The sequence below is a fragment of the Rhizobium sp. BR 315 genome, from assembly GCF_050577975.1.
Taxonomy (GTDB): Bacteria; Pseudomonadota; Alphaproteobacteria; order Rhizobiales; family Rhizobiaceae; genus Rhizobium; species Rhizobium miluonense.
On sequence record NZ_JARWKZ010000013.1, the window covers coordinates 55107 to 110932 of the forward strand.

Below are 55826 nucleotides of genomic sequence, written 5' to 3' on the forward strand. Positions count from 1 at the left end.
AGCCGATGCGATGGCCGGTTCTGTCGAAAGCCGAAAGCGGCACCAGCATCATCCCTGGGTCGAGCACGGCCGCGTCCGGCCCCGGCCCGGATGTACCGAACCCGCACGGAACGAGCGGTGCGCCCGGCACAAGTTCGCGAAAGACGATCGTGCTGCGATCGAGGATGATGGGCACGCAAAGCCGCGCTCCGCGCTCCCTCAACCGCGCCATCAGCGGCCTTATGTCGACCTCGGAGCGGATCGGCAGGAAGCCGGAAACGACGGTTCCAGGCTCGATATCGATTTCATCGCCGCCATGCATAGCCATGGCGAGGGCCTTTTCGATGCGCTCGTCGGCCGGAATGGCGTCACGCGCGGCCAGACGCTCGTTGCGATATTGGGTTTTCAGCTCTTTGGGGGTCATCGGATCTACGCGATTTTCTACTATATCACGAGAACATAATGAGCCGGCAGCCTATTGCAATGCGCGAAAGCGACATGCGGCGATCGCATCGCCGATCCCGGATTGTCAGCCGTTGCGGACAATCGACATTTTTCCTTCTCCATCCACACGCGCATGGACATTTTCGTAGTTCAGCAACGTCGAGTGGTCGGTTTCCACCGGATGGGAATGCGTCGCGGTAATAACAAGCACATCCGCGCCGGCCGCCTCACCTGCCTTGATACCGGCCATCACATCCTCGAACACCAGGCAATCTGAGGTGCGCAGACCAAGACGTTGCGCTCCGAGGATATAGCCCTGCGGATCAGGCTTACCGACCTTGACGTCCTCCGCAGTCACGATGAAGCGCGGCACCGGGATGCCTGCGGCGTCAAGTCGGGCCATCGCCAGACGGTATGGAGAGGAAGTGACGATCGCCCACCGTTCCGGCGGCAGGGACGCGAGGAAGTCGACGGCACCCGGCAGTGCGACCACGCCCTCGACGTCGGCAATCTCCGCTTCCATGATCAGCGTCGACTCAGCGATCGGATCGACGCCGGGCAGGTTCAATTGGCCGATCGTATCGACGCCGCGCTTGCCGTGCATGGTCGGCATGAACTTCTCGACATCAAGGCCCTTGCTGCGGGCCCAGTTGCCCCAGACGCGCTCGGCAGCGGCGATCGAATTAATGATCGTGCCATCCATGTCGAACAGGAAACCGGAATAGGCTTTGGCGAAGGCAGAAGACTGTACGGCGGACAAGGCAGGCCCTTTCTAGAGCAATTCCAGCAAAAGTGCGCAGCGGTTTTGCGTCCGGAATTGCGTGAAAACAAAGAGACAGAGCATTTCCGCGACTCCGTTTGAAACGGAAATGCTCGGGACGTGGAAACGAGTGGCCGGCACCAGCCGCACCACTCGCGATATGTGCCTCTTTCGACTAGCGGCAGCAGCGGCAAGAAGCAAATGATTGCTGAGCAACGAACCCGGGAAAGGTCCGTTCCTTCGTCTCGACCGACACGATATCGGGAGGTGGTGCTGGCATCGCCAACAGGAAAATGTCGAAGCGGAAACGAGCGGCGGTGCGAACCAGCCGCCCGTATCGATCCATTATTCGCCGAGGCGGCTCTTCAGGCCATTGATAATATGGTTCGACAAGGCCTCATAATCGTCATCGAAATGATGGCCGCCATTCATGGTGATGATTTCCGCACCGGTGCCCTTCAGCAGCGGGCATCCGACATCCTCGTCATCGTCCTTGCCGTAGACGCACTGCACCATCTTCGGGTTGATCGACTTCAGATCCTTGATCGGATCGCCGCCCTTGCCTTCGCTCGAAGCCCCGAGCCAGCCCATGACGGAAATCACGTAGTCGACCTTCTGCGACAGCGACAGCAAGGACATCTGGACGATCCTGTCCTTTTCCGGCTGTTTCAGGCGGTTATAGCTTGCCGGCAGCACGTCGGCGCCGAAGGAATAGCCGATCAACACCACATGCTTGACCTTGAAGCGCTTGGTATAGAACTGGATGATCCGGGCGAGGTCATCGGCCGTCTGCTGTGGATCCCGCTCCGACCAGAAATAATGCAGGGAGTCGACGCCCACTACCGGAATGCCCTGATCCTGCAGATAGCTGCCGACTTCCTTGTCGATGTCGCGCCAGCCGCCGTCGCCCGAATAGACGATGGCAAGCGTATCCTCGGTCGGCGTCGCTTCCATGATATCGAGCGGCAGGCCGAGCGGCGACTTGGCGTCGTCGATCGACTTCATGAGGTCGGCAAGCGAAGCCTCGAGCGTCGCATAGGTATCCGCATTGTCGGAATTCGTAGTCTGGACTTCGGGATGCTCCTTCTGGATCTCCTCGACATGGTCGCGTCCGTCCTTCGGTGCGTTCGCCGTGAAGGTTACGACAATCGGGTTCGGCAGCGCGCCTTCCTGCAGGCCGAAGGACACCATATCGCCATCGGTCTTCTTCTCGGCCGGCGTGCAGAGCTCCTGCTTGAGGCCGATACCGGCTGCCGGATCGACGGCCAGCGTACCCGCAACCGTGGCATCCGGCGTCTGAGCTGCGATCGTCAACGCCATGGCGCCGCCCGCGCCAACGCCGGCAATGATCGGGGATTGATAGGTGCTGTCGGCAAACGAGCGCTGCACCTGCTGGCTCAGCGATTCCAGATCCGCGACGATGTAGATGCAGCCGTCGTTCTTCTTGACGTCGTAGTTGTTGAGCGACGTCAGAAAGGACGGATAGTCGATACCGATGACGAGCGAGCCATTCGCGACGAGCTTGTCGGCAACGGCCTTCTCCTTGTCGCCCCACCCGGCAAGATCGGAAATCAGGACGACCTCGTTCGAAACTTTGCCTTGCGGGCGCAGGATATGCGGCGCCGGGATCATGCCCAGATCGTATTTGGTATCGTCAGCTTCCGCGCGCGCCTGGCCGGACACCAGCAGGCCCGCCGACAGCATCAATCCGAAAGCCAATGACATTGCGTATTTCAAGATCATTTCCTCACGACCCCCTTAAGTCCGCCCCCGATGAGGAATGTGGCATCCATCAACGCAATCATGGGACTTACACCACCCGAAACAGCCAGATAGCGCGGCTGCCATTCGGGATGGAACTTGGATTTGAAGGCACGAAGCCCTTTGAAATTGTAGAAACGCTCGCCGTGTTCGAACACCGTTCCCCCGACCCTATCCCAGACCGGCGCCGATTCACGTCTCGACATGCCCGATAGCGGCGCCATGCCGAGATTGAAACGCTGAAAGCCCTGGCCCTTGAGGTATTCGAGGATCTGCACGAACAGAAAATCCATCGAACCTTTTGGGGCATCGGGCGAAAAACGCATCAGATCGACGGACCCCTCCTCCCTGGTCTCCGTCATCAGAATATTCGCAAAGGCGACGATCTTACCATCCTTTTTCAACACGCCGACGGGCTGTGAGCTCACATAGTCCGGATCGAACGCGCCCAGCGAGAAGCTCTTTTCCTTGGCATTATGATCGGCAAGCCATGTGTCGGAGACTTCGGCAAGCTGCTCTATGACATCAGGCACATCTTGCGGCTGGATAACGGCAAATTCTAGTCCATCGCGAACCGCCCGGCTTGCCGTCTGCCTGAGGTTGGCCCATTTGCCGCCTTTCATCTCGAAATTCGAAAGGTTGACGACCGCAAGCTCGCCGAGCTTGAACGCCCGCAAACCGGCATCGGCGCAATAGGAGAGCAATGCCGGCGAGATCTGATAGAAGACGGAACGGCAGCCGGCCGCGCGCGCCGCCTCGACAAACCGCCAGATAAGATCCGGAAGCGCGTGGCGCGGGCCGACGGGATCGAAAAGCGCGATCCACGAGCGGCCTTGCTTGCTGTACATGATGAAGGCATCGCCCTTTTCCGAGAACATGATGCTCTTGTCACCCATGCGCACCAGATTGGCGTCGGCAATGCCCTGCTTTTGGACGACCTGAACCGCACGCGACACCACTTCCCCAGTGACTGGCTCCAGCCTCCTCGTTGCCGGCCGCAGCAGGCTGAAGATCGCGACCGCCGATGACAGGATGGAAATGCCGAGCGCAGCGCGAAGGCCGCGCGGCGCCTCGTCGGCGAATTCGAACTGCCACCATAGCTGATTGCTATATCCGACATCGCGATAGACGAAGAACAGGACCACCACGGCGCCGATGCAGATCACGGCCATGGCCGTCAGCCATCCGGCCGTGAGCGTCTGGCTCAGCAGCGAGGCCGGCCGCGAGAACAGCCGGCGGCTGACGACGAGGCTGAAGATGAAGAATGCCAGCAATCCGGCTTCGACGATGGCGATGGCTTTCAGCAGCGATAGCAAAAGGGCAAACGCCGCCGAGAAGATCGATACCCACCAGGCGCCGTCGAGACGCTGCCCCAGACCGCGGGCGGCGACGACGATGGTCAGTCCGAGAAGGCTCGAAAAGAAATGCGCGCTTTCGACGACAGGCAAAGGCAGATAGTCGGACAGAACGATCAGGTTCTGGTCCGGCGTTGGCGTCACGCTCGAAAAGATCAGCATCATGCCGAGCAGCAGTGCAAAGGCAGACAGCAATTGCGGCATGAGGCGGCCGCCGACGCGGCGCATGCTTGACGCGGCGGGATGATCGACGAAACGACGCAGTTCCGCCACCGAGATCGCCGCAATCGCAATGACGAGCGGAATGACGTTGTAAATGACGCGATAGAGGACCAGCGAACTCAGCACGGCATCTTCGTTCATCGAGCTGCCGAGCCAAGCGATGATGATCGTCTCGAAAACACCGAAGCCGGCGGGGACGTGACTGAGCACGCCAAGAGCGACGGCGATGGCATAGATGGCGAAAAAGCCCGGCCAGCCGATCGCCGTTTCCGGCAGCAGCACGTAGAGCACGGAGGCAGAGGCGGCAATATCGAACGCGGTCACCAGGAACTGCCGGGACCAGGTACGCGAATCCGGCAACCGGACGGCGATCGAGCCAAGCCTCACCTCGCGGCCATCGCGCCCGGCAAAGACGACGAAAGCAAGCGCCACAAGGATGGCAACTGCAATCAGGCGCAGCCATAGCCCGTCGACATCGACCAGCGGCCCGATCTCATCGGCGATGACCAAAAGCGCGATGGCGCCGACGGCTGCAAGGCCGAGACCGAAGGAAAGCGTGACGAATGCTATGACGCGCGTGATGTCGTCGGGCGCCAAACCCATTCGCGTATAGGCGCGGTAGCGGATTGCGCCGGCGCTGAGCGCACCGAATCCAGCAGTATTGCCGACGGCATAGGCGCTGAACGAGGTCAGCGCCACATGCGGAAACGGCAGGCGCTTGCCGATATATTCGAGCGCGTTCTGGTCGTAGAAGATCAACGAGGCGAAGCTCAGGCCGGTGAACAGCAGAGCGAGCAGCACCGATGAAATCTTCGTCGTCGTCAAAGCATGTACGACGTCGTCATAGCGAACTTGGTTGGTCAGATCGTAGATCGCATAGGCCGCCAAGCAGAAGACCGCGACAGTGAGAACGGCGACGATCAGCGTGCGGTAACGATTGAGGAAACCGATGACACCGCCAATTTCTTCCAGTTCCTCATCGGCTTTTTCAAGATCGATTGGGCTCGACATGCTCTACCTGTTTGTTGACCTTCGCCAGTCCCGATTGTTCGGATATTCAGTAACGCCGACGATGCGTCTCTTTGCTACCGCCCTGCATTTCTTTCGACAGGACCGTTGTTACGCGCTCCCATCGTTCCGAATTTGGGCAATTTTGGCGCGGCTCCCAATTCCGCCAGCAATGAATCCGCGATTATTGAAAGGAATTTGCCAAGCACCCGGCTTTTTAGACTTATCTACACATAAAAGTGATCTTCACATTTACCTTGCGCGCAGCTCCCTATCAGGAATTTTCAACTCGGTCACCTGCTGCACAACAGCTTTCAGATGAACATTTCCTGACAGTCAGGCAGGTGACCACAATGCAGCCGCGACCGGAATTTCCGCGACAATGCCAGCGCGGCGCAGTTCCTCCGGCCATCGAGGCCACGCAACGTTAAATAGATCGGAAAATTGCTCGATCAACCGTTCTTGCGCTGTGAGCTAAGCTGAGGGTACCGCGGATGGCGATCAGCCTTCGGCTTCCACTTCGGCCTGAAGTTGCGTCAGGATCTCGATCAATTCCGGTGCCATATCGCGAATTTCGCGCAGATGGATGGCACTTAGTCGCTGCAGCACCTCTTCGGATCGCTCGGTCAGCTGTAATATCTGCCGGCGTTTGTCGGCGGGATCGGGATGCCGTGTGACATAGTCCGCATCGATGAGGCGTCCCACGAGTTCGGTCGCCGTATGCGGGGCGATCAGCAGCCGCTCAGCCAGCAAGCCGATCGTCATCGCCACACCTTGCGGATTGCCCTTGATCGCCAGCAACGCCTGATGCTGCTGCGGCGGCAGGCCGGCCTCCTGCGCCGCGGACGTGCTGAAATCCGTGAACTTGCGCAGGGTGTAGCGCAATGTGGCGAGCGCCTCGTAATCCGCCTGCGAAAGAACTTCGTCCAAACGTCGCACCATCAAATCATCCTCTTTGCCGCAGCTTGCGGCCCTAGTTGATTTATATCGCATTACGATATATTTGCCATCTCAAAGCGGGAAGCGGCTGAAGGACGGCCGCGCACGCTTAGCACAGAAGGTCGCCAATGCAGGACAGCACCCCCCAACAAACGAACAGGCATGATTTCTCCGGCGGCGCCTCCCGCAAGGACAATGGCGACTTCACCACCGACAAGCGCGTCCTGCTGCTGATCGCCATGGCGCTCGTCGTCGGCACCGGTGGCGCTTTCGCGGCCTGGGTGCTCGTCAATCTCATTGCGCTCGTCAGCAACGCCTTCTGGCTGTTCAAGATCAGCACAGAGCCACTGTCCTTCGCCATGGTGACACGCTCGCCCTGGATGGTGGCCGCTCCCATTGTTGGCGGCCTCGTCATCGGCCTGATGGCACGCTATGGCTCGGAGAAGATCCGCGGTCACGGCATTCCAGAGGCCATCGAGGCGATCCTCATCGGCGGCAGCCGCATGTCGCCGAAGGTGGCGGTGCTGAAGCCCCTGTCATCGGCCATCTCGATCGGCTCCGGCGGCCCGTTCGGCGCGGAAGGCCCGATCATCATGACCGGCGGCGCCATCGGCTCGCTCTTCGCGCAGCTCTTCCATCTCAGCGCCGCGGAGAGAAAGACCCTGCTCGTCGCCGGCGCTGCGGCCGGCATGACGGCGGTGTTCGGCACGCCGATCGCGGCAGTCATGCTTGCCGTCGAGCTGCTGTTGTTCGAATGGAAGCCACGCAGCTTCATCCCCGTCGCAGTCGCGGCCTGCGTTTCGGTCGTCTGGCGGCCGCTGCTGATCGGCAGCGGCGCACTCTTCCCCGCTCATTTCGATATGTCGCTCTCGTGGTGGGGCATTCTGCTCGCCGCCGGCCTTGGCATCATCTCCGGCCTGCAATCCGGCCTGCTGACGACCTTGCTCTATAAGATCGAGGATGCTTTCGAGAAGCTGCCGATCCACTGGATGTGGTGGCCAGCACTTGGCGGCCTCGTCGTCGGGCTCGGCGGCTTGATCGAACCCCGCGCCCTCGGCGTCGGCTACGATATCATCGCCGATCTGCTGCACAGCCACATCGCCGTCGGCGCTGTGCTGGCGATCCTGCTGGTCAAGGCAGGCATCTGGCTGGTCGCGCTCTCCTCCGGCACATCCGGCGGCGTTTTGGCGCCGCTGCTCATTCTTGGCGGTGCGCTGGGCTGGCTGGTGGGCCTTGTCTTGCCCGGCGATCCCGGTTTCTGGGCGATGCTCGGCATGGCGGCGATGATGGGTGGCACCATGCGCGCGCCGCTCACCGGCACCTTCTTTGCCGTCGAGCTGACCGGGGACACGAGCGCTCTCGTGCCTCTGCTGGCGGCAACGGTGGCAGCCTATGCCGTCACCGTTCTGCTGCTGCGCCGCTCTATCCTCACGGAAAAGATCGCACGGCGCGGCCAGCACATCACCCGCGAATATGGTATCGATCCGTTCGAACTCACCCGCGCCGCCGATATCATGATCGCCAAGGTGGATACTTTGCCCGCCGCCATGCGCCTGTCCGAAGCCCTGGCACACATGACCGAGCGGTTGGATGCTCATCGCTTCTATCCCGTCGTCGAAGCCGATAGCCGCTTGGTCGGAATGATCTCACGCGCCGATGCCTTGCGGTGGCAGAGCGAGCCGGAGCTTATGGATCAGTCGCTCTATGACGTCGTATCGGATACGTCTCTTCCGGTCGCCCATGCCGACGATACCGTCGGCCGCGTCGCCGACATCATGATCCATGCCGATACGGGACGTATTCCCGTCGTCGAACCGCAAACGGGCCGCCTTGTCGGCTTGATTGCCCGCAAGGACCTGCTGCGCTTGCGCAGCGCGACCAACCGCGCGGAACTCGAGCGCGGTGTTTATCTCGGGTCGAAAAGTTAAGGGGAGGAGGACTGGCGTCAGCGCGGCACAAAGAACTACGCAACGCCTTCCTTGCCTTAGCGAGGAAAATTTAAGAGCGATCCACGACAACCGATGGATGTTTACGATCCTGGGTGCCTACAAACGTAGGTGGGCGCCGTGTGTCCAGGCCCACGGGCCTAGTCAGGGACAGCTCCCTTTGGATCGAGTATGGCCCCAGGGATTGTGGTTCCTGTCGGGAAGCGCAGACCGCTCGAACTATATAAAGTGGATTCAGCCTTTCTGCCAGAGGGTGATGAGCGCCACCCTCAGAAATAAACTCAGCCCTGCTCAGGGCTCGGCCGGGCGAGAAGCTTCTCGGTAATGCCGTGGATGCGTGTCGTCACCTCATCGATGACGCTCGCCAGCGTCTCCTCGGCCCGCGCATTGGCGGCCATGGTCGTATCGCGATTGCTCGTCAGGGATTCCAGCTCGGCTTCGAGCGAAGACACGCGGCGCGTGAGTTCCGCCACTTCGTCGGTGATCATGATGCCGGCCATGACCGTCAGGCGCAGGTCGCCGATCTCTCCGAACTGGTTCTTCAAATGCAGCACATAGCGGTCGAAGCGAGTGGCGAGATCCGTCAGATGATCTTCCTGCCCCTCTTCGCAGGCCATCCGGTAGGCTTTGCCGTCGATCGTTACCGTTACTTGTGCCATTCGACTTTCCGATCATTGCCGTGTCGCGACGGCTGCCCCAAGGGATCAGCGGTCCAGCACGGCTCTTATGGTTTCCATCGCCGTAACAAGCCGGCGCGACACCTCACGATTGACTTCCTCGAGCCGGTTCGCACGGAACTCGGCCTGATCCAGCTCCTGAGCAAGACGAGAGCGATCTGCATGAACCCGCCGCACCTCGCCTTCTATGTCGCTATGCGCACGCTCGCGCTCGAACCGCCCGTCAACGGCGCTTTCCAAAGTGGAAAGCGCCTGGCGCAACTGGGCGAGCGCTGCGTCCACCGTTTTGCCTGAAGGTGTCATGGCCTTCGATACTCCGCGCAAGGCCCGAATCAAAACATCCGGCCACTTGTCTGATTTCGCAACAATATTCAACTCTGCAACAGCACGTCAATAAAGGCTGCCATGTGGCACCCTCCCTATTCTGTGGATGAATGCCTCCTTTGCCGGCCGTACAGGCCTTGTCGCATGATTGTCGTCTTTTGTAAAAGTAAACGGGCAAATGTCAAAAAATTGCCGCAGGGACCCTGGATTGAACCGTCGATTTATTGACTTGCTCGCCCCAACTGCTATGTCTCAGCCGCCTGAGGCGACGTTGAAAATGGCGTTCGGAAGAGCGTCTCCCTTTTACCCGCCTTTCAACCGATGGCCCTCCCTCCCAGGCGTGCGGCCATCCCCCGAACCCGGAACACTGCGGAAAAACCCATGAACTCTCGCGAACAACACGACCGGATGGCAAATGCGATCCGTTTCCTTGCCATGGATGCTGTCGAGAAGGCCAATTCCGGTCACCCCGGTTTGCCAATGGGAATGGCTGATGTCGCTACCGTTCTCTTTGGCAAATATCTGCGCTTCGATCCGAAGAACCCCCATTGGCCGGACCGCGACCGTTTCGTCCTGTCGGCTGGCCACGGCTCGATGCTGCTTTATTCGGTTCTCTACCTCACCGGCTATCCGGACATGACGGTCGAGGAGCTGCAGCGCTTCCGCCAGCTCGGTTCCAAGACCGCCGGACATCCGGAATACGGCCACGCCACCGGCATCGAAACCACCACCGGCCCGCTTGGCCAGGGCATTGCCAATGCCGTCGGCATGGCGATCGCCGAGCGCAAGCTGCGCGAGGAGTTCGGCGCAGAGCTTCAGGATCACTACACCTACGCCATGTGCGGCGACGGCTGCCTGATGGAAGGTATCAGCCATGAAGCGATCGCTCTGGCCGGTCACCTCAAGCTCAACAAGCTGATCCTGTTCTGGGACAACAATTCCATCACCATCGACGGCGCCATCTCGCTTTCGGATTCGACCGACCAGGTCGCCCGCTTCAAGGCCGTTCACTGGAACACCATCGAAGTCGACGGCCACGATCAGGCCGCCATCAGTGCCGCTATCGAAGCCGCCCATAAGTCCGACCGCCCGACGTTCATCGCTTGCAAGACCATCATCGGTTTCGGCGCTCCGAACAAGCAGGGCACCCACAAGGTACACGGCTCGCCGCTTGGCGCCGAAGAAATCGCCGCCACCCGCGTCGCACTGGACTGGCCCTACGAGCCCTTCGTCATCCCGAACGGCATTCTCGGTGAATGGCGCGCTGCCGGCGAGCGCTCGGTCAGCACCCGCGAAGCCTGGGAGGGCCGCCTTGCCGGTGCAGAAGCGGGCAAGAAGGCTGAATTCACCCGCCGCTTTGCTCATGAGCTGCCCGCCGGCTTCGACGCCGCCATCAGCGACTACAAGAAGAAGCTTGCCGAAACCAAGCCGACGCTTGCAACCCGCAAGGCATCGGAAGACGCGCTCGAAGTCATCAACGGCTTCATTCCAGAAACGATCGGCGGCTCGGCCGACCTGACGCCGTCGAACAACACCAAGACGAGCCAGATGAAGTCGATCACCCCGACCGACTTCTCCGGCCGTTACATGCACTGGGGTATCCGCGAACACGGCATGGCTGCCGCGATGAACGGCATCTCCCTGCACGGCGGTCTCATCCCCTATAGCGGCGGCTTCCTGATCTTCTCGGACTATTGCCGTCCGCCGCTCCGCCTCGCCGCTCTGATGGGCATCCGTGCCATCCACGTCCTGACGCATGATTCCATCGGCGTCGGCGAAGACGGCCCGACCCACCAGCCGGTCGAGCAGGTCGCCAGCCTGCGTGCCATCCCGAACTTCCAGCTGTTCCGCCCGGCGGACGCAACGGAGACGGCCGAATGCTGGCAGATCGCGATCAAGACGACGAACCGTCCGTCCGGTCTCGCTCTGACCCGCCAGAACCTCTTGGCCGCTCGCACCGAATACAGCGAGAAGAACCTCTGCGAACTCGGCGCCTACACGCTGGCAGGCAATGCCGACGCCAAGGTGACGATCTTCGCTTCGGGCTCCGAAGTCGAACTTGCTGTCGCAGCCCGCACGGCTCTCGAAGGCAAGGGTATTTCCACGCGCGTCGTTTCCGTTCCCTGCACCGAACTCTTCTTCGAGCAGCCGGACGCCTACCGCAAGGAAGTCATCGGCAACTCGCCGGTCAAGGTCGCCGTCGAAGCCGGCGTTCGCGAAGGCTGGGATGCATTCATCGGACCGGAAGGCGCCTTCATCGGCATGAAGAGCTTCGGCGCTTCGGCTCCGTACAAGGACGTCTACAAGCACTTCGGCATCACCACCGAAGCCGTAGTCGCAGCCGCTGAGGCAAAGCTTTCCTGAGGGCGCTGACAAGCGCCCCCAAATCCAATAGATAAACACCCTGAGTGAAAGGGAGTGACATTCATGACTGTAAAAGTAGCCATCAACGGCTTTGGCCGCATCGGCCGTAACGTACTGCGCGCGATCGTCGAATCGGGCCGCACCGACATCGAAGTCGTTGCCATCAACGACCTCGGCCCGGTCGAAACCAACGCGCACCTGCTGCGTTACGATTCTATCCACGGCAAGTTTCCGGCCGAAGTAAAGGTCGAAGGCGACACGATCATCGTTGGCGGCGGTAAGCCGATCAAGGTCACGGCGATCAAGGATCCGGCAACGCTGCCGCATCGCGATCTCGGCGTTGACATCGCGATGGAATGCACCGGCATCTTCACGGCCCGCGACAAGGCCGCCGCTCACCTGACGGCCGGTGCCAAGCGCGTCATCGTTTCGGCTCCTGCTGACGGCGCCGACCTGACCGTCGTTTTCGGCGTCAACCACGACCAGCTCACCAAGGAGCACCTGGTCATCTCCAACGCGTCCTGCACCACGAACTGCCTAGTGCCGGTGGTCAAGGTTCTCGACGACGCCGTCGGCATCGACCACGGCTTCATGACGACCATCCACTCCTACACCGGTGACCAGCCGACGCTCGACACCATGCACAAGGACCTGTACCGCGCCCGCGCCGCAGCCCTGTCCATGATCCCAACCTCGACGGGCGCCGCAAAGGCCGTTGGTCTCGTTCTGCCGCACCTGAAGGGCAAGCTCGACGGCACGTCGATCCGCGTTCCCACGCCGAACGTCTCGGTTGTCGACTTCAAGTTCGTGTCCAAGAAGGCAACGACGGTTGGCGAAATCAACGAAGCCATCAAGGCTGCATCGAACGGCAAGCTGAAGGGCATCCTCGGCTACACCGACGAGCCGCTGGTTTCCCGCGACTTCAACCATGACAGCCACTCGTCGATCTTCGCGACCGACCAGACCAAGGTCATGGAAGGCAACTTCGTGCGCGTCCTGTCCTGGTACGACAACGAATGGGGCTTCTCCAGCCGCATGTCCGACACGGCAGTTGCCTTCGCAAAGCTGATCTGATCCGGGGCTTCACCCCCTTTGCGACGACAGCCCACCGGTGTCGAAGCAAGTTGGATAAAAAGCCTGCGATCATCATCGCAATCGATAAAGCCGGCGGCGCAGTCATCTGCGCCGCCGGCTTTGTTATAGAAGGGGCTCGAAAGCCGATCTTTTGATCGTGCCGCGTCCCCTCGACGGCTACGGCGCGGCGGGTGCCCGCCCCGCATCATCTTAAAAACATTTCGATTTTTTCTGCACTGCCCTGCTATGGTCCAGATTTACCAATAAATTTTGAAACTCGAAGTCTCCCAGGGCGTTCCAAGCCACTTTGCTGTTCTGGCAGAGTGCATCACACCATGACGTTGCAGTCGTCGGAAAGAGTTTCAATTCGTAGACTCTCCTCCGAGCGATTTCCGTGTTTGCCAATTTGCCCGGCGCGGCGGCATGATGGAAACTGGAGAGATTTTCAAGATTCCGGGCTTTTGGCCCCAGCAGCGGCGCACGGAAAGGGAAAGAAAAGGTGGAGGCATTTTACGTCATCGTGCTGATCAGCACGGTCCTTATTCTCATTGCGGCCTTCTCCAGCCTTATTGCCTTCCGTTTCGGCGCCCCCCTGCTTCTGCTCTTCCTGATGATCGGCCTTGCCGCCGGCACGGACGGGCTCGGCATCGAATTCTCCAACAATTATCTCGCCTATATTCTCGGCTCGCTGGCGCTTGCCATCATCCTCTTCGATTCAGGCTACGGCACGCCGATCCAGGCCTTCAAGCTTGCCGCCGCACCGGCGCTGACCATTGCCTCCGTCGGCGTCATCGTGACGGCTGCGCTGTTCGGCCTTGCCTCCACCTGGCTCCTCGGCTTCACTTGGCTGCAGGGTCTACTGCTCGGCTCCATCGTCGCCTCGACGGATGCGGCCGCCGTCTTCTTCCTGCTGCGCATCGGTGGCATCAATATCCGCGACAAGGTGCGCTCGACGCTGGAAGTCGAATCCGGCACCAACGACCCGATGGCGATCTTCCTGACGCTTGCCTTGGTCGAGCTGCTGGCAAGCGGCGAAGGCTATGCGGGCATCAACATCGCCATGCTGGCGACCTTCATCAAGCAGATGGGCCTCGGCGTCATCCTCGGCCTGTTCGGCGGCATGATGATCGTTCTCATCGTCAGCCGGCTGGAGACCGATCGCGGCCTGACACCGATCTTCGTGCTGGCGCTGGCCCTGCTCGTCTTCTCCTTCACGGGCGCCGTCGGCGGCAGCGGCTTCCTCGCCGTTTATGTCGCCGGCATCTATGCCGGCAATCGCAGAATGCCCGCCTCGGCCTCGATCAAGCGCTTCCAGGACGGCATGACCTGGCTGGCGCAGATCATCATGTTCCTCGTTCTTGGCCTGCTCGCCACACCATCGGAATTTCCCGCCATCGCCATTCCGGCCGTGGCGCTGGCGCTATTCCTGATTTTCATCGCCCGCCCGATCGCCGTATGGCTCTGCCTGCTGCCCTTCGATTACACTCAGCGCGAAACCGGCTTCGTCGCCTGGGTCGGCCTGCGTGGCGCAGTCTCCATCCTGCTTGCCATCATGCCGATCCTCGGTAACCTCCAATCGGGCCAGACCTATTTCAACGTCGCTTTCATCGTCGTGCTGGTGTCGCTGCTCGTGCAGGGCTGGACCATCAAGCCGATGGCGCGGCGCCTCGGCCTCATCGTTCCCCCGCGCATGGGGGCGATCGACAAAGTCGAAGTCGATCTGCCGGGCACCGTCAATCACGAACTCCTCACCTACCGCGTCGTGAAGGACAGTCCGGTCTTGCGCGGCGAACGCATTCCTCGTTGGGCCATGCCCTCGCTTGTCGTGCGCGACGGCAAATCCATGCGTTATCAATATGCCGGCCGCCTGCGCGAACACGATATCGTCTATCTCTTCGTTTCGCCCAATTATTCTCGCCTGCTCGACCGCCTCTTCGCCAGCCGCGCGCCGGTCGATCCGGATGATGCCGAATTCTTCGGTGCTTTCTCGATCTCGCCGCTGCGCCCGGCTGCCGATCTCGATGCAGCCTACGGACCGGGGCTGCTGAGCGAACAGGAGAAGGGTTTGACCATCGCCGAGCTCATGCGCCACCGCTTGGGCGGCAAGGCCGACTATGCGGATCGCGTTCGTCTGGGCGAGATCATCCTCATCGTCCGCGATCTCGACGAGAACGACCATATCCAGTCCGTCGGCATGTCGCTCGAAGCGGTGGAACCACCCAGCCTCCTGCCGATCTTCATCAATCTCCACGATATTTTCAACAGCATCCGCGCCTACCTGCAGAAGCGCCGTGAGCGCACGCATGAAGCCGTTTCAAGCGATTCGACGACGGGCAAAAACGACGCCTGAATGCCTTGCGTCTCCGATCATCCGTAGTATGGTCTGCGCGCTTCACGCCACCAACAATATTGGATCCTCCCCATGGCAGCCTTCAAAACTCTCGACAATCTCACCGACATTACCGGCAAGCGCGTGCTCGTACGCGTCGACCTCAACGTGCCGGTCAAGGATGGCAAGGTCACCGATGCGACCCGCATCGAACGTGTCGCTCCGACGATTCTCGAACTGTCCGAAAAAGGCGCCAAGGTCATCCTGCTTGCTCATTTCGGCCGCCCAAAGGATGGCCCCTCCCCGGAGCTTTCCCTCGGCCTCATCGTACCAGCCGTCGAGGAAGTCCTGGATCATGCCGTTCTCTTCGCCTCCGACTGCATCGGCGCGGCAGCAGTCGAGGCCGTTGCCAAGATGAACGATGGCGACATCCTGCTGCTTGAAAACACCCGCTTCCACAAGGAAGAAGAAAAGAACGACGCAGCCTTCACCAAGGCGCTCGCCGCCAATGGCGATATCTACGTCAACGACGCCTTCTCGGCCGCCCATCGCGCGCATGCCTCCACCGAGGGCCTCGCCCACCTGCTGCCGGCCTACGCGGGCCGCACGATGCAGGCAGAGCTTGAAGCCCTGGAAAAGGGTCTGGGCAATCCGGTCCGTCCGGTGGTCGCCATCGTCGGCGGCGCCAAGGTCTCCACCAAGATCGATCTTCTGATGAACCTGGTGAAGAGGGTCGATGCGCTTGTCATCGGCGGCGGCATGGCCAACACTTTCCTCGCCGCCCGCGGCACCAATGTCGGCAAGTCGCTCTGCGAGCATGATCTCGCCGACACCGCCAAGCAGATCATGATCGAGGCTGCCGCATCCGGCTGCGCGATCGTCCTGCCGGAAGACGGTGTCGTCGCCCGCGAGTTCAAGGCCGGCGCCGACAACGAAGTCGTTGCCATCGAGGCTATCCCGGCTGATGCCATGGTGCTCGATGTCGGTCCCAAGTCGGTCGAAGCTGTCAAGAATTGGATCGGTCGCGCCACCACCCTGGTCTGGAACGGCCCGCTCGGCGCCTTCGAAATCACGCCCTTCGATACCGCAACCGTCTCAGCTGCCAAATATGCCGCTGAATGCACCAAGGCCGGCAAGCTGACCTCCGTTGCCGGCGGTGGCGACACGGTCTCTGCGCTCAACCATGCCGGCGTTGCCGATGACTTCACCTACGTCTCGACAGCTGGCGGCGCCTTCCTCGAATGGATGGAAGGTAAGGTCCTCCCGGGCGTTGCCGTCCTGCAGGCCAGCAAATAAGAAAACCGCTTCGTAGTGATTGATGGAAGCCGCGAAAGCTAAACCTTTCGCGGCTTTTCCATGAATGCTAGGATAGCTTGAAAGACTTTCAAACGGTTGAAATCATTTCAATCGTTTCAATTAGTTAGCCTGCCATTTCCCTCCTTCTACACTTCTGTTATCGCCGATCTATATTGATCTTGTCGCCGACTGAAATCGCCTTGGAGAAACAAAATGAGCGAACGAATTGAAGACATTGCCGTAAAAATGGTTGCTGGTGGCAAGGGCCTCCTGGCGGCGGACGAATCCACCGCCACGATCAAGAAGCGCTTCGACACCATCTCTCTCGTTTCCACGGAAGAGAACCGCCGCGACTATCGCGAAATGCTCTTCCGCTCCGACGACGCAATGAGGAAGTACATCTCCGGCGTCATCCTTTATGAAGAAACCCTTTTCCAGAAGGCCGCGGACGGCACGCCCTTCGTCGACGTCATCAAAGCTGCAGACAGCATTCCCGGCATCAAAGTCGACCTCGGCGCCAAGCCGATGGCCGGCTTCCCCGGCGAAACCATCACCGAAGGTCTCGATGGCCTCGCCGATCGTCTGGCGAAATATTATGAAGCCGGTGCCCGTTTCGCCAAATGGCGCGGCGTGATCGCCATCTCCGACAAGCTGCCGACCTTCGGCGCCATCAAGGCCAACGCCCACGCGCTCGCCCGCTATGCCGCGCTCTGCCAGCAGGCCAAGATCGTTCCAATCGTCGAGCCGGAAGTGCTGATGGACGGCGAACCCGGCACGCATGACATCGACCGCAGCGAAGAAGTCACCCGCTGGACGCTTCAGATCGCCTTCCAGGAACTCGCCGAAGCCCGCGTCAACCTCGAAGGCATGATCCTGAAGCCGAGCATGGTCATCGACGGCAAGAAGGTCCGCAAGGCCTCCGTCGAGCAGGTCGCCGAGCGCACCGTCAGGGTTCTGAAGGAAACCGTGCCTTCCGCCGTTCCGGGCATCGCTTTCCTCTCCGGCGGCCAGTCCACCGAAGAAGCAACGGCCCATCTCTCCGCTATCAACTCCGGTCATGATCTGCCCTGGCACGTCACCTTCTCCTACGGCCGCGCCCTGCAGGACAGCTCGCTGAAGGCATGGGGCGGCAAGCCCGAGAATGTCGCCGCCGGCCAGCGCGCCTTCACTCATCGCGCCGAGATGAACTATCTCGCCGCCAAGGGCAGCTGGACGAAGGATCGCGAACAGGCCGCCTGATCTGATTTTGCGGTTTGAGTAAACGGGAAGTCCCCATCGCGATGCGGTGGGGGCTTTTTGTTTGTGCCAGTGGCAGTTTGCCTCGAAAGCCTCTCATTCGAGGCATCCATCCAGCCGTTTAACCAGACGAGAAGACAGAGTTCGTCCCCTCTCCTTGTCAAAAACGGGAGAGGGCGATGGTGTGAGGCGCTCCTCGGAACGAGCCAATTGTGAAGTTGTCACCAGCACAAGTTCGCGCTTTAAGCGATGATCGGGCAGCCGCTATATCCCGGTGAACTTATGACAGCACCAGGAGCCGCCATGAACACCGTTGCCTATGTTACCGTCGATGTCTTCACCTCGGAACGCTTCGTCGGCAATCCGCTTGCCGTCATACCCGATGCCCGCGGCCTGAGCAGCGATGCGATGCAGAAGATCGCGACCGAGTTCAATTATTCGGAAACGACCTTCGTGCTGCCGCCGGAAAATCCCGATCACAGCGCGCGCGTCCGCATCTTCACGCCAACGGCGGAAATCCCATTCGCCGGCCACCCCAATGTCGGCACCGCTTTCGCCCTCGGCCGGCAACGAGAAATCTTCGGAAAGCCCGTGGGCGATAGGCTGACCTTCGAGGAAGAGGCCGGCCTGGTGGAAGTAACGTTGCTGCGCAAAGGCGGCGACATCACGGGCGCGAGCATTCGCGCGCCGGGAAGTCTCACGGTCGGGGAGGCAGTTGCCGACGAGCTGATTGCACGCTGCGTGCAGATCGATCCGCTTTCGATCCGCCGCACACCGCATGCCCCGATCTTTGCGTCCGTCGGCCTGCCTTTCGCCTTCGCGGAGCTGGATAGTCTCGAAACGCTCGGAAAAGCATGGCCGAATGCCGCGGTTTTTGCTGAAGCGGCGGCGCGGCACAAGGAAGATAAGACCGGCTTCTCGCTCTTTCTCTACGTGCGCTCTACCGAAAACCCCTGGCATATCCGCGCCCGCATGTTTGCACCCCTCGACAATGTGACGGAAGATCCGGCGACCGGCAGCGCCTCTGCCGCACTCGGCGCCTATCTCACCTCGCTACTGCCGGCGCAGGACGCGGAGGTAAAAATCACCATCGAGCAGGGCGTAGAGATGGGCAGGCGCAGCGTGATCGGCGTCGAGGTCAGGAAAACTGCCGGCGTGGTAAACGAAGTCCTCCTGAGCGGCAGCAGCGTCCACGTCATGCGCGGGGAAATCCTGCTCTGAAAGAAGGTGCGGCGTCCTGAAAGGGCCGATATCCGGCCCAAAACGCCTTAAAGCGTCTCGTTGATGACCAGCGCGATTGCCCAGGCAACGAAGGCGATGATGGCGATCTTCCAGAAATCGCCCCGGCGCTTGAGACCCGGCAGCCCCAAAGGCTTGATCAGCTGCACCGCCATGGCGAGCAGCAGCAGCACCCCGATGGCTTTTGTCACGCTATTTTTCCCCGTTTGCGCAAGAATGAGCATGGCCGCGACCAAAAACCGCTGCGCGGTTTTCGCGATCATGCTCTAATCGTCATAGGACGGACATTTTTCCGCGCCAACAGACTGTTTCTACACGCCGATAGCGGCAATCCGGGACACAATCAATAGTGAATGCGGGCAGGAAGGAATTCCTGTCTTATCGGCTCCTTAAGCGGGGCCGCATGAAGGTGAGGAGCATGAAAAGAAATATTTTGCCCGTATTGGCCTTGCTGTTCGGTACGCTTTTCCTGTTTACGGGAAACGGCCTGCATAGCCTCTTGCTGCCGGTGCGTGGCACGGCGGAAGGCTATGCAACCACGACGCTCGGCCTGCTCGGCACGACCTGGGCCACAGGTTTCGTCCTCGGCTGCCTGACTGCTCCGAAGCTGGTCAGACGCATCGGCCATGTTCGTGCCTTTTCGGGCTTCATCTCCGTCATCGCCATCATAGCGCTGTTGACCGGTATCATCGTTGACCCGATCTGGTGGGTGGCGCTGCGCGCCGTGACCGGTTTCTGCACGGCCGGCACCTCGATGATCATCGAAAGTTGGCTCAACGAGCGCGCCACCAATGAGAGCCGCGGCGCGATCTTCTCGCTCTATATCGGCATCACCCTCATCGGCGCGGTCGCCGGCCAGATGATGGTACCCTTCGCCGATATCCACACGCCCATTCTCTTCATGATGTGCGGCATCTGCTATTGCGTCGCCATGCTGCCGACCACCCTGTCGACTGCCGCCTCTCCGCAGCCGCTCAAGGCCGTCAGCCTCGACCTGAAGGCGCTCTACCGCAATTCGCCGGTGGCCTCGCTTGGTATCCTGCTGGTTGGCATCGCCAACGGCGCATACGGCACGCTCGGCGCCGTCTTCGGCGCCAATGCCGGCCTTTCCCAGAGCGATATCGCGCTGATGATGAGCTTGACCATCTTTGCCGGCGCCGTCATGCAGCTGCCGGCCGGCCGACTTTCGGATCGCATCGACCGCCGCTACGTGTTGGCGGGCATGGCAGCCGTCGCGGCCGTGGATGGCCTGCTGCTTTTCCTGCTGCAGCCCGGCAGCCCTTATTTCCTCATCAGCATGGTGGTGATCTACGGCGCCTTCGCCAACACGCTCTACCCGATCGCCGTCGCCCATGCCAACGACTTCGCCGCGCCGGAGGATTTCGTCAAAGTTTCCGGCGGCCTGCTGCTGCTCTACGGCATCGGCACGATCATCGGCCCGACGATCGGCGGCCCGGTCATGTCTTCCGTCGGTCCCTACTCCCTCTTCTTCCTGACAGCCCTCGCCCATGTACTGATCACGTCCTATTCCATCTTCCGCAGCCGCCGCCGCGCCGCCAAACCCGCAGGCGATCGCGACGCCTATACGACTATGCCGTCCGCCAATGCGCAGATGATCACACCCGAGAGCATGGCGCTTGCACGAAGCGAGACTTCAAAAAAGGACGATATATCTATAAATTACGGTACCTGATCCCTTTAAGGGAAAGGAGGAGCCGAAATGAGCATATTCGACGACGATCGTCCGCAGCAGCCATCGGCGCATGAAATCGGCAGCGACTTGTCGCTGCTGTCGGTCGACGAGCTGAAAAACCGCATAGCCTTGCTCAAGAGCGAGATCACCAGGTTGGAAGAAGAGATCGCCGCTAAGGCATCCGGCCGCGAAGCGGCGGAAAGCCTCTTCCGTTTTTGAAAAGAGTGCCCGGCGCAAAACCTGGGGTGGCAAGCGTAACATTGAGACATGCTCAACAGAATGTTAAGCTTTACGACATATTACTATGATCATCCAGATTCGCTCTGGACTCAGACGATTCCTCGACTTGGCGAATTGGTCTGATTTTTCTCCCTGTTTTACCTTGAGAGCCGCTTTTGCGGCTCTTCTTTTTTGCCATGTATCGTCCTCCCCGACGAAACTGTGGAGATTAACCCTTTCTTAAGAATCGCCTTGCGAATTTCAGTTAAAACTACCATCTTAAAGTCATAAAAGCGGATGCCGAAAGCTCTTAGGGACTTGACCGGCTTTTCCTGAACAAAAGTGTTGCGTGAAGCAGGGATTTATTCGATGTCGGAACTTGGGTTGAACACGATCAGCTTTGCTGGCCACGCAGCATCGTCGGCACAGTTCAGAGCGCTGTATTCAGAAGGCATGTCGCTGGTTGAGGAAACCGCCGGTTATCTCGACGGACAGGGCCGCGCCGCTTCCAAGGTTCTGCCGCGGATGGCCTCCGTACTCTACGCCGCCGAATCCATGCGGCTGACGACCCGCCTCATGCAGATGGCCTCCTGGCTGCTGCTACAGCGCGCTGTCAACAACGGCGAAATGTCCCGCGACCAGGTTCTCGCAGAAAAGAACAAGGTTCGGCTCGACGGCTTCAACGTCGACCGCACCGCCCCCGGCTGGAACGATCTGCCGGAATCCTTCCGTGACCTCGTCGAGCGCTCCCTTCGGCTTCAGAACCGCGTCGCCCTGCTCGACCGCGAGATCTACCGCCCGACCGAGCCTGCGATCGTTCCGGACAATCAGAACAGCGTCAAGGCGCAGCTCACCCTGCTGCAGACTGCCTTCGGCAACAACTGAGCTGATCGCAACATCGATGACGGATTTCAACCGGCTGCGCCTCGCGCGGCCGGTTTTGCTTTGTCGTCGCTCCACGGCCGACCCCAGGTGGCGACAGGCGCGCTTGACGAATTTCGCAAAGCAACTGTAAAAGTGTCCCTGCGTGTTCTCTCAACCTTAGAGAGCCGCGCGAGCTGATATCAAATGTGCCTGGAGGTCCCAATGCGCCGACTCACTTCTCACGAAAATCAAATCCGAAATTCTGAGAAGATGATAGAACATGCGCACTTTGAATTTGGGCATACTGGCCCACGTAGATGCAGGCAAGACTAGCCTTACGGAGCGACTCCTTTTTGACGTAGGCGTAATCGACAAGCTCGGCAGCGTCGATGGCGGCAATACCCAGACCGATAGTCTCGATCTCGAACGGCAGCGTGAATCACCATCGCGACCGTAGTGGTGTCGTTTACCATCGGCGATCTGGTAGTAAATCTCATCGACACGCCCGGTCACCCCGACTTCATCGCCGAGGTCGAGCGTGTCCTGCAATTGCTGGATGCGGCGATCGTCGTCGTCTCGGCCGTTGAAGGCGTGCAGCCTCAAACCCGCGTGCTGGTCCGTGCCCTGAGACAGCTCGGCGTCCCCTTTCTGTTCTTCATAAACAAGATCGACCGCCTCGGCGCACGCTATGAGGAAGTCCTTCAGGAGATTGCGAGCCAGTTATGCACGCATCCGATCGCAATGTCGCTCATCCACGATGCCGGCAGCAAGCTCGCCAAAGTCGAGGCTGCCGACACGGCGAAAGAGCCCCATCTCGGTGCTATTTGTGAGGCACTTGCGGCCGGCGACGAAGGGATAATGGACGACTACATTCTAGCGCCCGACCGACTAACTCCCCAAAGGCTCGAACACGCTCTCGCAGATCAGGTGGCGAGAGGCCTGATACATCCGGCCTTTGCCGGCGTGGCCATGAGCGGCGCAGGGGTCCCTGCCCTGATATCGGCGATAAAAACCCTATTGCCGAGCCGCCGGCCGGATCCCGATGGGCCGGTCAGCGGCAAGATCTTCAAGATCGAACGCGGATGGGGCGGCGAAAAACTGGCATATCTATGCGTTACGTCGGGTACGATCACGGTCCGGGATTACCTCGATCTGCCGAAAGGTCCCGCGAAGGTGAGCAGCATCCAACTTTTCGATGACGGTCATGTCGACAAGGTCACACGGGTCGGTGCGGGGCGGATTGCCAAGATTGGCGGGCTGGCCGGTGCGCGGATCGGCGATTCGATCGGTGGCGAAAACTCCACGCGCGGCAATCTCCATTTCCAGCCGCCGACGCTGGAAACCAGAGTTCGCCCATCCCGCCCCGCCGACAATGCGGCGCTATGGCTGGCGCTCATGCAACTGTCCGATCAGGATCCGCTCATCAATTTGCGCACCAACGAGGGCGCGACCGAGATATTCGTCTCGCTCTATGGGGAGGTGCAAAAGGAAGTCATCCAGGCAACTCTGGCCAACGATTTCGGGCTGGAGGCGCTTTTCGAGGAAAGCACGATCATCCATGCCGAACGCCCGATCGGCATCGGCGGCGCGATCGAGATCATATTCAAGGAGCCCAATCCCTTTCTCGCGACAGTCGGCCTGCGTGTTGAACCAAGGCCGCCGGGAGCAGGAAACCGTTTCGCATTTGAGGTTGACATCGGGCAGATGCCGGCAAGCTTCTATCGTGCCGTCGAGGAGACAGTCTTCGAAACGCTGAAAGAGGGCATCTTCGGCTGGCAGGTCATCGATTGCCATGTTGCCATGACCGCGGCGCGCCAAAGCTCGCCGGCAACCACGGCCGTCGATTTTCGCAGGCTGACGCCGCTGGTATTGGCCGCCGCCCTCACATCGGCGCAGACGGTGGTATGCGAACCGATCGATCGCTTCCAACTCGAAGTGCCGACGGCGGCGTTGACCGGAATACTTACCTTGCTGGCGAAATCAGGCGCATCGACCAGGGAGTCCGTCATTACAGCCGGCATCGCCCGACTCGAGGGTACGGTCGCTTCGGCGCTGATCCAGGGGATTCAAAAGCAGCTTCCCGGACTGACAAGCGGCGCTGGCGTGCTGGATCACACTTTCGATCACTATGCGCCGATCGAAGGTTCGCCGCCCCTGCGCCAGCGCGCAAGCGCCAATCCGTTCGACCGCGCCGATTACCTGCAGCGGATACGCTGACCGGGTGCAGCGGCAACAGCCGCGGGGTAGCTCTCGACGATGGCGATACGTCCGAAGGCTGCCCCACTAATGACCTGCCGCAGGCATCCAGCAATTCACGCAATAAAAAAGCCCGGCAAAACCGGGCTTTTTTTCAAAACATCGAATCGCGAAGCGATTAGATGCCGAGACCGCCGAAGCGCTTGTTGAACTTCGAAACGCGGCCGGCGCGGTCGAGCATCTGCTGGTTGCCGCCGGTCCAGGCCGGGTGGGACTTGCTGTCGATTTCGAGGTTCATGACAGCGCCTTCAGAACCCCAGGTCGAGCGGGTTTCGTATTCGGTGCCGTCGGTCATGACTACCTTGATGGTGTGGTAGTCGGGATGGATGTTCGCCTTCATAACAATCTTCCTGTCATGGCAGGGTCCATTTGTCGCAAGGCATTGCGGCAACCGAACCGATTGAATAAATGAAGCCGCAGTCCGGTTAGGCCACGGCTTCCAATTAAGATGGCGTGCCTATACATGAAGGCGACAGGGATAACAAGGGGCCAAAACGTCAAGTCCCTTGCTGATATGGGGATTGGAGACGACTTGTCGGAAATTGGCCAGGCAGACGAAAAGAGAAACAGATCAATCCGACCCCTTGGACGACTGACTCCTTATCTCAAGCGGTATCGGGGCATGGTCGCAGGAGCGATCGTCTCCCTCGTCGTTGCCGCGGTCACATCCCTCACCCTACCGATCGCCGTACGCCGCATGATCGATCACGGCTTCGATCAGGCCGACCGCGGCCTCATCGACAGCTATTTCATCGCAATGATGATCATGGCCCTGATCCTGGCCGCCGCGAGTGCGCTGCGCTACTACTTCGTCATCACGATCGGCGAGCGCATCGTTTCCGATATGCGCCGCGAAGTCTTCGACCACGTCACGCGGCTGTCGCCCTCCTTCTTCGATGTCAACCAGTCCGGTGAGATCGTCTCTCGCCTGACGGCCGACACCACACAGATCAAATCGGCGGTTGGCGCGACTGCGTCGGTAGCACTGCGCAACCTCATTCTCTGTCTCGGTGCTATGGTGATGATGATCATCACGAGCCCGAAGCTGTCGAGCATCGTGCTGATCGCAATACCCATCATCGTGTTGCCGCTGTTCAGTTTCGGCCGCTCTGTGCGCAAGCGGTCCCGCGCTGCGCAGGACAGGCTGGCCAACGCATCGGCCTATGCCAACGAAACCATCGCCGCCAGCCGCACGATCCAGTCCTATAACGGCGAGGAAGCCGCCTCTCGGCATTACGGCGCGGCCGTCGAAGATGCCTATCAGGCGGCGCGCGCAGCGATCAAATCCCGTTCGATGCTGACGGGCTTTGCGATTGCCATGGTCTTCGGCAGCATCATCGCCGTTCTCTGGGTCGGCGCGCAGAACGTGCTCGCCGGCACCATGTCGGCGGGGACGCTCGGCCAGTTCCTGCTCTACTCGGTCATCGCCGGCTCTTCGCTCGGCTCGCTATCGGAAGTCTGGGGCGAGCTGTCGCAGGCAGCCGGCGCTGCCGACCGTCTTGGCGAACTCCTTGCGGAGGTATCGCCGATAACGGTGCCGGCCAATCCCGTAACCTTGCCGCAACCCCAAGGCCGGGTCGATTTTTCGGACGTCCGTTTCTTCTATCCGTCGCGGCCCGGCAGATCGGCCCTGCACGGGCTGTCCTTCTCGGTCAAACCAGGCGAGACGGTTGCGATCGTCGGCGCATCCGGCGCCGGCAAGAGCACCATCTTCTCGCTGCTGCTGCGCTTCTACGACCCGCAGCAGGGCAGCGTCGCCGTCGATGGCGTCGATATCAGCCACGTTCTGCCGGAGGCGTTGCGCGAACGCATTGCCATCGTGCCTCAGGACACGACGATCTTCGCCGCCTCGATCCACGACAATATCGCCTTCGGCCGTCCGGGCGCTTCCCGCGACGAGGTACGCGCCGCCGCGATCGCCGCACAGGCCGACGAGTTCATCTCGCGCCTGGAGCAGGGCTACGACACGCAGGTGGGCGAGCGTGGCGTGACGCTTTCCGGCGGCCAGCGCCAGCGCATCGCCATTGCCCGCGCCATCCTGAAGAATGCACCGATCCTGCTGCTCGACGAAGCGACTTCCGCTCTCGACGCCGAAAGCGAAACCCTCGTTCAGAAGGCGCTCGAAGGCCTGATGGAGGCACGGACCACGCTCGTCATCGCCCATCGTCTGGCAACCGTGCTCAAGGCAGATCGCATTCTCGTGCTGGATCAGGGCCGCATCGTAGAGGAAGGCACGCACCAGAGCCTGATCCACCATGGCGGCATCTATGCCAAGCTCGCCCGCCTGCAGTTCGATGCCGGAATAGAGCAGCGCATGCTCATCGCAAAGTAGCGCGAACCGGGTCAAGTCGAGCCGCATACAACCATGTAGAAATGACGTCGAAGTTGAGCTAGATTTTCAGCGTTATCCACGCTGACGCGATTCTAGGAGACGAGAACGATGTATAAATTTGAAGTCTACAAGGACAAAGCCGGCGAGTTTCGCTTCCGCTTCAAAGCCTCGAACGGCGAAATCATGTTCGGATCCGAAGGCTACAAGGCGAAGGCTTCGGCCCTGCATGCCATCGAGTCGATCAAGGCTCACGTTGGCGGCGCCGCCATCGACGATCAGACCACGGCTACCGCCTGAGACTTCGCGTCAAGCCTTTATTGCAAAGACCGGCCGGCCACCCTTTGGTGCGCCGGCCGTTTTGTTTGTCCGGCGACAGATTTAGAGCGTTTCCAGGAAAAGTACGCAGCGGTTTTCGGTCCGGAATGCGTAAAGAAACAAGAAGATAGAGCGTTTTCGCGATTCGAGGAAAAACGGAAATGCTCTAGGAAAAGTCCCCCGCGCCCACCGGCTTCGACACTGGCTCGCCTCACCGGCTTCCGTCAACGAGATAAGATCGGAGTTGCAGTCGCGCCCCCGGAGCGCTGACGGATTATTTCTCCGTCAGCTTCAGCTCGATCCGCCGGTTGGTGGCGCGAGCTTCCGGCGTATCGCCGGGTGCGATCGGCTGGAATTCACCGAAACCGGCGGCAACAAGCCTGTCGGAAGGAACACCCTGCGCGATCAGGAACTTGACGACGGCGATGGCGCGCGCCGACGATAGCGCCCAGTTGTCCGCATAGCGGCCATTGCCGGAGAGCGGCACATTGTCTGTATGACCGTCGACACGCAGCACCCAATTGATCTCCGGCGGGATTTCCTTGGCAAGATCGATCAATGCTGCCGCCAGCTTGGTCATTTCCGCCTGGCCGGCCGGATTGAGATCTGCGCCACCCGACGGAAACAACACTTCGGACTGGAAGACGAAACGGTCGCCGACGATGCGGATATTGTCGCGGTCCGAAAGAATTTCACGCAACCGGCCGAAGAAATCGGAGCGATAGCGGTTCAGTTCCTGCACCCGCTGGGCCAGCGCCACGTTCAGCCGCCGACCGAGATCGGCGATCTTGACTTGCGACGACTGATCCTTGGCCTCGGATGCTTGAAGCGCGGCCTCCACCGCAGCGATCTGGCTGCGCAGAGCGGCAATCTGCTGATTGAGGAGATCGACCTGGCTGAGTGCTCGAACACTTGCCTGCTTCTGCTCGTCAAGCTGCTGCGTCAGCGTGCCGACGCGTGTCTCTGCGGCCTGGCTGTTGCCGGAGCCTGCCGTAAGCAGTGCCTGCAGGCGCGAGCGTTCGCTCTCCGCTGAGGAAAGGGAAGCCTGCAGGTTGGCAACACTATCCTCGAGATCCTGCTTGCCGTTCTTCTCCAGCGCAAGCTGCTCGACCAGATCGTTGATGCGGCTGTTGAGGCGGTTGAGCACCTCGTCACGCCCCGAGATTTCACGGCTGAGAATAAACTGGCCGACGACGAAGACCGTCAGCAGGAACATGATGGCCATCAGCAGCGTCGACAACGCATCGACAAAGCCAGGCCAATAATCGACGGTTCGCTGGTGACGTCGGTTGCGGGCGAGCGCCATGGATTACTTGCTCCCGGTCTTCTCGGCATGGCCGATGCGATCGGCAAGACGGTCGAGCGTCCGGCGCATCGATTTCGCTTCTTCCTGCTGTGCCTCGATCCAGTCGCGCAGCATCTGCTGCTCGTTGCGCATGTTCTTGACCAGCCCCTGAATGCCTTCGGCAAGGTTCGCCATCGCCGTCACCGAACGTTGGCCGCCACCCTCATCCGTGATCTTTCGGAGATAGTCCGACAGCGCACGCATATCGTCCGACGAGGAGCCGGCAGCGGCATCGATAACAGGCGAAATATCGGAACCGACATCCGTGACGGAGGACAGCCAGTTTTCAAGCTCGGTATAGAAGCGGTTCTGCGCGCGTCCCGCCTGCAGGTCGAGAAAGCCGAGGATCAGCGATCCGGACAGGCCAAGCAGCGAGGACGAGAAGGCCGTGCCCATGCCGACCAGCGGACCGGAGAGGCCGGTTTTCAGGGCGCTCAGAATATCGCCGCTGTCGCCGGTGCCGGCATCAAGGCCTTGGATGACGTCGTTGATGGAACCGATCGTGCCGATCAGGCCCCAGAAGGTGCCAAGCAGGCCGAGAAAGACGAGAAGGCCGATGAGATAGCGCGAGGTATCGCGCGATTCGTCGAGGCGCGTGGCGATCGAGTCCAGGATGGAGCGCAGTGTCGCCGTGGAGAGCTGCATCGCACGGCGATTGCCGAGCAGCGCCCGCATCGGCGCCAGCAGCCGCGGATTGCGGCCGACCTTGTCGGCATTGCCCACGGCGCGGAAATGATTGAACCAGCGAACTTCCGGCCGCAGCATCAGCACATGATTGAAAACCAGAAGGATGCCGACGGCTAGCACCCCGAGGATCAGGCCATTGAGGCCGGGATTGTGCAGGAATGCAACCTGAGCCTGCCGGAACAGGATGGCAACGATGAAGCCGACGATGATCAGGAAAAGGACCATCGTCCAGAAGAAAGCCATAGGGCTTGAGAGCTTGTAGGCGTAACCGCCCGACACATTGTCGGTCGATCCCAGATCCGCCAGTTTCACATTTTCCATCATAGGCTCCGCCACCGCATTTTCTGCAGCCGGAGACTAGATCAACATTGTGCCGAATTGAAGAGACGGAAAGCACAAAACCGCCCGTTGGCAACAGACTGTTTTGCCGCGCAAAAAACTGGCGGAGGCTAACTTACTTCGTCGGGATCGGCCGCTTGACGACCTCGGCAAGCGCCTTCTGAATATGCTCATTGCCGCAAATGATCGAGCCGGTGTCGAGCATATCGGTGCCACCATCGACATCCGAGGCAAAGCCGCCGGCTTCGCGGATGAGCAGGATACCAGCAGCAATATCCCACGCGGACAGGCCGGTTTCCCAGAAACCGTCGAAACGGCCGGCAGCGACATAAGCCAGATCGAGCGATGCCGAGCCGAGACGACGGACACCGGCAACTTCGCCCATGACATGGCGCAGCTCGACGAGGAACTTGCCGTGATTGCCGCGCCCGAGATTCGGAACGCCGCAGCCGATGACGCTGTCGGACAGCACGCGGCGCGAGGCGACACGCAGGCGACGATCGTTGAGGAAGGCGCCGCCGCCGCGCTCTGCGGTATAGAGTTCATCCGTCGCCGGATTGAAGGTAACGCCGGCAACGATTTCGCCGTTGCGCTCAAGGGCGATCGAGACCGCAAACAACGGAATGCCGTGCAGGAAGTTGGTGGTGCCGTCGAGCGGATCGACGATCCAGCGATGAGCACCGTCCGTACCCTTGATCTCCTCGCCCTCTTCGCCGAGGAAACCGTAGGTCGGGCGGGCCTTCATCAGCTCGTCGCGGATGATCTTCTGCGCCTTGATGTCGGCCTGGCTGACGAAATCGCCCGGTCCCTTCACCGAAACCTGCAGGTTCTGCACTTCGCCGAAATCGCGGCTGAGCGACTTGCCGGCCTTAAGGGCAGCCTGAACCATGACATTGAGAAGAGCAGAACGGGCCATCGGGTTTCCTTGGATAATGCAGAAGGCGCTGACCGGGCCCAAAATCGGACCCCGGCGGAGCGGAGCGTCAGCGCGAATAAAAGATTGGCGGCCTCAAGACCATAAAATCGGGGGAATTTCAAGTGGCGAGGCGACAGCGCAGGCAAAGTGGTGCTGCGAGGCATGTCGTAAGACCGGATTAAGGCCCGCTATTTACCGTACGCGGCGGTATTTGTTGGCAGCGTCGATGGCCGCCTTCTGCTGGTAATCCTCGATGCCCTGATAGAAATCCTCAAGCTGCGGATCTTTCAGGCCGGCCCGACGGGATATGACATACCAGGTGGCCGCCGCCACTGGATCCTGTGTCGTGCCGATGGCATTGATATAGAGATGCGCCAGCTTGTTTTGCGCGACGACATTGCCGCGATAGGCTGCAACCCGCATCCAGTTGAAGCCGTTTTCGAGATCCTGCTTGCCTGCCGTGCCGTTGATAAGCCAGATGCCCATATCGAGCTGCGCGGTATCGAAACCGGCATTGGCAGCGCGCGACAGCCATTCCCGGGCCCGCGCCTTCTTTTCCGCCGGCAGATCGGGAAGGTTGAGATAGAGCTGCGAGACGGCATATTGCGCATCGGCAATGCCCTGCTCGGCGGATTTCTCATAATAGGGAAGCGCCATCTGCAACCCCTTCAATCCGGGGTTTTCGGCAGTGATCATCTGGGCCACGTTGAATTCGGCGGAGGCCTCTCCAGCATCGGCCGCCTTCCGCATCCATTCGTCCGCCTTTTTCCGATCGCGGGGGACGTCACGCCCTTCCACCAGGATCAGCGCGTATTTGAACATCGCTGTAGCATCGCCGCCCTCGGCCGCCTTGCTGTACCAGAAGGCGGCGTCCTTGGTATCGCGCTTGACGCCGAGGCCCTGCGTCATCAGCTCGGCAATCAGGGTCTGCGCGGCAGCATCGCCAAGCTGCGCCCGCGGCAAGGCTCTTTGAAAGGCGGTCAGGTAATAGCCGCGCTGGAAGGCGCCAAAGGCCTCGTCAATCTTGCCGGTGAAAGGCTTTTCCTGCGGCAGATCGGGTAGCTTCGCGCCCATGCGCTCGAATACGCCTACACCTGCCGACGGCTTGACATCGGTTTCTGCCTTGGGTTCGGCGCCTGGCTGGATCTTCTCGTTCTTGAAGGTGCTGACATCGGCATTCAGCGGCCGCGTGACGATGCTATTGTTCTCTTGCGGCGCGCCTTTGTCCGTTACCGCCGAACCATCATCGAGCTGCGCATTGTTTTCGGGCCGCGCACCCTTCTCGGCTTGCGTCGTGACGCCAGGCAGCGAGGTGTCGCTATTTCCCGATTGCGCCACTGCCAACAGCGGAAATGCCGCAAGCCCGATTGCGAGCGCGGCAAGAAAGGATCGATGGCAGAATCGTGGCTTTGACGACATGAAACGCTATCAATCCTCAAACCGTGGCGCTTTTTCGTCGAGAAGCGCATTCACTTCGGCAACGATGGAAGGCGCATTTGCGGGCTCGGCGAACACCGCCGCACGCAGCGCCACGAATTCGGCGCCCGTCAAGGCCACCTCCAGCGCCGATTTCGCATCCGTGCCGCCCATGATGATGCAGGGGATCTCGATCATCGAGGCCCACCATTCCCCCAGCGCCAGATTTTTCGGATGCGCCTCGGGCTTGATATCGCCGTCCAGCTTACCGAAGAAGATATAGTCGGGCCGCAGCTCGCCAACCTCCAGCGCGCTGTGCCTTTCGGTGGCGCTGCCGCCGCCGACGATCAGCTTCGGCACGAATTTCTCCACGGCATCCGCAAGCTCGGCGAGATTGCCAGCGATATGCAGTCCGTCGGCTTTCGCCCGCCCCGCCACGCGGCTATCGCCGGAAATCAAGGCTGCAGCGCCGGCGGCCTGAACGATCGGCACCAGCTTTTCCGCATGCTTCTGGAACGCAACGTCATCCAGTCCGTATTGGGGAATGATCACCGAGGCGACATCGCCGCCCCTGAGTGCATCAGCAACGACCTTCGCCTGTTCCTCGATATCGGCGATATCGGGGACGATGAGAACGAGGCGGCAACGATCTTCGGGCACGGTCATGCGAGCTTCCATGGTTTCGGCTTCCATCGTCAGCGACGGCTCACCGGTTCGATAGTCGTGAGTAAATCCGTTAGCTCTCTCTGACAAGAGGCAGCAATCGAAACGGGCAATCCATGGCGAAAGGCATGCTGTTATCGGCGCCGCTGCAGGCCCCATTCCACAATATATCATGCAGCGCACAATTAGCTTGCCGCACCCTGGCGTTTGACGTAGCTTTTCGCCATGTCGACCATGGATCCTTTCGCAGCCATCGCGGACCCGAACCGGCGCTACCTGCTGGAGGAGTTGCGCCGCGCACCCAAGACGGTCAACGAACTGGCGCAAGGCCTGCCGATCAGCCGCCCGGCTGTCTCGCAGCATCTCAAGGCATTGCTCGACAGCAATCTCGTTTCAGTGACCAATGAAGGTACGAAGCGCATATACGCGGTCAACAGCCGCGGCTTCGATAAGCTCAATTTATGGCTGGATCAGTTCTGGTCCTGAAAGTCGGGCCTTCGCCTTCGTGACTTCAGTGAATTTGCGGAATTCGCCAGCAGATATCATCGAAGCTGACGCTCGCGGCATTTGCTACATAAGAAGGGAAAATTGCGCCAACCCCTACCCCGTACGATATGACGTTGGCGCATCCGCTTTGACGGAAATACTCATCGAATCTTGATTGCGAAATTGCTTCAGGATCTTTCGATCTGCATCTTGCCCCCAAGATCGATGTTTTGATCTCTACAAGCGTTGCGTCAGTGAACCGACGAACGCAGACGCTGGATTTCGTCTTTGACTCGCAATTTCCTGCGCTTGATATCAGCTATCGTGATATCATTGATAGAGGGAGACGTCAGTGCCAGATGCAGCTCCTCCTCAAGAGCGACATGTTTCTTTTCGAGCGATTCAAGATGAGCTTGAACAGTCATATGACCCTTCCTTCCTCTTTAAGGGCCCCGACCATCCATTCGCCAGGGCTCTAGGTGTCAACCTTCCCACTGTGCCATAATATCGAGCCCTTGTCGAAGGTGAAAACGTGGCCTATAGGCGGCAAATTCGTGATGAAGGATAACTTCCCGTTATCGCCATTTGGTGATAGGAGCTTGCGGGATTTACAAGGCGGAAGGGATGCGATTCCGCGAGATGCTGGGGAAATGAACATGGCCGATCAGGAACAGGCGGAAATCAGGCTGATCGTGGCGCGGCTGCGCCAGGAACACGAAGATTATGACGCCGCAATCAATGCCATGATCCAGACGGGCTGCGAAGCCCTTCGCATCCAGCGCATGAAGAAGAAGAAGCTCGTCATCAAGGACAAGCTTTCCAAGCTGGAAGACCAGATCATTCCCGACATCATAGCCTGAGGAGCATAACGCGACGATGATGACCGAAAGACCGCCTGTCGCCATCATTATGGGAAGCCAGTCCGACTGGGAAACCATGAAAAATGCCGCAGACACTCTGGAAACCTTGGAGATCACCTATGATGCGCGCATCATTTCCGCCCATCGCACGCCCGACAGGCTGGTGAGTTTCGCCAAGGGCGCAAGGGACGAAGGCTTCAAGGTCATCATTGCCGGCGCCGGCGGCGCAGCTCATCTTCCCGGCATGGCCGCATCCATGACGCCGCTGCCGGTTTTCGGCGTGCCGGTGCAATCGCGTGCGCTGTCCGGACAGGATAGCCTGCTCTCCATCGTGCAGATGCCGGCAGGCATCCCCGTCGGGACGCTGGCGATCGGCAAAGCCGGTGCGGTCAATGCCGCCCTTCTTGCCGCCGCCGTCCTGGCGCTCGGCGACGAAGAGATCGCCGACCGGCTCGACGAATGGCGGGCGCGACAGAGCGCCGCCGTTGCCGAATATCCGATGGACGACCTATGACCGAAAAGACGATCGGCATCATCGGCGGCGGCCAGCTTGGCCGCATGCTGGCCATGGCGGCCGCGCGCCTGAACTTTCGCACCATCATCCTCGAACCGCAGGTCGATTGTCCGGCTGCGCAGGTCGCCAGCGAGCAGATCCTCGCCGCCTATGACGATGCGGCCGCGCTGGCCGATCTGGCGAAGCGGTGCGATGTCGTAACCTACGAATTCGAAAACGTTCCGGTTTACGCTGCCGAAAAGCTTGCTGCAGACGTTGCCGTCTATCCGCCGCCAAAAGCGCTCGAGATGGCGCAGGACAGGCTGACAGAGAAGCGCTTCATCAATGGCTGCGGCATTCCGACCGCCCGCTTCCATGCCGTCGACAGCCAAGCCGACCTCGAAGCCGCGCTCGCCGATTTCGGCGGCCAGGGCGTGCTGAAGACCCGTCGCCTCGGCTATGACGGCAAGGGCCAGCGCGTCTACCGCTCCGCCGCGGACCGCGCCGATGGCGGCTATGCGGCCTTGGGCGGTGTACCCCTTATTCTCGAAAGCTTCGTATCCTTCGAGCGCGAGATTTCGATCATCGCCGCACGCGGCATTGACGGAACGGTCGCCTGCTACGATCCGGCTGAAAACATCCATCGCGGCGGTATCCTCCATACGTCCACGCTGCCTGCCAAAATTTCGGAGCGGACGGCAGCAGTCGCGCGCACGGCTGCGGAAAAGATCCTGACAGCGCTCGGCTATGTCGGCGTGATCGGCATCGAGTTCTTCGTGCTCGCCGATGGGAGCCTGATCGCCAACGAAATGGCGCCGCGCGTGCACAATTCCGGCCACTGGACGGAAGCCGCCTGCATCATCTCGCAATTCGAGCAGCATATCCGCGCAGTCGCCGGCCTGCCGCTCGGAAATCCTCAGCGCCATTCGAACTGCATCATGACGAATCTGATCGGCGACGACATTTTGGCACTGCCGGAATGGCTGCGCCTTGACGATGCGCTTGTGCACCTCTACGGCAAGAGCGAAGCGCGCCCCGGCCGCAAAATGGGCCATGTTACACAGCTTCTCCGCTAACAGCTGCGGGAAAAAGCCCCTGACATGGTTGACAGGCCCCAGGCGACAGGGTATTTGCTCCCCACCCTAAAGAGCGCGCCCCGAGCGCGCTTTTGATTGTTAAAAGATACGGGCGAATGTGACATTCCCCCTCGAACATCGCGGATCAGAAAAATGAAGATCAAGAATTCGCTCAAGTCGCTTAAGGCGCGTCACCGTGACAACCGTCTGGTCCGCCGCAAGGGCCGCATTTACATCATCAACAAGCTGAACCCGCGCTTCAAGGCTCGTCAGGGCTGATTGGCGCGCGGCTCCCATCCCATGGATCGGGCGCTCAGTTTTAGTTGATCGCATCAAATTTGTTTTTGATCTTCGACATTGGCGGGCTACTATGCCCGCCATGCGCGTTTTAGCTTTGTCATATCTAGCCCTGCCGATTCTGCTTGCTCTGACTGCCTTCGCACCTCATGCAGCGTTGGCGGATGAGCCGGTTGCTGTGGAAAAGAAGGATCCCAGTGCTTCCTCCGGCAGCCTCTCGCCCAAGCAGCAGCTCGACAATCTGTTCACGGCGCTGAAGCGCCAGCGAGATCCCGATCAGGCGGGCCTGATCGCAGATCAGATCAATGCCGAGCTCAGCGATTCCGGCAGCGCCACGATCAATCTCCTGATGCAATGGGCCGACAAGGCTATCCTGGACAAGCGCAGCGCCGCTGCCATGGATTATCTCGATCAGGTGATCTCACTGAAGCCCGACTATTGCGAAGGCTGGAACAGGCGCGCGACGCTGAATTTCGCCATCGGCGACTATCGCAAGTCGATGGAAGACATCAATCAGGTCCTGCGCATTGAGCCACGCCATTTCGGCGCGCTGGCCGGCATGGCGACGCTGCTGACCGAACGCGGCAACGATGCACTCGCGCTCAGGGCCTGGGAGCGCTTTCTGGAAGTTTATCCGGCGAATCGCTCGGCGCAGGAAGAAGCAAGCAAACTCTCGGAAAAGATTGCCGGCAGCCGTACCTGATCCCCTACCAAGGGGTGACCATCTTCCGTTGCGGAAACCACCCCAAAAGGGATGAAATGCCGCAGCGCTGCACTAGATTAGTGGTTTGCGATATTTGATCCGTGCCGCGATGATCGATTCTCTACTCACCGCCATTATCACGTTTGTTGTCTTTGCTGCGGGCTTTTCCGCCTACAAGACGCGTGCGATCGAGCAGACCTATCCGAATATCGGCGAGCTGACTGACATCGGCGGCTATCGTTTGAACGCCGTGCATCTGCCGCGCCCGGCGACCGCGGATCTCCCCGCATTGGTCTTCATCCATGGCGCCAGTGGTAATCTGCGCGATCAGTTCGCAGCCTTTGCGGCACCTTTAAGCGGCCGCGCCGAGATGCTGTTCGTCGACCGTCCAGGGCATGGTTACTCCGAACGCGGAACGGCTGAAAACGCCCTTCCCTCCGGCCAGGCCGATGCCGTCGCCAGGTTGATGGACAAGCGCGGCATCAAGAGCGCCATCATCATCGGCCATTCCTTCGGCGGTGCGATTGCTGCCGCTTTCGGCATGCGTCATCCCGAGAAGACAGAGGGGCTGCTGTTTCTGGCACCTGCCACCCACCCTTGGCCCGGCGGCGTCGATTGGTATTACACGCTCGCCGCCATGCCTTTCTTGGGCTGGCTCTTCACGCATTTGTTTGTCATCCCGCTTGGCCTGCGCAGGGTCGAGACCGGCACGCTCAGCATCTTCCGTCCGAACGCGCGACCCGCAGACTATATCATCAAGACGGCGCCGGAGCTGGTGTTGCGGCCACAGACCTTCCGCAACAACGCGGCTGACGTGGTCAACCTCCTTGCCTATGTCTCCGCTCACGCCCCGCGCTATCGCGAGATCAAGGCGCCTACTGTCATCATTACCGGCGACAGCGACGATATCGTACTGGAGGAATTGCATTCGCGCGGGCTTGCGCGGGATATTGTGGGTGCCGAACTCGTCACCATCCGCAACCTCGGTCACAAGCCGGACTACGTCACGACCGATGTCGCAATCGCCGCGATGGAACGATTGGCAGGCCAGCCGCGCGATCTGCAAGTGCTTGCCGCACAGGCGGAAATCCGGATCGCCGACCTGACGGAAGAATCAGCTGAGCCCAGCGCTGTCTCTCAGGCCGTGACGACCTCGTAGCCAGGCATGTCCTCGAATATCCGGCTCTGCGGCACAGCCTCGACCGCCTGCCGCACCGCCTGCAGCATGATCGATGCCAGTCGTTCCGTCGCAGGGCTCGTCTCTGCCTCGGCGCGATGCAATACGAGATCCAGCTTCGGCAAGGCCGGCAGCCCGGCTTGCCCTGGCGTCAGTTGCCGTACCTTCGGAGGCAGGCCGAGCGGGGTGCGCAGCGCCAGGCCGAGGCCCGCCGCCGTTGCCGCCCAAAGGCCTCCGAGGCTGGGGCTGACAAAAGATATCCGCCAGCCTATGCCGGCGCGATCGAGCGTCTTTGTGGCGATGTTGCGTAGCAGGCAGGGCGCCTCGAGCGAGGCAAGCGGCATGGCCTCGCCGCTGTCGGCATGCCATTGCACGTCACCATTCGCCGGACCGACCCAGCAGAGCGGCACTTCAGCGATACGATCCGTATGGGCCGTGCGGAAGCCATCGCTCCAGGCGAGTGCCAGATCGAGCTTGCCTGACGTCACCCGCTCGACCAATTCCACATTACGCACGACGCGCGCCTCGATGCGCACCTTTGGATGGGCGCGCGCGAAACGTCCGAGCACGTCGGGTAGCAGCGTTTCCCCGAAATCCTCCTGCAATCCCAGGCGCACCCAACCCTCAAGCTCGGTCCCGTGCAGCGCGGTAGCCGCCTCGTCATTCAGGTCCAGCAGACGTCTGGCATAGCCGAGCAGGGTCTCGCCGGCATCGGTCAGCGCCAGCCCTCGGCCCGCCTTGCGGAAGATCGGCGTCCCCGCCTGCTCTTCCAGCTTCTTGAGTTGGGCGCTGACCGCAGAGGTCGAGCGCCCGAGCCGGTCTGCCGCCTTGGCATAGCTGCCGAGATCCATGCCGGTGACGAAGCTGCGCAGCACATCGAGATCGAAAATAATCTTCCGCATGGATAACCATCCATATTTTTAGGACTATAAATCCATAATTATCTGATTTTCGGGATGATTATCTGCTGGCATTCTATGATCGTCAAGTGACACGGAAACAGGAGCATCCCATGCCATTCACCCGCATCACCCTTCTGCGCGGCAAGTCGCCGGAATATCTCAGGGCACTGTCGGACAATTTCCACCGTGCTCTGGTCGAAGCCTTCGACGTGCCGCCCACCGATCGCTTCCAGGCCATTCATCAGCTTGAGCCGCACGAACTCGTCTTCGATCGGACCTATTTCGCCAGCACCCCACGCTCGGACAACTACGTCTTCTTCGATGTCACCATCGGCAAGCCGCGCAGCACGGAGGTGAAGAAAGCTTTCTATCACCGGGTCGCCGAACTTCTTGGCGACGCGCCTGGCGTCCGTCCCGAAGACATCATGATCACGATTACGACGGCAACGCGCGAGGACTGGTCTTTTGCCGACGGTCGCGCGCAGATGATCGAACAGGTCTGAGAGCGATGCCCCAGGCCACATCGACCCAATCGCCCGCTGTTCACCGTGCCGGCACGAATATGCGGCCATCGCCCGAAGGCATCGCCACCGCCTCCTTCTTGGTGGAGCCGCTCGTGGAGAGCAGTGAAGACGGTGGGCTGACCGCGATGCGCTGCGCACTCGAGCCCGGCGTCATGACCCGCTGGCATACGCATCCGCACGGACAGATCCTCTATGTCCTGTCCGGCGTCGGCCTTGCCGAACGCTTCGGCGGCCCGACCGAAGAGCTGTATGCCGGCGATTGCATCAGCTTCGCACCGAACGAGCGCCATCGGCACGGCGCGACGCCGGAGAACGCCTTTTCCTATATCAGCATCCAGGCGGCGCAGGATGGAAGCGCCGTGACCTGGCTGGAGGAATGACCATGATCGCCATGCAATATGATTTCCCCCTGCCCGCGGATTACGACATGGCGATCATTGATCGCCGCATCCGCGAGAAAGGTCCCCTGCTCGACAATCTCCCGGGCCTGAAGTTCAAAGCCTACCTGACGGCAAGAAAGGGCGATGCTGTTACAGGGAGCAGGCAGAATCTCTATTCCCCCTTCTACGTCTGGCAGCAAGAGGAAGGCCTGAGCGACTTCGTCTGCGGTCCCGGCTTCCTGGCTCTGACCGAGAATTTCGGCCGTCCCCAGGTCAATACCTGGATCGTCTGGCACGCTGATACGGCTACGGATATTCGCAGCGCCAAGCTCGCCACGCGCGAGGTGGTCGCAATCGAGCCAGACGCATCGCTTGCCGACCTGCGAGGAGAAGAGAGCAAAGCCGTGGCCCAAGCGCTGTCGAATGGCAGCTCGCTCGCCTCGGTCGTCGCCTTCGAGCCGAGCCACTGGACGTTGGTGCGCCTCCATCTCTTGGCCGAGCCACCAAAAGATCCGGCCCAATCCGGGCTTCAGATCTATAATATCGGGCATCTCTCGCTGCCTGGCGGCGCCTGAAGTGTCACGGGGACAATCTCCTTGTTTTAAAGGAAAGGCGGGCGCTCTATGGATGGAAAGTCTTTCTGAATCAGAAGAGTGATCCCTCCATGGTCGATATCGCAATGATCGAAGCCGCCCGCACTCGCCTCGGCGGTCGGGCCCGGCGCACGCCGCTTCTCTCCTCGCCCTTTCTCGATGAGATCGCCGGTCGCCGCCTGTTCGTTAAGGCTGAATGCCTGCAGCATTCCGGCTCCTTCAAGTTTCGCGGCGGCTGGTCGGCGGTTTCGGCGCTGGAACCGGCTGTGCGCGCCAGGGGCGTCATCGCCTTCTCGTCCGGCAACCACGCACAGGGCGTGGCACTGGCAGCAAAGCTGCACGGCGTCCCCGCTGTCATCATTATGCCGACGGATGCTCCGAAGCTGAAGATCGCCAATACCCGCGCCTTTGGCGCCGAGGTCGTACTCTATGATCGCGTCAAGGAAGATCGCGACGAGATCGGCGCACGCATTTCCAGGGAGCGTGGCCTGACGCTCATCAAGCCCTTCGACGAGCCGCAGGTAATCGCCGGCCAGGGAACGACCGGGCTGGAAATCGCCGAACAGGCCGCCGAAGAAGGCATCGAGGCTGCAAGCGTGCTCGTCCCTTGCGGTGGCGGCGGCCTGACCTCAGGCATCGCGCTCGCACTCGAATCCCGTGCACCAGGCCTGAAGGTGCATCCATGCGAACCTCAGGATTTCGACGATACCGCCCGCTCGCTGGCATCCGGCAAGATCGAGCGCAATGCCGCGCTGCAGGGCTCGATCTGCGACGCCATTATCACCCCGCAGCCGGGCAACATCACCTTTCCGATCCTGAAGCGCCTCTGCGGCCCCGGCCTCGTCGTCACCGACGAAGAAGCGCAGAAAGCTATGGCGCTCGCCTTCACCCGCTTGAAGATCGTCGTGGAACCGGGCGGCGCCGTCGCACTGGCCGCAGCGCTTTTCCACAGCAATGATGTCGATGGCGATACGGTGATCGCCGTCACCTCAGGCGGCAATGTCGACAGGGATGTCTTCGAAGCGGCGCTGAGCCGCCACTAAAGCAATTCCAGAAAAACTGCGCAGCGGTTTTCCGCCCGGAATTGCGCGAAAACAAAAGGGCAGAGCGGCTTATTCTGCTCCGCCTCAATTCACAGCGCGACGATAGAGCGCCAGTGATCCGGCAAGAGCCAGCAGCGCGCCGCCACAGGCGCGCTCAAGCCATTTCGCCCCTTCCGACTTCAACACGCGCACAGCCTGCGAGCCGAAAACCGCATAGGCAAACATGATCGTGAAATCGAGCGCAGCGAAGATGACGCCCAGAATGATGTATTGCTGCAGTTGCGGCGCAGAAGGGTCGATGAACTGCGGTAGGAAGGCCGAGAAGAAGAGGTAGCCCTTGGGGTTGGTGACGGCGACCATGAAGCTCTTCAGGCCGATGGCAAAGGCGGTTCCCTTCGGCTGGCTCGCGCCGGCCTGCAAAGCGCCGTCGATGCTCCCCTTTGACCGCAGCATCATGATGCCGAGAAAGGCGAGATAGGCAGCGCCCACCCATTTCAGCGCCGAGAACCAGAATTCGGAAGCCGCAAGCAGGGCGCCAAGACCAATGGTGACGGCGGTGATCAAGACCGCATCGGAAAGAACCGCACCGACCATGCCCGGCAAGGCGCGTTTGACGCCGAAGCGTGAACCGTTGGTCAGCGCCAGAAGCACGGTCGGCCCCGGCGTCGCAATGCCGATGAAAGAAACGGCGACGAAGGCGAGCAGCGTGGTCAGATGCATGATGTCCCTCCTCTTTGGGCGAGGAAGGTTGCATGCGGTGCGGCGGTTAGCAAGTGCCTGCTTGAAGGCTTCCAGTGTGCCGAGCCTCTGGCTTATGAACTACTCCGCCAGCCCCGCATCCTTGGCAGCCAAGGCGCCGATGGCCGACCAATCCAGCTCCTCCCCGCCATGCGCAAGCAAGGTCAGGAACCGGTCACGCAGCAGGCTGGCAAGCGGCAATGGCACATTGAGCGCCTCGCCGGCGGCCAGTGCCAGCCGGACATCCTTCTGGCCGAGCGGCGCGGTGAAGCCGGCGGGCTTGAACTTGCGATCCGCGATCAACCCGCCATAGGTCTTGTAGACGGGCGCATTGAACAGCGTCGAGGTCAAGAGATCGAGATAGGCGTGCCTGTCCACACCGCCCTTCTCGACCAGCGCCATGGCCTCGCCAAGCGACTCGATGACGGCGGCGATGAGGAAATTGCCGCTGAGCTTGACGAGATTGGCAGCCTTCGGTTCCTCGCCGAGCACGAAGCTACGCTGACCTATAGCCTCGAAGAGCGGCATGACCGATTGGATCGCGTCGGGCGTACCGGCTGCGGCAACGAAGAGCTTCGCCGCGGCAGCAGCTTCCGGACGACCGAAGACGGGTGCGGAGACGAAACGTTGGCCGGCAGCCGCGTGCTCCTTGGTCAACCGTTCGGACATGGCGACGCTGATCGTGCTTGCGGAGATATGAACTGCACCCTGACCGAGGCTTGCCAGAACGCCACCATCGCCATGAACGACGGCCGACAGCGCATCGTCATGGGCAAGCATCGTAAACACGGCCTTACCGCCGCAAGCCTCCGCCACGGTCGCGCCAACCTTAGCACCCTCGCCGACCAAAGCCTCGGCCTTATCCCGCGAACGATTGTAGACCGTCACTTCGTGCCCGGCCTTGATGAGATTGGCCGCCATGGCGCTGCCCATCTGACCCAATCCGATAAATCCGACTTTCATTGGCATATCTCCTTCTCAATCCGCCTGCTTGGGGTGCCCGCAGGCGCTCGGCTTCAAGAAAAAACCCGCCGTCTTTCGACAGCGGGTCTCAGATATTTCAGGGTGCTGCCGCAATCAGATGTCGGCAATTACACGCCGGACTGGCCGTCCGAACCGATATAGGCAATGCGCAGCATGTTGGTAGCGCCCGGCGTGCCGAGCGGAACACCGGCCGAAATGATGATGCGGTCGCCCGGCTTGCCGAAGCCCTCCTCGGCAACGATACGGCAGGCATTGTTGACCATGTCGTCGAGGTCGGTTGCATCATGGGTGACGACGCAGTGCATGCCCCAGACGACGGAAAGGCGGCGTGCCGTCTGGATGATCGGCGACAGCGCCAGGATCGGAACCTGCGGACGTTCGCGCGAGGCGCGCAGGCCGGTGGTGCCGGATGAGGTATAGCAGACGATGGCGGCGAGCTTCAGCGTTTCGGCGATCTGGCGGGCGGCGAGCGAGATCGCGTCGGCGCCGGTTGCTTCAGGCAGAGCGCGCTGGGCATAGATGATGCCCGGATAGTGCGGCTCGCGCTCGATGGTGCCGGCGATGGAAGCCATCATGGAAACGGCTTCGATCGGATAGTCGCCGGATGCGGATTCTGCCGAGAGCATGACCGCATCGGCACCTTCGAAGACGGCGGTTGCGACATCGGAAACTTCGGCGCGGGTCGGAACCGGCGCGGAGATCATCGATTCCAGCATCTGCGTGGCGACGACAACCGGCTTGCCGGAGCGGCGGCAGGCGCGGATCAGCTGCTTCTGAATGCCGGGAACGGCTTCCAGCGGCATTTCCACGCCAAGATCGCCACGGGCCACCATCAGAGCGTCCGAAAGCTCGATGATTTCCTCGATGCGCTCGACAGCCTGCGGCTTCTCGATCTTCGACATCAGGCCCACGCGGCCGTGGGAGATCTTGCGAACTTCCGTCAAGTCTTCCGGGCGCTGGATGAAGGAGAGCGCCACCCAATCGACTTCGTTGGTGGCGAGAACGGCATCGAGGTCGGTGCGGTCCTTATCCGTCAACGCGCCGACGCCGAGCAGGGTGTCGGGCAGGCTGACGCCCTTGCGGTCCGAAATCTTCGTGCCCGAAATAACAGTCGTGACGATGCTCTTGCCATCGCACTTCTCGGCGCGGAGCGCGAGCTTGCCGTCATCGATCAGCAGGCGGTGGCCCGGCTGGACCGATTCCAGAATTTCCGGATGCGGCAGGTAGACACGCGTGTTATCGCCAGGGATATCCTGATTGTCGAGCGTGAAAGTCTGGCCGGGCTTCAGATCGACCTTGGTTTCAGCAAACTTGCCGACGCGCAGCTTGGGACCCTGCAAGTCAGCGAGAATACCGATCGGACGACCACAGCGCGCTTCAACGGCGCGGATACGCTGAATCAGCGTGCGCATCACATCATGGCTGGCATGGCTCATGTTGATGCGGAACAGGTCCGCCCCGGCCTCATGAAGCTTCTGGATCATTTCCTCGGAAGAAGAGGCCGGACCGAGCGTTGCGAGGATTTTGACTTTTCGGTTTCGTTTCATCAATTCTGGCTTTCCTGGCTGCCCGGGGTATCGGAGAGCTGAACCATCCAGCTCGCCTGACGCCCCGTGTCGTATTCCTTGAATCCCATCTTCTGGTAGCCGCGCGCGTAGCAGTCCTTCACGCCTGGGATCTTGAATTCGTTCTCCGCCACGCACATTTCGACATCGCCGGTCCAGCGGCCGCCGCGGGCCGCATCTTCTGCGTAGAGATAATAATAGCGGGATTGGAGCGGCCCCTCGATCAAGGTGGCGCAGGTGTTGGCCGGAATTTGCCACCAGCCCTCCGTCACCCAGCCTTCCTTGGCGCGATAGCCTATCGCCACACCGACGAGATTCTGCGTACCGTTGCAAGTTCGGAAATCGGCATGAGCGGCATTCGGCAAGAAGAAGAGCGGCGCTGCCGCAGCGAGAATGAGGAACGCGATTCGGGCTAGCGGACCTGACCGCTTAACGAAACGTGGCGCTACTTGGCTGGACACGGCTTCCAATTGGCTCCCGGTTATTCGTTGTTGCGTCTTCTTGCGCCGCCATCCCATGAATGTCAACGCAACTCTAATCGATTATATTTTCTTCACGAGATGCTGACGGCACCACGCGCCGCTCTTCATCCGATCGAAGCTGCAAACCTTGCACCTTCCATCCGCACATGCAATCAAACAAAGAGTTGAAAATTTCAATAATCGACAATCCGCATGACCGACTTCAGACCTTTTGAAATCATACCCGGCAATCGTGACAAAGGCATGGTCATTCTCGGCGACCACGCCATGCGACATCTGCCCGAGCGCTATGGCAACCTCGGCTTGCCGGAAGCCGCTTTTTCCCGCCACATCGCCTATGACATCGGCATCGAAAGCCTGTGCCGCCATCTCTGCGAACGATTGGGCGTGCCGGGCGTGCTCGGCGGTTTTTCCCGCCTGCTGATCGATCCGAACCGCGGCGAGGACGACCCCACCCTGATCATGAAGATCTCGGATGGCGCGATCATATCAGGCAACCATCCGATCACGGATGAAGAATGGAACCACCGCATCAATGCCTTCCACCGCCCCTATCACAAGGCGGTCGACGAGACGATTTCCGCAGTGGCCGAGGCAACGGGCAAAGCACCCCTGGTATTCTCGATGCATTCCTTTACGCCGGCATGGAAGAGTGTGCCCCGGCCCTGGCATGCAAGCGTGCTTTGGGACAGCGACGAACGCGCCGTCGTGCCGCTTCTTGCAAAGCTCGGCGCCGATACCGATCTCGTTATTGGCGACAACGAGCCCTACGACGGTGCCTTGCGCAACGACACCATGTTCCGCCATTGCATGATGAAAGGCATTCCGCATGCGCTGCTGGAGGTCCGACAGGATCTGATCGGCGACGAGGCCGAGGTTATCGAATGGGCCGACCGGCTGGCACCGATCTTCGCCGAGATCAATGCCGATCCGGCATTGCACGAATACAAACGCTATCCTTCGCGCACCGGTCCTTACGAGGCGTGACGCGGCGAGCGAGTCGAGGAGAAAAGAGATGACCGCACTTACCAAGGAACAAGAGACCGAGCTTGAGGCCGCCGCGTTCCGCCGCCTCGTTGCGCACTTGCGCGAACGCAGCGACGTCCAGAACATCGACCTGATGAACCTGGCCGGCTTCTGCCGCAACTGTCTTTCCAACTGGTATCGCGAAGCGGCCGAAGAGGCGGGCCTGCCCGTCAGCAAGGACGAGTCGCGCGAGATGATCTACGGCATGCCTTATGAGGATTGGAAGAACCTGCATCAGAAAGAAGCCTCGCCTGTGCAAAAAGCTTCTTTCGAGCAAAACAAGCCGAAAGATTAACGTTCCCTTCACCAATCCGGCTTGACCTTGCGCGCCATTCGCGGCACGTCAACTGCCCGATCGAATTCGAAATACCGAGCAGGCCCTGAAGCGAAGTGAAGCATCGGCTGACCTACCGATCCCATTTGCGACCGGCTTCAAGCGACACTCTAAGACCCTTTAGGAGAAGTGCATGGAAGAAAATAGCGTCGAGAACGTAGCGGCAGCGGAACTGCGTCAATTCATTGAGCGCATCGAGCGTCTGGAAGAGGAAAAGGCCGCAATCGCCTCCGACATCAAGGACGTGATGGGCGAGGCCAAGGGCCGCGGCTACGATACCAAGGCGATCCGCACCATCATCCGCCTTCGCAAGAAGGACGCGAATGAGCGCCTGGAAGAAGAATCCATCCTTCAGACCTACATGGCCGCACTCGGCATGGAATAATCGAGGCTCTCAACAGCCTTGTGAGACGATCGGGAGCCGGCTTGCCGGCTCCTTTCTTTTTGGCATGGAGCCGGTGAAAGCTCACTCCGCAAACAGGCGGCCGATCAAATCGGCAGCGCTGCCCTGCCAGAGTTCGCCCTTGCCGGTTCCCGACCACAGAGACAGGAAATCTGCCGATCCCTTCGTCGTCGATGCGCCGCGCATATCGCGCGTAAATTTGTTTTGCGCCGGAAAAGGCAGAATGGCATCCGGCTTCCCGTCCATCTCGATCATGAAGCGATTTTCGATGCCGCGTGCAAAACGGCCCGAAAAGACGCGCGTCGTCCGCGTCCTGCGTTCCGGCGTTTCGAGAAGCTTCTTGCGATAGGGAGCCGATGTTCCGGCCTCGATGCAAGCAAGGAAGGCCGTGCCCATCTGGACGGCCTGCGCGCCCGCTTGCAGCGCCGCCCGAATATCACGACCCGTCATGATGCCGCCGGCTGCGATCAGCGGCACACGGATGGTGCCGACGCATTGCGCCAGGAGATCGCGAATGCCGATTTCCGGATCGGCCGCCTTGGCACCGAAAATGCCGCGATGGCCGCCAGCTTCGAAACCCTGCAGCGTCACCGCATCCACGCCGCTCTCTTCCAGCGCCCTTGCCTCATCAAGCGTCGTCGCCGTACCGATCAGCGGAATACCGGCCTTCTTTGCCTCACTTACGTGATCGGCGGCCAGCAAACCGAAGACGAAGCTGAAGCAGGCCGGCTTGACGCGCAGCACAGCCTCGAACTGCGCGTCGAAATCCTCTTCATAGGGAGGGCTAAGCTGCGGCGAAGGCACTTCCAATTCCCGGCGATATCGCGCGGTCGCCTCGACTGCACGCTCAACCCGATCGGCCGCAACCTCCGGGATCAAGTGCGGAATGAAGAGATTGATCGAAAACGGCTTGTCGGTTCGCTGGCGCACCTGGGCCGCGAAGGCTTCGATCGCCGCAGCATTCGAATAGGCGCCGCCCATGGCGCCGAGCGCGCCCGCGGCAGAAGCAGCCGCTACGAGGTCCACGGATGAGGGACCGCCGGCCATCGGCGCGACGATCAACGGATGCTTCAGACCAAGTTGTTGAAAGAGATTACTGTCCATAGGGGCAGACATGTCCGTTTTCCTTTCAGGAATGTCTGTTTAGATCTCAATCCAACATAGGCATTGCAGGGTGGTTTGCCAGAACAATTCCAAGAAAAACGCCTAGCGGTTTTCCGCCTGGAATTTCGTAAAACCTAATAGATAGAATGGGTTAGAAATTTCGCGAGGCGCCGAACCGACCTAAGAGCGACCAAGCGCCGCGGTGCGGGCCTCAATGGCTGCAACCACCGACATCATGTCGAGCCGGCCATTGCCGAGTTCGACGCTCTCCCCATAGAGAGTGCGGCAGAGATCGAGGATCGGCGACGCCATACCGGCGGCGCGCGCCGCCTGCGCGATCAGATTGGTGCTGTTGAACGCGTCGGCGGTTGCCGCTTGCACTGAAAAATCCCGGGCGATGAGCTTCGGAATTTTCACGCGCGCCAGATCGCTGGCCATCGGCCCGGAGTCGATCGCCGCCTGGAACGTCGCAAGATCGAGCCCGTTCCGCTCGGCAAAATGCGCCGCCTCGGCGAGCCCCGCTAGCATCGTGCACAGATAGAGATTGACGGTGAGCTTCATCAGCAGCGCGTTGCCGACCGGACCGCACAGGATCGTTTCGCGGCACATGCGCGCAAGCACCGGCCGCACCTCGGCAACCGTCTCCTCATCGCCGCCAAGCAAAGCAACAAGCTGTGCCGTCTCTGCCGGCTTCCTCGAGCCCGAAACCGGAGCCTCGACATAACGCCCGCGCGCAGCAACGATGTCGGCGGCAAGCTCGCGCGAATAGTCGGGCGGATTGGATCCCATCGAAACGACGATGTGCCCCGCGACCAGCTTGGCAAAGCTCGCTGTCCCGCGCTGCAGCACCGTATCCAGCGCGGTTTCGTTGACAAGCATCAGGATGACGATGCGCGCGCGCTCGAACACTTCCTCGATGCTTGCCGCCACAGCGGCGCCGGCCTCGCGCAGCGGATCGGCCGCTTCCGGCGAACGGTTCCAAACGACGAGTTTCGTGCCTGCTTTCGCGAGATTGAGGGCCATCGGCTGGCCCATGACGCCGAGACCGACAAAACCGATCTCCTCGCCCGGCTCGACGCCGGGACGTTCGCTGACCTTGGTCATCAAGACAACTCCGATTTTTCGGGTGACGATGCGATCTCAGATGTCAGAGCCCGGCGGAAGAGCTCATTGCCTTTCCCGCCGGATATCGATCACGATCCGGTCAGAGCCTGACGCGGATCAAGCGGCTTTCCGCTCAGAACAGGCGGTCGAGCCACTCATTCTTGTCCGGCGCGCGGCCGAACTGGATATCGGTCAGCGCGGCCTTCAGGCGGAGCGTGGTAGCCCCGGCATTGCCGTCGCCGATCGTGAAGTTGTGCTTGCGGCCCTTGACCTTGCCGATCGGCGTCACGACTGCAGCCGTGCCGCAGGCAAAGGCTTCGCGCAGACGTCCGCTCTGGGCGTCAGCCTGCCACTGCTCGATCGAATAGGGCTCCTCGCGAACGGTCAGGCCCATGTCGCGTCCGAGCTTGATCAGCGAGTCGCGGGTGATGCCCGGCAGGATCGTGCCCGTCAGCGGCGGCGTCTGCAGCGAGCCGTCGTCGAAGACGAAGAAGATGTTCATGCCGCCAAGCTCTTCGATCCAGCGCTTTTCGACGGCATCGAGGAAGACGACCTGATCGCAGCCTTCCCGCTGGCCTTCGGCGAGCGCGGAAAGGCTCGCAGCGTAGTTGCCGCCGCACTTGGCAGCACCGGTGCCGCCGGGGGCTGCGCGCGTGTAGTTTTCGGAAACCCAAAGCGTGACAGCCGATGCGCCACCCTTGAAGTAGGAGGCGACGGGAGAGGCAATGACACAGAAAAGGTAGTCGGTCGCGGGCCGCGTGCCGAGCGCGGATTCCGAACCGATCATGAAGGGACGCAGATAGAGCGACGCGCCCTCGGCGGTCGGAATCCACTCGCGATCGATCTTGACCAGTTCACGGACGGACTCGACGAAGAGCCTTTCCGGCAGTGGCGGCATGGCCAGCCGCTCGGCTGAGTTGTGGAAACGCTGCGCGTTGGCGCTCGGGCGGAAGAGCGCCGCCCCGCCGTCAGGCAGGTGGTAGGCTTTCATGCCTTCGAAGATTTCCTGCGCATAATGAAGCACCACGGTCGCCGGATCGAGAGCCAGCGCCTTGCGCGCCTCAATCTTAGCGCCATGCCAGCCGCGGTCCTGCGAATAGCGGATCGTCACCATGTGATCGGTGAATATCCGGCCGAAGCCCGGGTTCTGCAGCAGGGTTTCCCGCTCGCTGGCCGTTGCGGGTTTCGAATTCTTTTCGATGTCGAACGTCAGTGCGTCACCGTTACTCATGGCTCCTCCAATGCTTCATTTGTCGCGGCTTAAGCCGCCCGTCTCCCGAAGGAAGGTTTAAACCAAATCGGGTGGTATTTGATTGCGTTTACGCCTGTTGCCGCGCAAGTTTAAGAGCGCTTTGCGTAAATTTTCGAGCGGAATCGTTATTTTCACGCGGAAGCGCACGGCACTCTCCATCAACTCAGGATCACAGCGCCTTCGCGACCGCCTCGGCCGCAACGACCCCGCTTTCATAGGCACCATGCGCCGTCGAATATCGTGTCTGCGAGCAAGCCTCCCCGGCAAAGAACAGACGATCGTTACAGGGCGCAGCCAGCACGCCGCGCAGGTCGGAGGCGCCGGGGGTAGCATAGGAATAGGAACCGCCGACGAAGGGCTCGCTCGCCCAGGAAGACATGACGAGAGGCGATAGTTTCGCGCCAACATCCGAACCGAAGACACGCTTCAACTGCTCCACGGAGAAATCGAAGGCTGCTTCCATGCCCTGCCGTTCGAGATCGAGCGCAAGATCGCCGGCAAAATAAGCCTCTATGACGGGCGCACCGAACGGCCTCAGCTGATAGGCGCCGGTGCGGCGATCCTGCCGCGACCCCATGACATGCGTGTCCTCGGGGAACATGCCGGGCTCGGACACACGGATGAAAAGCTTGTTTGCCAATCCGAGAGGCAGACGCGAAGCCGCCTCTATCTTTTCCGGCAGCGGCGGCCAGAAAGCGACCCGCTCGGCGGCAAGGACATTGGTGGAGACAGCCACGACAACAGCCTTCGCCTTCAGCTCGCCCTTGCTCGTCGACAGCACAATATGATCGCCGCCGCTATGATCAATCCGGCTGACTTCTGCGCCGAGAATGGTCGGCACCGGCAAACCATAGCTGGCAACAAGCGTGCCGTACCCCTGCCGCACGCGCCAGTCGGGACCTGGCCCGGGATCATAGCGGCCAAGATCGATCACCGAAGACTTCGGCAACTCCGCCCCGGTCATGAATGCGCCGACTGCATAAATCCGCTCGTTCCAGGGAGCGCCAGGCACCAGCATGGTCGACAGATCGGCGTCAGCAACGCCCTCATAGGCATCGACCCGCTCGAAAAATTCGCCCACAGCCGCCGCAGCAGCCTTTGTGGCGGGATCGCCACGCTCGAGCTGCCGGCCGCCGTCGCTCCAGGGAGCGGGCGTGCGATCGACCGTCAGGCCGATCTCCTCTGTGATTTTTGTCCAGGGATTGGTGCTCGCTCCGTGCAGCCAGCCACAGCCGAGGTCAACCGCGGCTCCATCGGCACCGAAAGGATGGATCGTTCGAGCCCGCCCGCCGACGCGATCGGATGCTTCAAGCAGCACGATCGAAAGGTCGGGCCGAAGCACTTGCAGCTGCCGGGCAGTGCCCACACCGGCAGCACCGGCGCCGATCACGGCGATGTCGACATCGCCGCCCCTCCAGGATTCGATGGGCATTCCATTTCCTTTTCGCACAGGCACCTGAAGGCAAAGCGGCTGCAGGATGATGAACGACCCAAAACCCCGCTGAACCGTCAATCCAGACATGCCGACCAATCTGTAGCTGACCTTCGCGCGGCGTGTAAACGGGCACCACAGCGCGGCATACCAAATTGCCGCATTGAGCTACGGCGACGAATGTCGTAGGTGCTTTGGACAATAATGGGGGCAAACGTGCGGAAGCGAACCTTTGGGACAACGCAGTGGCTGGTGCGCATTCTTTGCGCCGTCGCATTGCTGTCCGTCGGTTTTGCCCACCGCCCAGCCGTTTCGATCGCGGCTGAACCGCCCCCCTTCGAACTCGCCCAGTATCGTCTGCCCGATGGAACCCTGCCGGTCATCTGCGTCACCGAAAGGACGCCTGACGGTCAGGAGCACAGCAAAGCCTATATGCCGGGATGCGAAGCATGCCGCATTTCCGCCGCCGCCCTGCTCCCTACCCCGCCGACCGACACTTGCGAGCATCTCGCTTTTGTGCGTGAAGATGTCGTCGTTGCCAAAAGCGAGGCATTCCGTCGGCAGCTCTATCCGCCAAACAGCGGCCCGCGCGCTCCCCCCGCCCTCCGAAGCTTTGCCTGAACCCTGCGTCCCGGCCCGCGCCGTGACGCTTGTCGTCAACGGTGGCCAGACCATGCACGAGAGCTGATCGTGCCGGCTGCGGGTAAAGTGCCTTCCTGCCGATGTCACGAAGCTCAGACGGATCGGCTATAGCCGCTCCGCAGGCAACATCGGCACGGGCCGCGACCGGATCGGTCGTATCTCTCCCGCAGACAGGCATCCCTCTTGCAAATTGGATCATTCCGCACCGCCGCATCTTCGGGAAGTCCCCCATGTCTGCCTTCACTGCGACCGAGCCAAGTGCCGTCTCAGCCGATAATATCTCGCTCTACCGAGCGATCTGGCGCTGGCATTTCTTCGCCGGCCTGCTCGTCATTCCCTTCCTGCTCAATCTGGCGATCACCGGGTCCATCTATCTTTTCAAGGACCAGATCGCCGACACCTTCTATGCCCATCGTCACATCGTCGCCGATACCGGCGCAATGCTCCCCCCGCAGAAGATCGTCGACGCGGCGCTTGCGGCAATGCCGGGCGCCAAGGCGACGTCCTACCGGGAGGCCGCCGCCGGAGATCGATCCGCTGTCGTGACGGTGTCGAAAGCCGGCCAATCGACGCTGGTCTACGTCAATCCGCACAATGGCGACGTGCTCGGCTCAGTCGGCTCGAAGCAGGAATTCAGCTGGGTCGTCAAACGCATCCATAGTCTCGAATATTTCGGGACATGGACCAACCGTATCATCGAGATCGTCGGCGGCTTCGCGCTGATGCTGGTCGTAACCGGCATCTATCTCTGGTGGCCAAGACGCCAGACGGGCGGCGTGTTCACGGTGCGGGGTGCGCCTGCGCGCCGCGTCTTCTGGCGCGATCTTCATGCCGTGACCGGCGCCGTCGCGGGCATCGTCATCTTCTTCCTCGCCTTCAGCGGCATGCCCTGGTCGGGCTACTGGGGCGCCAACGTCAATGCGTGGCTGACCTCAAACGATCTCGGCTATCCCGCGGCCCTCTGGGACGAAGTGCCTAAATCCACCAAAGTCACGCAGGATATCGTCAATCGGCCCGGCTGGATCGTCGAGAATGCGCCCGTGCCGCTTTCCGATGCGGCAACGACATCGAAGCCGATCGGGTTGGACAAGGCCGTCGAGATCGCCAGAGGGCTGGGCTTAGCTCCGGGCTTCAGCGTCGCTCTTCCTGCCGGCGAAACGGGCGTCTTCACCACCTCGATCTTCCCCGCCGATCTCTCGAAGGAGCGTACCGTCCATATCGATCAATACTCCGGCAAGCCGCTCGTCGATCTCTCCTTCGATCAATATCCGGCGCTCGGCAAGGCAATCGAATGGGGCATCAACGTCCACCAGGGGCAGGAGTGGGGTCTCTTCAATCAGCTGCTGATGCTGGCGACCTGCATTGCCATCATCCTCAGCTGCATCACGGCAGTCATGATGTGGTGGAAGCGCCGGCCTGCCGGTCGTCTCGGCGTGCCGCCCATGCCGCCGCAAAAGTCCGTCTATATCGGCCTGTGGCTGATCGCGATCGTCTTCGGCGCCGCCTTTCCGCTGACCGGCCTCGCCATCGTCGTGATGCTGCTGGTCGATCAAACCATCCTTCGTTTCGTGCCGCCGCTGAAGCGGTTCTTCTCATGAAAGGCTGCGCGGCAGCATCTGCCGCGCAGCACCCAGATCCCCGGAGGAAACCGATCATGAACCGATTTATCAGCTCCCTCATTGCCGTCAGCCTCTGCGTTGCCACTCCCGGGCTGGCTTTCGCCGGCGACGTCACAGTCGGAAATCTCAAGATCGCCGCATCCTATGCGCGCGCCATGGTGCCGGGCGCCGAAGTCGGCGGCGGCTATCTGACGATCACCAATACCGGCAAGACCGACGATCGGCTGATCGCAGCCAGCTCCTCGAGGGCCGGGAAGGTGGAAGTCCATGAAATGAAGATGGACAACGACGTCATGGTCATGCGCCAGCTCGCCGGCGGCCTGCCGCTGCCCGCCGGCAAAACCGTCCAGCTGAAGCCGGGCAGCTATCACCTCATGTTCATGGAGGTCGTCGATCCGTTCAAACAGGGAGAGACGATCAGAGCAAGATTGACCTTCGAAAAGGCCGGCTCGATCGATGTCGATTTCCCCGTGGGTTCGGCGGTCGCCAGCAGGGCTGATAATGGAGGCAAACATGCCAACGCAGCTGAATGAACGGCGCAGCGCCAGCCGCGTCTCTCTTCGGGGCAAACAGGAGAAGCCTATGTTCACCAGCGAATGGTCGATCCCCGCGATCCTGACGATCTTCCTGCTTAGCGTCTGCGGCCTGATCGCTTATTTCACCTGGAGCCTCATTCCTCCGGCGACGGCTGCCGGGAACCAGATGGGTGGACCGTTCAATCTGATCGACGACCGGGGCCAGCCCATCACCGAACAGGCGCTTAAGGGCCATCCGTCGCTGATCTACTTCGGCTATACCCATTGCCCCGATGTCTGCCCTACGACACTGTTCGAGATGGCCGGCTGGCTCAAGACGCTCGGCCCGGAAGCGGACCGGCTGAAAGCCTATTTCTTTTCCGTCGATCTCGAACGCGACACGCCGGAGGTCATGCATAAATACACGGGCAATTTCACCGATCGCATCGTCGGCGTTACCGGCGACGCCGCTGAAATGCAAAAGGCCGTGAAGGGTTGGCGCATCTATGCCAAGAAAGTCCCTTCACCCGACGGCGAATACACCATGGATCACACCGCCTCTGTCCTTCTCGTCGATGCGGGCGGCAATCTGCGCGGGCTGATCGCCTATGGCGAAGACAATGCCGTCGCACTGCAAAAGATTCGCAATCTTCTGAAATGACCGGCCCCGGTCGTCCGCATAGGTCGTGTCGGCCAAGATCCAGACACGATATTCCCGGCGACATCAGTCGCCACCAGACTTGGCGCAGCCCCCTGCGGCGCCTCAACCCGAAAGGAAGACTGACATGCCTCGAATGAAGAAGCTGCTGTTTGCTACCCTTGCGGCCTGCATGGCCCTGACCGGTCAGGCCTTTGCGCACGCTCACCTCAAGTCCTCCACCCCTGCAGCCGACAGCACCATCAAGCAGGCACCGTCTGAACTGGATCTCACCTTCAGCGAGGGCCTCAATCCGAAGTTCAGCGGCGTGACCGTTACCAGCCCGGACAGGAAGACCGTGAAAACAGGCGCTTCCATGCTGATGGATGGCGACAAGACGCTGATGGTGCCCCTGAGCGACACGCTCGCGCCCGGCAAATATACGGTCGAGTGGCACGTGCTCTCAACCGATGGTCATAAGACCAACGGCAGCTACAGCTTCACCGTTGCCCCCTGACCGGACACGTCCGGGGCGGCTGATGGCCGCTCCGGCAACATTCGCCGGATAGAGTACGGTCGATGCCGCCGACTATCCGAATACGCATTTCCTGACGAAGTGCAGCCAACTGTCGTTGCGCCGAACGGTCGCCCGCGGCAAGCCGAACAGATCGTCCTGCGGCCGTGCCCTTCCGCGCTTTGTCGTGGTCGCGGCACTATAACCGGCCTCATAGGTCAGCTTTCGATCCACCTGGGTTTCATCGCCATAGGGAAAGCAAAAGGACGAAACGTCGACGCCAAGCAAATTCTCGAGCAGGCCGCGGGAATCAGAGATCTGGCGGCGTGCCTCCGTCTGCGACAATTGCGGCAAGTGAACATGGTCAAGCGTGTGCGAGCCGATCTCGTGCCCAAAGCTGCTCCAGCGGCGCAATTGCTCGACCGACATGCACGCCGCAGGCGCCACGCCCAGCGGGACGTCCCAGACATTGCTCCCGCCGATCTGATTCGCGACCACGAAGTTCGTCGCGGTGAAGCCGAACTCCTGCAGCACAGGCAGCGCATTCTCATAGACATTGAGATAGCTGTCGTCGAAGGTGATGGCGGCAACCTTGCCGGCCTTCTCCCCGGCGATGTAGGGCAGCGCCTCGCGCAGCGACAGGCCCTTAATTCCAAGCCTTTTCAGCCATTCCATCTGGCGACGGAAAGCCTCCGGATGGACGACCATGCTTCTGAACGGTGCCTTGCCGGAAGGCGGCACGGCAATCTGATGGTATGCGAGGATTGGAACGGCCAAGTTGATCGTCTCAGATGGGGTTGCGCGAGCGCAGTGCAATTCTTGCACGATATAGCGGCCGCAACACCTCTCTGGAAAGCCTTTCCATCAATGTCCGCCGGCTCTTGATGGTGCTGCCGCCGAGCCGCGAGGAGATTTCATGCACGCCACCAGGCAGGACGGAGAG

At 60.7% G+C, this 55826-nt stretch carries 57 protein-coding genes, 1 other RNA gene and 1 pseudogene (2 of these 59 cut by a window edge); 32 read left to right on the top strand and 27 right to left on the bottom strand.

The window, feature by feature from the left end; genetic code table 11:
- The 5 genes from QD409_RS15460 to QD409_RS15480 all read right to left on the bottom strand — a co-directional run.
- Positions 1-403, bottom strand: partial view of a 5-formyltetrahydrofolate cyclo-ligase gene (locus QD409_RS15460; RefSeq protein WP_092850575.1) — the 5' portion only. 185 nt of this gene lie to the left of the window's left edge; 403 of the gene's 588 nt are visible here — the first part of the coding sequence; the start codon lies at positions 401-403; the stop codon falls past the left edge of the window.
- A gap of 105 nt (positions 404-508) precedes the next feature.
- Positions 509-1183 (bottom strand): HAD family hydrolase, encoded by a 675-nt coding sequence (locus QD409_RS15465; RefSeq protein WP_342588036.1) that lies wholly within the window; start codon positions 1181-1183, stop codon positions 509-511.
- Between the two features lie 345 nt (positions 1184-1528).
- A complete protein-coding gene (locus QD409_RS15470; protein ID WP_092850581.1) occupies positions 1529-2926 on the bottom strand; it encodes a virulence factor in 1398 nt (465 codons plus the stop codon).
- Positions 2923-5532 (bottom strand): bifunctional lysylphosphatidylglycerol flippase/synthetase MprF, encoded by a 2610-nt coding sequence (gene mprF / locus QD409_RS15475; protein WP_092850586.1) that lies wholly within the window; start codon positions 5530-5532, stop codon positions 2923-2925. The genes QD409_RS15470 and mprF overlap by 4 nt, the downstream gene beginning before the upstream one ends.
- A 498-nt stretch (positions 5533-6030) precedes the next feature.
- Positions 6031-6471, bottom strand: coding sequence for a MarR family winged helix-turn-helix transcriptional regulator (locus QD409_RS15480; protein ID WP_092850595.1), 441 nt, complete (start codon positions 6469-6471; stop codon positions 6031-6033).
- Between the two features lie 125 nt (positions 6472-6596).
- Here QD409_RS15480 and QD409_RS15485 point away from each other — a divergent pair, with 125 nt between their 5' ends.
- Positions 6597-8396: a chloride channel protein gene (locus QD409_RS15485; protein WP_430763046.1), complete on the top strand. Its 1800-nt coding sequence runs from the start codon at positions 6597-6599 to the stop codon at positions 8394-8396.
- A 74-nt stretch (positions 8397-8470) separates the two neighbouring features.
- Here the strand turns inward: QD409_RS15485 and ssrS are convergent.
- The 3 genes from ssrS to QD409_RS15500 form a co-directional block, all read right to left on the bottom strand.
- Positions 8471-8629: non-coding RNA, 6S RNA (gene ssrS / locus QD409_RS15490), on the bottom strand.
- A 66-nt stretch (positions 8630-8695) separates the two neighbouring features.
- Positions 8696-9073, bottom strand: coding sequence for a cell division protein ZapA (locus QD409_RS15495; RefSeq protein WP_092850600.1), 378 nt, complete (start codon positions 9071-9073; stop codon positions 8696-8698).
- Between the two features lie 45 nt (positions 9074-9118).
- The gene (locus tag QD409_RS15500; RefSeq protein ID WP_004117381.1) at positions 9119-9394 is read right to left on the bottom strand and encodes a DUF4164 domain-containing protein; all 276 of its coding nucleotides are present in this window, start codon (positions 9392-9394) and stop codon (positions 9119-9121) included.
- A gap of 402 nt (positions 9395-9796) precedes the next feature.
- On the opposite strand from QD409_RS15500, the gene tkt reads away from it, so the two are divergent.
- The 6 genes from tkt (at position 9797) to QD409_RS15530 (ending at position 18935) form a co-directional block, all read left to right on the top strand.
- Positions 9797-11779, top strand: coding sequence for a transketolase (gene tkt, locus QD409_RS15505; protein ID WP_430763047.1), 1983 nt, complete (start codon positions 9797-9799; stop codon positions 11777-11779).
- Positions 11780-11842: 63 nt separating this feature from the next.
- Complete coding sequence (gap, locus tag QD409_RS15510; protein WP_092850606.1) at positions 11843-12853, top strand: type I glyceraldehyde-3-phosphate dehydrogenase; 1011 nt, start codon at positions 11843-11845, stop codon at positions 12851-12853.
- Positions 12854-13352: 499 nt separating this feature from the next.
- Entirely contained in the window at positions 13353-15203 is a 1851-nt protein-coding gene (locus QD409_RS15515) for a potassium/proton antiporter (protein WP_092850611.1), read from the top strand.
- A gap of 72 nt (positions 15204-15275) precedes the next feature.
- Positions 15276-16478 carry a phosphoglycerate kinase gene (locus tag QD409_RS15520; protein ID WP_430763048.1) on the top strand — a complete coding sequence of 401 codons (1203 nt, stop codon included), beginning with the start codon at positions 15276-15278 and terminating at the stop codon, positions 16476-16478.
- Between the two features lie 213 nt (positions 16479-16691).
- On the top strand, positions 16692-17717 hold the full coding sequence (locus QD409_RS15525) for a class I fructose-bisphosphate aldolase (protein ID WP_430763049.1): 1026 nt from the start codon (positions 16692-16694) through the stop codon (positions 17715-17717).
- A 300-nt stretch (positions 17718-18017) separates the two neighbouring features.
- Positions 18018-18935 carry a PhzF family phenazine biosynthesis protein gene (locus QD409_RS15530; protein WP_092850623.1) on the top strand — a complete coding sequence of 306 codons (918 nt, stop codon included), beginning with the start codon at positions 18018-18020 and terminating at the stop codon, positions 18933-18935.
- A gap of 47 nt (positions 18936-18982) precedes the next feature.
- Here QD409_RS15530 and QD409_RS15535 read toward each other — a convergent pair whose 3' ends face one another.
- Positions 18983-19144: a hypothetical protein gene (locus tag QD409_RS15535; protein ID WP_092850845.1), complete on the bottom strand. Its 162-nt coding sequence runs from the start codon at positions 19142-19144 to the stop codon at positions 18983-18985.
- A 227-nt stretch (positions 19145-19371) separates the two neighbouring features.
- On the opposite strand from QD409_RS15535, the gene QD409_RS15540 reads away from it, so the two are divergent.
- The 4 genes and pseudogenes from QD409_RS15540 to QD409_RS15555 all read left to right on the top strand — a co-directional run bounded on the left by QD409_RS15540 (position 19372) and on the right by QD409_RS15555 (position 23946).
- Positions 19372-20646, top strand: coding sequence for an MFS transporter (locus tag QD409_RS15540; RefSeq protein WP_092850846.1), 1275 nt, complete (start codon positions 19372-19374; stop codon positions 20644-20646).
- A gap of 27 nt (positions 20647-20673) precedes the next feature.
- Positions 20674-20865, top strand: a complete 192-nt coding sequence (locus QD409_RS15545; RefSeq protein WP_430763050.1) for a DUF1192 domain-containing protein — start codon at positions 20674-20676, stop codon at positions 20863-20865.
- Positions 20866-21234: 369 nt separating this feature from the next.
- Positions 21235-21750, top strand: a complete 516-nt coding sequence (locus QD409_RS15550) for a DUF1465 family protein (RefSeq protein ID WP_004117396.1) — start codon at positions 21235-21237, stop codon at positions 21748-21750.
- 259 nt (positions 21751-22009) lie between these two features.
- A pseudogene (locus QD409_RS15555) lies at positions 22010-23946 on the top strand (GTP-binding protein).
- A gap of 157 nt (positions 23947-24103) precedes the next feature.
- Here QD409_RS15555 and rpmE read toward each other — a convergent pair.
- The gene (gene rpmE / locus QD409_RS15560) at positions 24104-24325 is read right to left on the bottom strand and encodes a 50S ribosomal protein L31 (RefSeq protein ID WP_004117397.1); all 222 of its coding nucleotides are present in this window, start codon (positions 24323-24325) and stop codon (positions 24104-24106) included.
- Between the two features lie 174 nt (positions 24326-24499).
- On the opposite strand from rpmE, the gene QD409_RS15565 reads away from it, so the two are divergent.
- Both QD409_RS15565 and QD409_RS15570 read left to right on the top strand, forming a co-directional pair.
- Complete coding sequence (locus QD409_RS15565; protein ID WP_430763060.1) at positions 24500-26317, top strand: ABC transporter transmembrane domain-containing protein; 1818 nt, start codon at positions 24500-24502, stop codon at positions 26315-26317.
- 108 nt (positions 26318-26425) lie between these two features.
- Positions 26426-26614 carry a YegP family protein gene (locus QD409_RS15570; RefSeq protein ID WP_047629082.1) on the top strand — a complete coding sequence of 63 codons (189 nt, stop codon included), beginning with the start codon at positions 26426-26428 and terminating at the stop codon, positions 26612-26614.
- Positions 26615-26906: 292 nt separating this feature from the next.
- On the opposite strand, the gene QD409_RS15575 is transcribed toward QD409_RS15570, so the two are convergent.
- From QD409_RS15575 to QD409_RS15595, 5 genes are all read right to left on the bottom strand, one after another.
- Positions 26907-27938, bottom strand: a complete 1032-nt coding sequence (locus tag QD409_RS15575; RefSeq protein WP_430763051.1) for a peptidoglycan -binding protein — start codon at positions 27936-27938, stop codon at positions 26907-26909.
- Between the two features lie 3 nt (positions 27939-27941).
- Positions 27942-28985, bottom strand: a complete 1044-nt coding sequence (locus QD409_RS15580) for a flagellar motor protein MotA (RefSeq protein ID WP_092850649.1) — start codon at positions 28983-28985, stop codon at positions 27942-27944.
- 133 nt (positions 28986-29118) lie between these two features.
- Positions 29119-29919: an inositol monophosphatase family protein gene (locus QD409_RS15585; protein ID WP_092850651.1), complete on the bottom strand. Its 801-nt coding sequence runs from the start codon at positions 29917-29919 to the stop codon at positions 29119-29121.
- Positions 29920-30111: 192 nt separating this feature from the next.
- Positions 30112-31338 carry a tetratricopeptide repeat protein gene (locus QD409_RS15590; RefSeq protein WP_092850658.1) on the bottom strand — a complete coding sequence of 409 codons (1227 nt, stop codon included), beginning with the start codon at positions 31336-31338 and terminating at the stop codon, positions 30112-30114.
- A gap of 9 nt (positions 31339-31347) precedes the next feature.
- On the bottom strand, positions 31348-32001 hold the full coding sequence (locus tag QD409_RS15595) for a thiamine phosphate synthase (RefSeq protein WP_092850847.1): 654 nt from the start codon (positions 31999-32001) through the stop codon (positions 31348-31350).
- Between the two features lie 222 nt (positions 32002-32223).
- Here QD409_RS15595 and QD409_RS15600 point away from each other — a divergent pair, with 222 nt between their 5' ends.
- Complete coding sequence (locus QD409_RS15600) at positions 32224-32484, top strand: ArsR/SmtB family transcription factor (protein WP_034476040.1); 261 nt, start codon at positions 32224-32226, stop codon at positions 32482-32484.
- A 251-nt stretch (positions 32485-32735) separates the two neighbouring features.
- Here the strand turns inward: QD409_RS15600 and QD409_RS15605 are convergent, their stop codons facing one another.
- Positions 32736-32909 carry a YdcH family protein gene (locus tag QD409_RS15605; RefSeq protein WP_037151622.1) on the bottom strand — a complete coding sequence of 58 codons (174 nt, stop codon included), beginning with the start codon at positions 32907-32909 and terminating at the stop codon, positions 32736-32738.
- Between the two features lie 231 nt (positions 32910-33140).
- On the opposite strand from QD409_RS15605, the gene QD409_RS15610 reads away from it, so the two are divergent.
- The 6 genes from QD409_RS15610 (at position 33141) to QD409_RS15635 (ending at position 37072) form a co-directional block, all read left to right on the top strand.
- On the top strand, positions 33141-33344 hold the full coding sequence (locus QD409_RS15610) for a YdcH family protein (protein WP_037151625.1): 204 nt from the start codon (positions 33141-33143) through the stop codon (positions 33342-33344).
- 19 nt (positions 33345-33363) lie between these two features.
- On the top strand, positions 33364-33858 hold the full coding sequence (gene purE, locus QD409_RS15615; RefSeq protein ID WP_092850848.1) for a 5-(carboxyamino)imidazole ribonucleotide mutase: 495 nt from the start codon (positions 33364-33366) through the stop codon (positions 33856-33858).
- Positions 33855-34913 (top strand): 5-(carboxyamino)imidazole ribonucleotide synthase, encoded by a 1059-nt coding sequence (locus QD409_RS15620; RefSeq protein WP_092850665.1) that lies wholly within the window; start codon positions 33855-33857, stop codon positions 34911-34913. Before purE ends, QD409_RS15620 begins: the two co-directional genes overlap by 4 nt.
- Positions 34914-35066: 153 nt before the next feature.
- Positions 35067-35192 carry a type B 50S ribosomal protein L36 gene (gene ykgO, locus QD409_RS15625; protein WP_003566454.1) on the top strand — a complete coding sequence of 42 codons (126 nt, stop codon included), beginning with the start codon at positions 35067-35069 and terminating at the stop codon, positions 35190-35192.
- Between the two features lie 91 nt (positions 35193-35283).
- Positions 35284-35913, top strand: coding sequence for a hypothetical protein (locus QD409_RS15630; protein ID WP_092850671.1), 630 nt, complete (start codon positions 35284-35286; stop codon positions 35911-35913).
- 109 nt (positions 35914-36022) lie between these two features.
- Positions 36023-37072 (top strand): alpha/beta fold hydrolase, encoded by a 1050-nt coding sequence (locus QD409_RS15635; protein WP_092850849.1) that lies wholly within the window; start codon positions 36023-36025, stop codon positions 37070-37072.
- Here QD409_RS15635 and QD409_RS15640 read toward each other — a convergent pair.
- The gene (locus QD409_RS15640; RefSeq protein WP_092850674.1) at positions 37051-37992 is read right to left on the bottom strand and encodes a LysR substrate-binding domain-containing protein; all 942 of its coding nucleotides are present in this window, start codon (positions 37990-37992) and stop codon (positions 37051-37053) included. The genes QD409_RS15635 and QD409_RS15640 overlap by 22 nt on opposite strands.
- A 110-nt stretch (positions 37993-38102) precedes the next feature.
- On the opposite strand from QD409_RS15640, the gene QD409_RS15645 reads away from it, so the two are divergent.
- The 4 genes from QD409_RS15645 to QD409_RS15660 all read left to right on the top strand — a co-directional run bounded on the left by QD409_RS15645 (position 38103) and on the right by QD409_RS15660 (position 40532).
- On the top strand, positions 38103-38495 hold the full coding sequence (locus QD409_RS15645) for a tautomerase family protein (protein WP_092850677.1): 393 nt from the start codon (positions 38103-38105) through the stop codon (positions 38493-38495).
- 5 nt (positions 38496-38500) lie between these two features.
- Positions 38501-38896, top strand: a complete 396-nt coding sequence (locus tag QD409_RS15650; protein ID WP_092850680.1) for a cupin domain-containing protein — start codon at positions 38501-38503, stop codon at positions 38894-38896.
- A gap of 2 nt (positions 38897-38898) precedes the next feature.
- Positions 38899-39471, top strand: coding sequence for a DUF4865 family protein (locus QD409_RS15655; protein ID WP_092850683.1), 573 nt, complete (start codon positions 38899-38901; stop codon positions 39469-39471).
- Between the two features lie 89 nt (positions 39472-39560).
- A complete protein-coding gene (locus QD409_RS15660; RefSeq protein WP_092850686.1) occupies positions 39561-40532 on the top strand; it encodes a threonine ammonia-lyase in 972 nt (323 codons plus the stop codon).
- Positions 40533-40616: 84 nt separating this feature from the next.
- On the opposite strand, the gene QD409_RS15665 is transcribed toward QD409_RS15660, so the two are convergent.
- From QD409_RS15665 to QD409_RS15680, 4 genes are all read right to left on the bottom strand, one after another.
- Positions 40617-41252 (bottom strand): LysE family translocator, encoded by a 636-nt coding sequence (locus QD409_RS15665; protein WP_092850691.1) that lies wholly within the window; start codon positions 41250-41252, stop codon positions 40617-40619.
- Positions 41253-41351: 99 nt separating this feature from the next.
- A complete protein-coding gene (locus tag QD409_RS15670; protein ID WP_092850697.1) occupies positions 41352-42233 on the bottom strand; it encodes an NAD(P)-dependent oxidoreductase in 882 nt (293 codons plus the stop codon).
- A 128-nt stretch (positions 42234-42361) separates the two neighbouring features.
- Positions 42362-43801, bottom strand: a complete 1440-nt coding sequence (gene pyk / locus QD409_RS15675; protein ID WP_092850704.1) for a pyruvate kinase — start codon at positions 43799-43801, stop codon at positions 42362-42364.
- Positions 43801-44289, bottom strand: a complete 489-nt coding sequence (locus QD409_RS15680) for a DUF1036 domain-containing protein (protein ID WP_092850707.1) — start codon at positions 44287-44289, stop codon at positions 43801-43803. The genes pyk and QD409_RS15680 overlap by 1 nt, the downstream gene beginning before the upstream one ends.
- 204 nt (positions 44290-44493) lie before the next feature.
- Here QD409_RS15680 and QD409_RS15685 point away from each other — a divergent pair, with 204 nt between their 5' ends.
- From QD409_RS15685 to QD409_RS15695, 3 genes are all read left to right on the top strand, one after another.
- The gene (locus QD409_RS15685) at positions 44494-45288 is read left to right on the top strand and encodes an N-formylglutamate amidohydrolase (protein ID WP_092850710.1); all 795 of its coding nucleotides are present in this window, start codon (positions 44494-44496) and stop codon (positions 45286-45288) included.
- Between the two features lie 28 nt (positions 45289-45316).
- The gene (locus QD409_RS15690; RefSeq protein ID WP_092850712.1) at positions 45317-45622 is read left to right on the top strand and encodes a DUF1244 domain-containing protein; all 306 of its coding nucleotides are present in this window, start codon (positions 45317-45319) and stop codon (positions 45620-45622) included.
- 172 nt (positions 45623-45794) lie between these two features.
- Positions 45795-46046 carry a DUF2312 domain-containing protein gene (locus QD409_RS15695; RefSeq protein ID WP_004117455.1) on the top strand — a complete coding sequence of 84 codons (252 nt, stop codon included), beginning with the start codon at positions 45795-45797 and terminating at the stop codon, positions 46044-46046.
- Between the two features lie 81 nt (positions 46047-46127).
- Here the strand turns inward: QD409_RS15695 and QD409_RS15700 are convergent, their stop codons facing one another.
- The 4 genes from QD409_RS15700 to QD409_RS15715 form a co-directional block, all read right to left on the bottom strand.
- Complete coding sequence (locus QD409_RS15700) at positions 46128-47180, bottom strand: NAD(P)H-dependent flavin oxidoreductase (RefSeq protein WP_167667993.1); 1053 nt, start codon at positions 47178-47180, stop codon at positions 46128-46130.
- A 168-nt stretch (positions 47181-47348) separates the two neighbouring features.
- A complete protein-coding gene (locus QD409_RS15705) occupies positions 47349-48272 on the bottom strand; it encodes an NAD(P)-dependent oxidoreductase (RefSeq protein WP_092850718.1) in 924 nt (307 codons plus the stop codon).
- A gap of 133 nt (positions 48273-48405) precedes the next feature.
- Positions 48406-49503, bottom strand: a complete 1098-nt coding sequence (locus QD409_RS15710) for a branched-chain amino acid aminotransferase (protein ID WP_092850721.1) — start codon at positions 49501-49503, stop codon at positions 48406-48408.
- A 190-nt stretch (positions 49504-49693) separates the two neighbouring features.
- Positions 49694-50956: a flavin monoamine oxidase family protein gene (locus QD409_RS15715; protein WP_430763052.1), complete on the bottom strand. Its 1263-nt coding sequence runs from the start codon at positions 50954-50956 to the stop codon at positions 49694-49696.
- A gap of 204 nt (positions 50957-51160) precedes the next feature.
- On the opposite strand from QD409_RS15715, the gene QD409_RS15720 reads away from it, so the two are divergent.
- From QD409_RS15720 to copC, 5 genes are all read left to right on the top strand, one after another.
- Positions 51161-51577: a hypothetical protein gene (locus QD409_RS15720; RefSeq protein WP_430763061.1), complete on the top strand. Its 417-nt coding sequence runs from the start codon at positions 51161-51163 to the stop codon at positions 51575-51577.
- A gap of 251 nt (positions 51578-51828) precedes the next feature.
- Entirely contained in the window at positions 51829-53196 is a 1368-nt protein-coding gene (locus QD409_RS15725) for a PepSY-associated TM helix domain-containing protein (RefSeq protein WP_092850738.1), read from the top strand.
- A 56-nt stretch (positions 53197-53252) separates the two neighbouring features.
- Entirely contained in the window at positions 53253-53750 is a 498-nt protein-coding gene (locus QD409_RS15730; RefSeq protein ID WP_430763053.1) for a copper chaperone PCu(A)C, read from the top strand.
- Between the two features lie 49 nt (positions 53751-53799).
- A complete protein-coding gene (locus QD409_RS15735) occupies positions 53800-54393 on the top strand; it encodes an SCO family protein (protein WP_092850746.1) in 594 nt (197 codons plus the stop codon).
- 124 nt (positions 54394-54517) lie between these two features.
- Positions 54518-54886 (top strand): copper homeostasis periplasmic binding protein CopC, encoded by a 369-nt coding sequence (copC, locus tag QD409_RS15740; RefSeq protein WP_092850749.1) that lies wholly within the window; start codon positions 54518-54520, stop codon positions 54884-54886.
- Positions 54887-54958: 72 nt separating this feature from the next.
- Here copC and QD409_RS15745 read toward each other — a convergent pair whose 3' ends face one another.
- Both QD409_RS15745 and QD409_RS15750 read right to left on the bottom strand, forming a co-directional pair.
- Positions 54959-55660, bottom strand: coding sequence for a polysaccharide deacetylase family protein (locus QD409_RS15745; RefSeq protein ID WP_092850752.1), 702 nt, complete (start codon positions 55658-55660; stop codon positions 54959-54961).
- A gap of 10 nt (positions 55661-55670) precedes the next feature.
- Positions 55671-55826: the 3' end of a glycosyltransferase family 25 protein gene (locus QD409_RS15750; RefSeq protein ID WP_092850761.1), read on the bottom strand. 663 nt of this gene lie beyond the right edge of the window; the window shows 156 of its 819 coding nt (coding positions 664-819); the start codon falls outside the window, past its right edge; its stop codon occupies positions 55671-55673.

Bases quoted from the DNA above. Each gene is read 5' to 3' on its own strand.
- QD409_RS15480 (WP_092850595.1), bottom strand. From the start codon at position 6,471: ATGGTGCGACGTTTGGACGAAGTTCTTTCGCAGGCGGATTACGAGGCG.
- QD409_RS15660 (WP_092850686.1), top strand. From the start codon at position 39,561: ATGGTCGATATCGCAATGATCGAAGCCGCCCGCACTCGCCTCGGCGGT.
- QD409_RS15650 (WP_092850680.1), top strand. From the start codon at position 38,501: ATGCCCCAGGCCACATCGACCCAATCGCCCGCTGTTCACCGTGCCGGC.
- mprF (WP_092850586.1), bottom strand. From the start codon at position 5,532: ATGTCGAGCCCAATCGATCTTGAAAAAGCCGATGAGGAACTGGAAGAA.
- QD409_RS15685 (WP_092850710.1), top strand. From the start codon at position 44,494: ATGACCGACTTCAGACCTTTTGAAATCATACCCGGCAATCGTGACAAA.
- QD409_RS15600 (WP_034476040.1), top strand. From the start codon at position 32,224: ATGTCGACCATGGATCCTTTCGCAGCCATCGCGGACCCGAACCGGCGC.
- gap (WP_092850606.1), top strand. From the start codon at position 11,843: ATGACTGTAAAAGTAGCCATCAACGGCTTTGGCCGCATCGGCCGTAAC.
- pyk (WP_092850704.1), bottom strand. From the start codon at position 43,801: ATGAAACGAAACCGAAAAGTCAAAATCCTCGCAACGCTCGGTCCGGCC.
- QD409_RS15620 (WP_092850665.1), top strand. From the start codon at position 33,855: ATGACCGAAAAGACGATCGGCATCATCGGCGGCGGCCAGCTTGGCCGC.
- QD409_RS15545 (WP_430763050.1), top strand. From the start codon at position 20,674: ATGAGCATATTCGACGACGATCGTCCGCAGCAGCCATCGGCGCATGAA.
- QD409_RS15720 (WP_430763061.1), top strand. From the start codon at position 51,161: ATGGGGGCAAACGTGCGGAAGCGAACCTTTGGGACAACGCAGTGGCTG.
- QD409_RS15520 (WP_430763048.1), top strand. From the start codon at position 15,276: ATGGCAGCCTTCAAAACTCTCGACAATCTCACCGACATTACCGGCAAG.
- QD409_RS15725 (WP_092850738.1), top strand. From the start codon at position 51,829: ATGTCTGCCTTCACTGCGACCGAGCCAAGTGCCGTCTCAGCCGATAAT.
- QD409_RS15495 (WP_092850600.1), bottom strand. From the start codon at position 9,073: ATGGCACAAGTAACGGTAACGATCGACGGCAAAGCCTACCGGATGGCC.
- QD409_RS15705 (WP_092850718.1), bottom strand. From the start codon at position 48,272: ATGACCAAGGTCAGCGAACGTCCCGGCGTCGAGCCGGGCGAGGAGATC.
- QD409_RS15690 (WP_092850712.1), top strand. From the start codon at position 45,317: ATGACCGCACTTACCAAGGAACAAGAGACCGAGCTTGAGGCCGCCGCG.
- QD409_RS15730 (WP_430763053.1), top strand. From the start codon at position 53,253: ATGAACCGATTTATCAGCTCCCTCATTGCCGTCAGCCTCTGCGTTGCC.
- QD409_RS15575 (WP_430763051.1), bottom strand. From the start codon at position 27,938: ATGGCGCTCGCCCGCAACCGACGTCACCAGCGAACCGTCGATTATTGG.
- QD409_RS15605 (WP_037151622.1), bottom strand. From the start codon at position 32,909: ATGACTGTTCAAGCTCATCTTGAATCGCTCGAAAAGAAACATGTCGCT.
- QD409_RS15485 (WP_430763046.1), top strand. From the start codon at position 6,597: ATGCAGGACAGCACCCCCCAACAAACGAACAGGCATGATTTCTCCGGC.
- QD409_RS15735 (WP_092850746.1), top strand. From the start codon at position 53,800: ATGTTCACCAGCGAATGGTCGATCCCCGCGATCCTGACGATCTTCCTG.
- QD409_RS15580 (WP_092850649.1), bottom strand. From the start codon at position 28,985: ATGGAAAATGTGAAACTGGCGGATCTGGGATCGACCGACAATGTGTCG.
- QD409_RS15590 (WP_092850658.1), bottom strand. From the start codon at position 31,338: ATGTCGTCAAAGCCACGATTCTGCCATCGATCCTTTCTTGCCGCGCTC.
- QD409_RS15715 (WP_430763052.1), bottom strand. From the start codon at position 50,956: ATGCCCATCGAATCCTGGAGGGGCGGCGATGTCGACATCGCCGTGATC.
- QD409_RS15565 (WP_430763060.1), top strand. From the start codon at position 24,500: ATGGGGATTGGAGACGACTTGTCGGAAATTGGCCAGGCAGACGAAAAG.
- QD409_RS15645 (WP_092850677.1), top strand. From the start codon at position 38,103: ATGCCATTCACCCGCATCACCCTTCTGCGCGGCAAGTCGCCGGAATAT.
- QD409_RS15700 (WP_167667993.1), bottom strand. From the start codon at position 47,180: ATGTCTGCCCCTATGGACAGTAATCTCTTTCAACAACTTGGTCTGAAG.
- QD409_RS15635 (WP_092850849.1), top strand. From the start codon at position 36,023: ATGATCGATTCTCTACTCACCGCCATTATCACGTTTGTTGTCTTTGCT.
- QD409_RS15655 (WP_092850683.1), top strand. From the start codon at position 38,899: ATGATCGCCATGCAATATGATTTCCCCCTGCCCGCGGATTACGACATG.
- QD409_RS15695 (WP_004117455.1), top strand. From the start codon at position 45,795: ATGGAAGAAAATAGCGTCGAGAACGTAGCGGCAGCGGAACTGCGTCAA.
- QD409_RS15610 (WP_037151625.1), top strand. From the start codon at position 33,141: ATGGCCGATCAGGAACAGGCGGAAATCAGGCTGATCGTGGCGCGGCTG.
- QD409_RS15530 (WP_092850623.1), top strand. From the start codon at position 18,018: ATGAACACCGTTGCCTATGTTACCGTCGATGTCTTCACCTCGGAACGC.
- QD409_RS15630 (WP_092850671.1), top strand. From the start codon at position 35,284: ATGCCCGCCATGCGCGTTTTAGCTTTGTCATATCTAGCCCTGCCGATT.
- tkt (WP_430763047.1), top strand. From the start codon at position 9,797: ATGAACTCTCGCGAACAACACGACCGGATGGCAAATGCGATCCGTTTC.
- QD409_RS15525 (WP_430763049.1), top strand. From the start codon at position 16,692: ATGAGCGAACGAATTGAAGACATTGCCGTAAAAATGGTTGCTGGTGGC.
- QD409_RS15595 (WP_092850847.1), bottom strand. From the start codon at position 32,001: ATGACCGTGCCCGAAGATCGTTGCCGCCTCGTTCTCATCGTCCCCGAT.
- QD409_RS15540 (WP_092850846.1), top strand. From the start codon at position 19,372: ATGAAAAGAAATATTTTGCCCGTATTGGCCTTGCTGTTCGGTACGCTT.
- QD409_RS15640 (WP_092850674.1), bottom strand. From the start codon at position 37,992: ATGCGGAAGATTATTTTCGATCTCGATGTGCTGCGCAGCTTCGTCACC.
- copC (WP_092850749.1), top strand. From the start codon at position 54,518: ATGCCTCGAATGAAGAAGCTGCTGTTTGCTACCCTTGCGGCCTGCATG.
- rpmE (WP_004117397.1), bottom strand. From the start codon at position 24,325: ATGAAGGCGAACATCCATCCCGACTACCACACCATCAAGGTAGTCATG.
- QD409_RS15470 (WP_092850581.1), bottom strand. From the start codon at position 2,926: ATGATCTTGAAATACGCAATGTCATTGGCTTTCGGATTGATGCTGTCG.
- QD409_RS15550 (WP_004117396.1), top strand. From the start codon at position 21,235: ATGTCGGAACTTGGGTTGAACACGATCAGCTTTGCTGGCCACGCAGCA.
- QD409_RS15710 (WP_092850721.1), bottom strand. From the start codon at position 49,503: ATGAGTAACGGTGACGCACTGACGTTCGACATCGAAAAGAATTCGAAA.
- QD409_RS15670 (WP_092850697.1), bottom strand. From the start codon at position 42,233: ATGAAAGTCGGATTTATCGGATTGGGTCAGATGGGCAGCGCCATGGCG.
- purE (WP_092850848.1), top strand. From the start codon at position 33,364: ATGACCGAAAGACCGCCTGTCGCCATCATTATGGGAAGCCAGTCCGAC.
- QD409_RS15585 (WP_092850651.1), bottom strand. From the start codon at position 29,919: ATGGCCCGTTCTGCTCTTCTCAATGTCATGGTTCAGGCTGCCCTTAAG.
- QD409_RS15500 (WP_004117381.1), bottom strand. From the start codon at position 9,394: ATGACACCTTCAGGCAAAACGGTGGACGCAGCGCTCGCCCAGTTGCGC.
- QD409_RS15665 (WP_092850691.1), bottom strand. From the start codon at position 41,252: ATGCATCTGACCACGCTGCTCGCCTTCGTCGCCGTTTCTTTCATCGGC.
- ykgO (WP_003566454.1), top strand. From the start codon at position 35,067: ATGAAGATCAAGAATTCGCTCAAGTCGCTTAAGGCGCGTCACCGTGAC.
- QD409_RS15570 (WP_047629082.1), top strand. From the start codon at position 26,426: ATGTATAAATTTGAAGTCTACAAGGACAAAGCCGGCGAGTTTCGCTTC.